Here is a 41,114-nt window from a genome sequence, read left to right on the forward strand (position 1 = left end):
TCCTTTTATGGTCTCTGGAGTTCCGGCCCTGGCCCGAACTCGGGGAGCGCCTGACTACTGCACCAGGCGCTCCCCGCCATTTTTTCGGCGACTGAGGAAACACCAACGGCAACAGCAGCGCTCGCTCGGCATGGACACTGGGCAAACCCGGCGAGTGTAACAAAAAAGCTTCGCTGCGGATCTGCCGTCGGACTCAACCTGAGCCCGTTCGAGCACCTCGCATTGCGCCAGGCAGCAGCGTCTCGACCAGCCGAATCCAGTAGGCGACGCCAAGAGGCAGGATCTCATCGTTGAAATCGTAGCGTGGATTGTGCAGCGTACAGCCACCGCTACCCGGCCCGTTGCCCAGCCAGACGTAGCATCCCGGCTTCTCGTGCAGCATGTAGGCAAAGTCCTCCGCACCCATCGACGGCAACTCATCCGCGCGAACCTTGTCCCGCCCAAGCAGCTCACCTGCCACCTGTCGACAGATGTCGGTTTCCGGGGAGCTATTGACCGTGGGCGGATAGCGACGGTCGAAGTGAACCGACAGGCGCGCGCCAAAAGCCCGCCCGATACCGTCACACTGACGCTCGACGAGTCGTTCCAGGCGCTCCTGCATCGCCAGGTCGAAGCTGCGTATCGTGCCGCGCAAGATCGCCCTCTCCGGGAGGATGTTCCACGCCTCGCCCCCGTGCACCTGCGTGACGCTGATCACCGCCGACTCGCACGGGTGAATGTTGCGCGCGACGATGCTCTGCAGCGCGATCACCAGGTGGCTGGCGACGAGCAGCGTATCAACCCCCTGATGCGGCATGGCCGCATGACAGCCAGTACCCTGCACGTCGATCTCAAAGGCGCAAGTGCCAGCCATCACCGGGCCGGCGACGACCGCCATTTCACCAACCGGCAGGCCGGGCCAATTGTGCAGACCGAAGACCGCGTCCATCGGGAACTTCTCGAACAGCCCCTCAGCGACCATCACCTGCGCGCCACCTTCCGATTCCTCGGCAGGTTGAAAGATGAAGTACACGGTGCCGTCGAAGCTCCCCAGACCGCGCTGCCCAGCGAGATAACGTGCGGCACCAAGCAGCATCGCGGTATGCCCATCGTGCCCGCACGCATGCATCAACCCGGGCGTGCGCGAGCAGTGGGCAAAGGCATTTTCCTCGCTCAGCGGAAGCGCATCCATATCGGCGCGCAAGCCTATCGCCCGCCCGCTGCTGCCTTGCCGCAGCACACCGACGACGCCGGTCCGCGCCAGACCGCGATGAACCTCGACGCCGTAACGCGCCAGTTCATCGGCGACCAGAGCGGCGGTGCGCGTCTCGGCAAACGCCAGTTCCGGATGCGCATGGAGATCGCGCCTGAGCGCAACCAGGTCGGCGAGAAAAGTGATTTGCCCAGGGTCCATGCCTTGATCCTTTAGCTACAAAGTTTCCAGTCTAGGTCATCCCGGCTTGCTCGGAAAGGCATGCTTCGATTATCCTGAGCGACATGCATCTCGTTCTCATCAGCGGCCTGTCCGGCTCGGGCAAGTCGGTCGCGCTCAAAGTCCTGGAAGACGCCAACTATTACTGCGTCGACAATCTGCCCTCGCAGTTGTTGCAGCAACTGGTCGGGCAGCTCGAACTGCAGGGTTATGACAAGGTCGGCGTGGTCATCGACATCCGTGGCGGCGAAAGCGTCGCCATGCTGCCGCTGCAGCTCGACGCCTTGCGTGCGAACGACCTTGAGCTGCAGTTTCTCTTCCTCGACGCGCAGGATTCGACGCTGCTCAAACGCTACTCGGAGACGCGCCGCCGCCATCCGCTGGCCAGTGACGAGCTGACCCTGCTTGAAGCGATCGCGGAAGAGCGAGTCCGCCTCGCCGGATTGTCCGCACTTGGCCATCACATCGATACGAGCGCGCTTAAAGCAGGCGTCTTGCGCCAATGGATACGCCAGTTTGTCAGTCTCAAGCCCTCAGTGGTGCAGCATCAAGGACTCACCTTGCTCTTCGAGTCGTTCGGTTTCAAGAACGGAGCGCCCCTCGATGCCGATCTGATCTTCGACGTGCGCTGCCTGCCGAATCCGCATTACGACTTGTCGCTGCGTCCGCTGACCGGCCTCGATCAAGCCGTGATCGACTTCCTCGAGATCGAGCCTGAGGTTCTGCACATGCGCGGCGACATCGCATGCTTCATCCGCACCTGGCTGCCGAGCTACGTACGCGATAGTCGCAACTACCTGACGATCGGCATCGGGTGCACCGGCGGCCAGCACCGTTCGGTGTATTTTGCCGAATGGTTGGGCAAGACCTTTCACGACAGCGCGTGCGTCCTCATTCGTCACCGTGAATTGCCAGCGACCAGCAACCCGCCGGCCCGGCCGTGAACTGGTTGAGTCTGTGCCGGCCCGGCGACGGTTTGTGCCTGCTCCTTGCTGCCGCTGCCTGCACCACCGCTGCCGTCACCAGCTGGCCGACCGGGCCAAGCGAAAAGGCGGTCATTCGACGCAATGGCGAGATCTACCTCGAGCTGGACCTGGCGCGCGATCGCCGCATCGAAGTCCCTGGCCCGCTTGGCCTGACCGAAGTCGTCGTCGATCAGCGACGCATCCGCGTAAGTTCTGATCCGGGTCCCCGACAATACTGCGTGCGCCAGGGATGGCTCGCACGCCCAGGCGAAATCGCCATTTGCGCACCAAACCGGGTCAGCATCGAAATTCTTGGCCGTCGCCGAACCTATGATTCCCTAAGCTATTGATCCGCTGTGGCGCGACCCGCAGCCCGCTTGCCAGTCTCGCTGGTTTGGTGTGCAATGCGGGTTTCGATCGTCCGCATGCGAGCCCACATGAGTGAAAGCAACAAGTACGCAATTGCCGTCAGCGCTGTCCCGCAGTACATCGTCGAGCAGTCCGAGCCGGCAAACGACCATTACGTTTTCGCGTATACGATTACGATCGAGAATGTCGGTTCGGTCGCGGCGCAGTTGATCGCACGCCACTGGATCATCACCGATGCTGGCGGCGAAGTTCAGGAGGTCCGCGGCCTGGGCGTGATTGGCCGGCAGCCCCTCCTTCAACCGGGAGAAAAGTTCGTCTATACCAGCGGTTGCCAACTTGATACGCCGGTCGGCACGATGCGCGGCAGTTACCAGATGACCGCTGTCGACGGATGGCAATTTGAAGCCCGCATTCCCGAGTTCACCCTGGCCGTTCCACATGTCCTGCATTGAGTCGGTGCATCCCGGCCGATAGCCCGGCAACCGGCCCCGCTAACTGCGGTAGTCGGCGTTGATCCGCACGTAATCGTAGGACAGGTCGCAGGTATAAACCGTGCTGCTGGCAAGGCCCCGGCCGAGCTGGACGCGGATCGCGATCTCGGCGGCCCGCATCATGCGGGCGCCATCCTCCTCGCGATATGACGCAGCGCGACCGCCGTTCTCGGCAACCAGGATTTCCTCCCCGGCAACCGCCAGCCAGACGCTGACTCGGTCGACGTCCAGCGCATTGACTTCGGCATAGCCGATCGCGGCAAGTATCCGCCCAAGATTCGGATCGCTCGCAAAAAAGGCGGTCTTGACGAGCGGCGAATGGGCAACGGCATACCCGACTCGGCGGCATTCCTCACGATCCCGGCCGCCTTCAACGCGGATCGTGATGAACTTGCTGGCGCCTTCGCCATCGCGCACGATCGCCTGCGCCAGTTCTCCAGCCAGGCTGATCACCGCGTCGCGCAGTTTCGGGTAGTCCACTTCGCGTGGCGTCGGAATATGGACACCGCTTTGCCCGGTGGCGATGAGGACAAATGAATCGTTGGTCGACGTGTCGCCGTCGACGGTGATGCAATTGAACGACTCGTCGGCGGCTTCGCGCACCAGTTGTTGCAGCAGGTGCGCGGGCAGCCCGGCGTCGGTTGCCAGAAAGCCGAGCATGGTCGCCATGTTCGGCCGGATCATGCCGGCCCCCTTGCTGATACCCGTCAGGGTTACCGGCCGGCCTGCGATGTCGATGCGCCGCGAGGCAGCCTTCGCCACCGTGTCTGTGGTCATGATGGCGTGCGCAGCGGCGAGCCAGCGGTCGGGCGCGAGATCAGCGATGCAGCGCGGCAGACCGCTGATCAGTCGATCGACGGGCAGGGGCTCAAGGATGACCCCGGTCGAAAAGGGAAGAACCTGGCTGGCATCGACCGCCAGCAACTCTCCAAGCGCAGTGCAAGTGTCCTCGGCGGCCTGCCGGCCCGCCTCGCCCGTTCCCGCGTTGGCCACCCCCGTATTGATCAGCAAGGCACGAATCTCGCCGCCGTGCGCGAGATTGCGACGACAAACCTCGACTGGAGCGGCGCAGAAACGATTGCGGGTGAACACCGCGGCGACCCGGCAACCCTCGTCAAGCACCAGCAGGGCGAGATCATTGCGTCCGGCCCGGCGAATTCCCGCCTCGGAGACGCCAAGGCGGACACCGGCGACCGGCAAGAGATCTTCGGCGGGCGGCGTCTGGTAATTGACTGGCATTACGACCTCCGGAAAATGGCGCTCAGCGCAGCACGAACACGCCGCCTGGCCGCACCAGGCCACCTGATGGCAAGCGGCACGGCGGCACCCACGTCAAAAGGCCGATCGCCTCATGACAGCTTGCCATGACAATGCTTGTACTTCTTGCCCGAACCGCAGGGACAAAGCTCGTTGCGGCCGACCTTGTGGCGCCCGGTGGCCGTCTTCTGGCGGCCCGCCGCCACTTCGTCGTCTCCCTGCTCGATAGCCTCATCGTAGTCGGCATGGTGATAGCGTACATTCTGGACGTCTGCATGCGCGACGGACTCCTGCACATCCTGCGCGCGTACCTGCACGGTAATCAGCACGCGCGTCACGTCGGCACGCACCGTGTCGAGCAGGCGCCCGAAAAGCTCGAAGGCCTCGCGCTTGTATTCCTGTTTTGGATTCTTTTGCGCGTAACCGCGCAGATGTATCCCTTGGCGAAGATGATCGAGCGCCGCCAGATGCTCGCGCCAGTGTGTGTCCAGGCTCTGCAGCATCACATTGCGCTCGAACTGATGAAATACCTCGGCCCCGACCAGGTCGACCTTCTCCGCGTACGAGCGGGCAGCCGCGTCGACGATGCGCTCGAGAATCTGCCGATCGCTCAGATTCGGCTCGTTCTTCGACCACTCGACGATCGGTAGCGACAGTTGCAGCTCGCTCGCGAGCGCGTTCTCCAGACCCGGCAGGTCCCATTGCTCTTCGACGCTGTCTTCCGGAACATGGGCGCGGAAGGTGGTATGCAGAACGCCTTCGCGCATCGCGGTGATCGTTTCCGAGATGTCTTCGCTTTCGAGCAATTCATTGCGCTGTCCGTAAATCACCTTGCGCTGATCGTTCGCGACATCGTCATACTCGAGGAGCTGCTTGCGGATGTCGAAGTTGCGCGCTTCCACCTTGCGCTGCGCCGACTCCAGCGAGCGCGACACCAGCGGATGCTCGATCGGCTCGCCCTCGGGCATCTTCAGCCGCTCCATGATCGCTTTGACACGATCACCGGCAAAGATGCGCAACAACGAATCGTCGAGCGCCAGATAGAAACGCGACGAACCGGGGTCACCCTGGCGGCCCGAGCGGCCACGCAACTGATTGTCGATGCGCCGCGATTCGTGCCGTTCCGAGCCGATGATGTGCAAGCCGCCCGCAGCAACCACCTGATCATGCAGTTGCTGCCACTGCCGGCGGAGGTCGTCGATACGTGACTCCTTCTCGTCGGCACTGATCGCTTCGTCGTCGCGCACCAGCGCGATCTGCTTCTCTATGCTCCCGCCGAGGACGATGTCGGTACCGCGCCCGGCCATGTTGGTGGCGATAGTGATGACGCCGGGGCGACCAGCCTCGCGCACGACCTCCGCTTCCCGCGCATGCTGCTTGGCGTTGAGCACCTGATGCGGAACTTTCTCGTGGTCGAGCAGAGCAGAAAGCAACTCCGAGTTCTCGATCGACGTCGTCCCGACGAGTACCGGCTGGCCGCGCTCGCGACAGGACCGGATGTCGGCGACGATCGCCGCGTGTTTCTCCTTGGCCGTACGGAAAACCTGATCATTGAGGTCGGTTCTGCGCATCGGCTGGTTGGTCGGGATGACCACCGTTTCCAGTCCGTAAATCTGCTGAAATTCGTAGGCCTCGGTGTCAGCCGTTCCGGTCATTCCCGACAGCTTGCCGTACAGGCGGAAATAGTTTTGAAAGGTGATCGAGGCCAGCGTCTGATTCTCGTTCTGGATGCGCACGCCTTCCTTGGCTTCTACCGCCTGATGCAGACCGTCCGACCAGCGACGGCCGGGCATCAAGCGACCGGTGAACTCGTCGACGATGATCACCTCGCCGCGCTGGACAACGTACTGCTGGTCCCTGAGGAAAAGATTGCGTGCGCGCAGCGCCGCATTCAGGTGATGAATCAGGAGGATGTTGGCGGCATCGTAAAGACTGCCGCCCTCGGGCAGCAAGCCCGCCCCGGCGAGAATTTCCTCGGCATGCTCGTGGCCCGCTTCGGTCATCAGGATCTGGTGTCCCTTCTCGTCGACCCAGTAATCGCCCGGACCATTTTCCTCGCTGCAGCGGACGAGCAGCGGAGCGACCTCGTTCATCCGCAGGTAGAGGTCGGTATGATCCTCGGCCTGCCCGGAAATGATCAATGGCGTGCGCGCCTCGTCGATCAGGATCGAGTCGACTTCATCGACAATGGCGAAGCCCAGTTTTCGCTGCACCCGGTCGGCCGCCGAGTAGACCATGTTGTCGCGCAGATAGTCGAAGCCGAACTCGTTGTTCGTACCATAAGTGATGTCGGCAGCGTACGCCGCCTGCTTCTCTTCGTGCGGCATCTGCGACAGGTTGACGCCGACGGTGAGCCCGAGGAAGCGGTGCAGCCGGCCCATCCACTCGGCGTCGCGGTTGGCCAGATAGTCGTTTACCGTGACGATGTGCACGCCGTTCCCGGCCAGTGCGTTCAGATACGACGGCAGAGTGGCGACCAGCGTCTTTCCTTCGCCGGTGCGCATCTCGGCGATCTTTCCATCATTCAGGACCATGCCGCCAATCAGTTGGACGTCGAAGTGGCGCATCCCGAGAGTCCGCTTGCTGGCCTCGCGGACGACGGCGAACGCTTCCGGCAGCACGGCCTCAAGCGTCTCCCCATTGGCCACTCGCCGCTTGAACTCGGCTGTCTTGCTGCGCAGATCGTCGTCGGAGAGAGCCGCGATTCCCGCTTCGAGCGCATTGATCTTGCGCACGACCAGCTTGTACTGTTTGATCAGCCGGTCATTACGGCTGCCGAAAATCTTCTTGAGGAGGCCGGAAATCATTCTCTGGACGGTAAAGGTGGTTGCGGAGAGGGCATCGAGGGCGTCCCGAACGAACACAGAAGCCGGACGCAGGAGCGGCGGCCCCGCCGCCGGAACCGGGTAGACAGCGGGCGACCGACCGCCGGCAGCGCACCGCCTGCGCGACGCAAGGAGCCTCTCGACGGGCCCTTACGGCGCGTGGCACGGATACTACCCGCAAGACTCGATTCACGCAATTCTCGGTCGCTTGACAAAGCCCGCCGGTGGCCAGCGAAACCTTGTCAGGCAGCCGACTTCAGTGCTTTAATCCCCGGGTTGTCAACAACGGTGAGGAATGAGGAAATGTCCGACCATCGCTACAAGCCGCTACCCTGGACGAAGCTCACACGCGGCGTTCCATGCTATCTCTCGAAAGTCATTACGCAAACGAAGGTCGAAGCAGGCTCGCCTGCGCTCGAGGTGATGACCGATTATCGCCGACAGCCGGCGCTGACGATTTCCCCTGGTGCTTCGCTGGAAGAAGCGAACCGCATGATGGCGTGCGCGCATGCTCAATTTCTCCTCGTCGCCGACGAACGGGCGCAACTGCTCGGGATTGTCACCGAAGCGGGAACACAGGGCAGTCGTCCGCTTGCCGTCGCCCACCAGATGGGCCTGCATCCAACCGAGCTGGTCGTCGCCAATGTCATGATCGACAAGCATGACGATGCGGAAGTCATGCACTTGCGCGATGTCGCGCACGCCCATGTGGGCAACGTCCTGAGCACGCTGAAAGCACTCGGGACGCCCTTCTGTCTGGTGGTAGACCACGACGCAGCCGACAACCATGTGCTGTGCGGAATTTTCTCGCTGCGCCAGATCGAACGGCAGATGGGACTGGAACCTCAACCCGAGGAGATTGCCCAGACCTTTTCGCAGGTGGTCAGCTCGCTTGGCCACTGAATGGCCCTTCGGGCAGACCGCTCGCGCACGACCGATGCACGGCGAGGCTTAAGAATCGCTTAAGGAAAGCTGGCGACGATTGAGGCATGGCACAACACTCTGAAGTATCGTTCGACGACCCAGGTCGCCACGCAATGGCCCAGCGTTGTACCTGGGTCAGTGTCGTGGTTAACATCTTCCTCACGGCCGCCCAGGTCGTTGCCGGTATCGTTGCCCATTCGCAGGGCCTGATTGCCGACGGGCTGCATTCGCTGTCCGACCTCGTCTGCGACTTTCTCGTCCTCTTTGCCGCACATCACAGCAAGGATCCGGCTGACGCACGCCATCCCTACGGGCACGCCAGGATAGAAACGGCGGCCTCTTTCGCGCTTGGGGCGATTCTTGCTGCGACCGGCGCAGGCATCATCTGGAGCGCCGGCATCAAGTTGCAGGACCTGGGCAATCTGCCACCGGTAGCGCCGCTTGCTCTGTGGACGGCGGTCATCGCGCTGGCGGCCAAGGAAGGCCTGTTCCGCTACATGCTGCATGTCGGCGAGCGGCTGCGCTCGCCGATGCTCGTTGCCAACGCTTGGCACGCGCGCTCGGACGCTGCTTCCTCACTCGTCGTCGCAGTCGGCATCGTCGGCAACCTGATGGGCTTTGCCTTCGCCGACTCGGTTGCCGCAGTCATTGTCGGCTTCATGATCGTACGCATGGGCGTCGTCTTTTCCTGGGATGCCCTGCAGGAGCTGATCGACACCGGACTGTCGGCGGACGAAGTCGACAGTATCCGGCAAGTCATCATCGACACACCGGGAGTGAGCAGCCTGCATGAGCTGCGCACTCGACGCATGGCGCATCGTTCGCTGGTCGATGCGCATGTGTGCGTGGATCCGCGAGTGAGCGTTTCAGAAGGACACCGAGTCGCCGAAATGACCCGCAAGCGGGTCCTCGACACCCACGCCTCGGTGGCCGACGTGCTGGTTCATGTGGACGTCGAAAACGATCTCGACCACGACGTGAACAGCCACAGCCTGCCCGATCGCAACGCCCTGATGCAGCAATTGTCGCCAATTCTTGCCGGCCTGCCGGAAGCACAGCGGGTCGTGCTGCACTATCTGAACGGACGGGTCGAAGTCGAGATCTTCCTGCCCGTCGATGTGCTCGCCGACCTCTCCGCGGTCAACCGGGCCGAGCGCGAGATCGCGCGCCGCCTGAAGGATCAACCGCTGGTCAGTGCGCTGCCGATCAATTATCAGCAGAGCGTTTTTCCGCTCGGCAGCGGCTGCTAGACAGCAAGGCTGAAGCGCCGCTCGCCAAGCGGCCGAAAAAGCTTGGCCAGGCGATCAGCCGGCAGACGCAGCGGGCTGTTGCCGAAAGCGCTTCGAGCAAAGCCGCCAGCCAACCGGAGTCAGCGCGAAGGGCGCCGACACGGCGAGGACAAGCCTCGCCGCAATGACGTCGCTACTTGCCAGCGGCCTCACGCTTCCTGCGCGAGGTCGGCATCAGCGTTGCTTCACCATCAATGACGACCTTGTCGCCAACGCTGCACACGGTGTCCAGAACCACGCGACCCTTGTCGGCGATCACCTCCTTGATCGTCACCTTGGCACGCACCGTGTCGCCCGGGCGCACCGGAGCGCGGAAGCGCAAGGACTGACTCATGTAAATGCACCCGGGCCCGGGGAGACGATTGCCGAGAACGGATGAAATCAGGCTTGCGGTCAACATGCCGTGCGCGATACGCCCGCCAAACATCGTCGTACGGCCAAACTCTTCGTCCATGTGCACCGCGTTCACATCGGTAGACACCCCGGCAAACAGGACAAGATCCGCATCAGTAATCGTCTTGGCAATTTCCGCGCTCATGCCGACGGACAGATCTTCAACGTCGTAACCGTTCTGTGGATTCATACAGTTCCTTTCTGATGATCATTAGCGCGGCGGTAACCGCGCTCAGGGAATGCGACGCCCACGCTGCCGGCGCCACTGGTTTGCCTGGAGACTCCTGGATGCGGATAAGTCAGCCTATCGTGCGGACGCCGATGCCAACCCAACGAGGGCAAGTATAGATTGGATTCCCGCGCCGATGCCACCCTTTTTGCGTCGTCGGCGCCACCCGGGTGCGCCCCGCGCGCCGGGAGGCCCCGATCGTCGTCCAGGTGGGCAGCCGGGTTGGAGAGTCCACGAACTTCTTGCGGAGAAGCGCGATCAGGCGCTAGAATTTCCGTGCTCGATTCCGGTTTCACAACATTGGTTGGCTGTGCTCTGCAACGAGGAACAAAGACTGATGAGCGAAGCAACGAAGGGCCAGTTCCTCTCCCTCGACCACCACCTGAGGGCCGGTATCGACAGCACACGCAACGAGCAAACCGACTCGTTCAGCACGCTCTCTGGCGCTTGTCCAGCGCCCCGCCAGGCACTTCCGGCACGCATCGCGGAACCTGAGCGCAGCGCGGCCGAGTGTCGACATTCGGCTTGTCCAGGGCCGACAGGCCGGCGGCGTCGGGGCCAACAGTCCTTTTCAAGCAGCGGGGTGAACTCGCCTGAGCCCGGCTCGACAATCCGTCTGCCTGAGCCCTCAGCGTCGCTGTTTGCGGGTTGCGCGGCCGGCTGCCGTTCGCGCACACCCGGCTGAGACCTGCACTGCGCGCCCAACATCGGTTCTCTGGCCAACACATGCCCGCCTGCATCTTCCCTCCCGGCACCAAATCTGTTTCTGCCCGCCCGCGCGACCCGATCGTCTGGCAGACCCGTTGGCGCCGCGACGCAAGGTTCGACGACTCTCCCCGGAATCCTGGCCAGCATCGTCCAGGAAACGGTTCCTTGTTTATCTCAAATGTTATGGAGGCACTACATGAGGCTCACCCTGACCCCTGAGGAACTGACCGCCTACTACGCGCAACTACATGATTCAAATAGCGATTTCAAGTCGCACTATCCGGCCGACTCGTTCGAACGGCAGCCGGTGCACACGGTTTATGGAGGCGCCAATCTGTTCAAGGCGGGCTTCGCCGGCAAGCTGGGCGAGGTTGCCCTCAAGACGCTCGACACCTACGCCCCGAACTACCTGGTCTTCGCCCGCGTTCTCGGCTTGCCCGGCGCCGAGACGCTGCCCATCAACCCGATCGAACAGGACAGCCTGACCCGCGCCCTGGAGAAGGACCCCGAACAGGTACGCGAAGTGAAGCCTGCCGCCTGGCTGGCCTTTACGGTCTACAACCGGGTACTGAAGAAGCTGCAGAGCGAGCCAATCGAAGACAACCGGATCGACTTCGAGGATGGCTACGGCAACCGTCCTGACGACGAGGAGGATGGACATGCCATCGCGGCGGCCGACGAAGTCGCCAAGGGCATGCGCGACAACATTCTTTCGCCGTTCATCGGAATTCGCATCAAGACATTTTCCGACGAATGCAAGGTGCGCGCGATCCGCACGCTGGACATCTTCCTTTCGCGCCTGGCGGAACAGACCGGCAGCAAGCTGCCGGCCAACTTCATCGTGACCTTGCCCAAAGTGACGACGCCGACACAGGTTTCCACCTGCGCGACGATTCTCCAGAACCTTGAGTCAAAGCTGGGATTTGCGAAAGACTCGCTGCGCATGGAAATCATGATCGAAACGACCCAGTCGATCATCAACCACAAGGGCGAAAACACCGTTCCCCTGCTGGTCGCGGCGGCTGCAGGCCGCTGCCGTTCAGCGATCTTCGGTACCTACGACTACACCGCTTCGTGCAACATCACCGCCGCCCATCAAAGTCACACCCATCCGGCGTGCGATTTTGCGCGCCATGTGCTGCAGGTCAGCCTGGCGGGAACCGGCATCACGATCAGCGACGGGGCAACCACGAGCATGCCGATCGGCCCGCACAAAGCGGGCAAGGACGGCGCCCTGAGCCCGCAGCAGATGGACGAGAACCGTGCCGTCGTGCATGGCGCATGGAAGCTGCATTACGACAACATCATGCACTCGATGCGGCACGCGTACTACCAGGGCTGGGACCTCAACCCAGGGCAGTTGCCGGTGCGCTATGCGGCGGTCGACACCTTCTTCCTGAGCGGACTGCAGGATGCTTCGGCGCGTCTGAACGCCTTCCTCAACAAGGCGGCGCAGGCGACGCTGGTTGGCAACACGTTTGACGACGCGGCAACCGGCCAAGGCCTGCTCAATTTCTTCCTGCGCGGAATGGCCTGTGGCGCGATCACCGAACAGGAAGTCCTGGCCACCGGAATCACCCTCGACGAATTGCGCTCGCGCTCGTTTGTCCGCATCGTCAATAACCGCACCCGGAAATAGCCGTCGACCCGGCGGCATGAGAGGAATCAACCATGACTGAGGTCAATAGCAGGATGCAGGAGGCGGTGCGCCACCTCGCCGCAGCCGACGCGCTGGTACGCAGCTCACTCGCCTGGATAAAACAGCAGTGCGCCGGCAGCAAGGGCGTGTCGAACGACAAGCTGGACGAGCACCAGGTGGCCAGCTTCGACCTGGCCTGGTGCGCCGCCGAGTCGACCGGCGCACGTTTCGCCGCAGAGTATGCCAGCAAGTTTGCCGCGAGCGCTTCGCCGGCGGCCGACGCTTGTCTGGAAGAGCGCATGGCGCTGATTTTCTGTGCCGAGGCTTTGCAGAACATCAGCAATCGTCTGTCCGCCCGACCACAGAGCTTCGGTCTGAGCGACGCCGACCTGACCAGCTTGACGACACCCGAACTGCGGCGTTTCTGCCAGAGCCAGCTGGCCGCCGACAACCTGGAAGCGCTCGGCCGCGAAGTCATCGCACTCAACGGCGCGAGCGGCGCGTACATGCTGAGCGATGATGCGACGATGATGCAGGATTCATTCCGCAAGCTGGCGACCAACGTCGTGATGCCGCTGGCCGAGGAGATCCACCGCGAGGACCGGATCATTCCGCAGGAGATTCTCGAACCGCTGACCGAGATGGGCTGCTTCGGCCTGTCCATCCCTGAACGCTACGGCGGCATCCAGAGCGACGACCATGAGGATAACATGGGGATGATCGTGGTCACCGAGGAGCTTTCGCGCGGCTCGCTCGGCGGTGCCGGCAGCCTGATCACGCGCCCTGAAATCCTCAGCCGTGCCCTGCTGAAAGGCGGCACCGAGGAGCAGCGGCAGAAATGGCTGCCGCAGGTGGCGATGGGCGATCCCTTGTGCGCCATTGCCGTCACCGAGCCGGATACCGGCTCCGATGTCGCCGCGATGCGGCTCAAGGCGAGCAAGTGCGCCGGCGGCTGGATTCTCGACGGCGTCAAGACGTGGTGCACGATGGCCGGCAAGGCTGGCGTCCTGCTCGTCCTGGCGCGCTCCAATCCCGATCGCTCGCTCGGCCACAAGGGACTGAGCATGTTCCTGGTCGAGAAGGATTCCTATGACGGACACGACTTCGAGTATCGTCAGGCCGAGGGCGGCGTGCTCAGCGGCCGGGCGATTGCCACGATCGGTTATCGCGGCATGCATTCCTACGAGGTCTTCTTCGATCATGTCTTCGTTCCCGATGAAAACCTGGTCGGTGGTCCGGAAGGCGAAGGCAAGGGCTTCTATTTCACCATGGCAGGGTTTGCCGGCGGACGTATCCAGACGGCGGCGCGCGCGATCGGCGTCATGCAGGCGGCGTTTGAACGGGCCGTCTCCTACGCCCAGGAACGGCAGGCCTTCGGCAAGCCGATCGGCGACTTTCAGCTCACCCGCGCCAAACTGGCTCGCATGGCCACGCTGCTCACCGTTTCGCGCCAATTCACCTACGCCGTTGGCCGCTTGATGGATCAGGGACAAGGACAGATGGAAGCCAGCATGGTCAAGCTGTTTACCTGTCGGACGGCCGAGTGGCTGACGCGCGAGGCGATGCAGATACACGGTGGCATGGGCTACGCCGAAGAGTCGCCGGTCAGCCGCTACTTCCTCGATGCGCGGGTGTTGTCGATCTTCGAAGGCGCCGAGGAGACGCTGGCGCTGAAGGTTATCGCACGTGCGCTGATCGATGCCGTCTAGATCGGGCGTCCACCTGCCGGAACGATCAACAGGAGAGTCTCATGTCGCAGTCAATTCGCTTCCCAGCACAGGCCGAACTCGCCCAGGCGGTCAGGGTGGACCTTGAGCGCGTCCGCCATCCGCACTATGGCCGCTATCTGGAGGAGTTCGCGCCCGGGCAGGTTTTCGTGCACCCACGCGGCTTCACCTTTTTCCGCGCGCAAATGGAGAGTTTTGCCCGCACCTACATGCAATGCAATCCGCTTTACCTTAACGAGGAATTCGCCCGGGCAAACGGCTTCGCCGGACTGCCCGCCTCGCCGCAGATGGTCTTCAACGTCGTTCTTTCGCTGGGTGTGCAGAATGACTCCGAAAAGGCGATGGCCAACCTCGGCTACTACGATGCGCAGTACTTGCGACCGGTTTACGCGACGGACACGATTCGCTCGCTGACCAAGGTCATCGAGCGCAAGGAGCGCGGTGCCGGACAACCGGGAATCGTGACCATCCGGACGCTCGGCATCAACCAGAACGATCAGGTCGTGCTGCAGTACCAAAGGAAGATCATGGTCGCCGCGCAGGGGGACCGCCCGTCGACCACCCCCTTGCCGGAGTCGGCCGACGGCCGGCTGCCGGACTTTCCGTGGGTCGCGGACGGCGAGGCGCACCTGCCCCGGTTTGCGGCGAAGGGCGTGGCCGGGCTGACCGGTCCACGGTCTTACTTCGAGGACTTTCCGGTCGGCGAGATCATCGTCCATGCCAACGGCCGGACGGTCACCGACGAGCACCTGCCGCTCACTTACGCCGTCGGCAACACGCACCCCCTGCATTTCGACCAGGTCTTCAGCGCCGGCCTGTCGGGCAAGATGAGCGGCAAACCAATCGTCTACGGCGGCCTCGTCTTCGCCTGGCTGGAGGGCCTGGCGAGCCGCGACGTCAGCGAAAACAGCGTGTGGGAGCTCGGTTTCACCGAGGGCTATCACACCCAGCCGACGGTCGCCGGCGACACCGTAGCAGCGCTCTCGCGCGTGCTGGCAGCCGAAGATGCTCCCGACGAACTGGGTGGCGCTTTCGGCATCGTGACCTTCCAGCTCATCGGCGTCAAGAACGTCAGCGCTGCCAGCGCTCTCGCCAGACATGGCGCAGATCTGTTCATCAAGGAGAACGACAAGAAGGCGCTGGGCAAGGAAAAGATTGACGAGAAAATATTTGAGATCGAGAGACGGCTCTTGATCAGAAAGAGGAAATAGTCATGGTCGCCACCCGGAACAATCGGGATCAGCCCTGGCTGATGCGGACCTACAGCGGTCACAGCTCAGCCCGAGCGTCCAACGCGCTCTATCGAACCAATCTGGCGAAAGGCCAGACGGGCCTGTCGGTCGCCTTCGACCTGCCCACGCAGACCGGCTACGACGCCGACAGTCCGCTCGCCCGCGGTGAGGTGGGCAAGGTCGGAGTACCCATCTCGCATATCGAGGACATGAGTCAGTTGTTCGACCAGATCCCGCTCGATCGGATGAACACCTCGATGACGATCAATGCCACTGCCGCCTGGCTGCTGGCACTGTATATCGGCTTGGCGCAGCGCCGGGGGATCGATCCGAAAACGCTCAGCGGGACGACGCAGAACGACATCATCAAGGAGTACCTCTCGCGCGGCACGTACATTTATCCGCCAGCGCCCTCGATGCGCCTGATCGCCGACACCATCAACTACACGGTCAAGCACGTGCCGAAGTGGAATCCCACCAACATCTGCAGCTACCACCTGCAGGAAGCCGGGGCAACGCCGGTCCAGGAACTCGCCTACGCGCTGTGTACCGGAATGGCCGTCCTCGACCGGGTCAGGGCTTCCGGCGAGATCCGGGCGGAGGAGTTTCCCCAGGTGGTCGAACGAATCTCGTTCTTCGTCAATGCCGGCATGCGTTTCGTCGAAGAGTGCTGCAAGCTGCGCGCTTTTGGCGAGATGTGGGACGCCTTGACGCTCAGCCGCTACGGCGTCGAAGACCCCAAGCTGCGCCGCTTCCGTTACGGCGTACAGGTCAACTCGCTCGGGCTGACCGAAGCACAGCCGGAAAACAACGTGCAGAGAATCGTCCTCGAGATGCTCGCCGTCGTCCTTTCCAAGCGCGCCCGAGCACGCGCCATCCAGCTCCCGGCGTGGAACGAGGCGATGGGGCTGCCCCGACCGTGGGACCAGCAATGGGCCTTGCGCATGCAGCAGGTCATGGCCTTCGAAACCGATCTGCTGGAGTATGAGGACATTCTTGATGGATCGCCGGTCATTGCGGCAAAGGTAAAGGAACTGGTCGACGGAGCCCGTCGCGAAATCGACAACGTCGAGGCACAGGGTGGAATCATCGCCGCGATCGAGTCGGGCTATATCAAACGCGAACTGGTCAGCAGCCACATGAACCGCCTGCGCGCGATCGAAGCAGGCGAAATGAAGATCATCGGCGTCAATTGCTTCCAGGAAACCGCCGAATCGCCGCTAACCGGGGGTAGCGACGGCGCCATCATGAAGACCGATCCGGCCGCCGAGCGCGACCAGATCGAACGTCTGCAGGCCCATCGGAGAGCGCGCAACGAGGCCGATGTGCGCGCCGCCCTGCAGGCCCTGGGCGATGCCGCGAGGAGCACTGAGAACATCATGCCGAGCTCGATCCGCTGCGCGCTGGCCGGTGTGACGACGGGCGAATGGGGCGACACCTTGCGCAACGCTTTCGGCGAGTTCAGGCCGCCAACCGGCATCGACATCGCGATCGACCGGCGCGAGTTGCTCGGCAAGAAGGATCAGGTGAGCGATCTCAGGGAGCGCGTCGCCAGTACCGGCAGCGAACTCGGCCGTCCCCTGAAGCTGCTGGTCGGCAAACCCGGCCTCGACGGGCACTCCAACGGCGCCGAGCAGGTTGCCGTCAAGGCACGCGACGTCGGCTTTGAGGTCGTCTACGACGGGATCCGCCTGACTCCGCAACAGATTGCCCAGGCGGCGCAGGAAGAGGGCGTCCACCTGGTCGGCCTGTCGATCCTTTCCGGCAGTCATATGGAACTGGTCGCGTCCGTACTCGAGGAACTGCGCGCGCGCGATCTGGCCGATCTGCCGGTGATCGCCGGCGGAATCATCCCGCCAGCCGACGCCGCCAAGCTCGTGGAGATGGGCGTACGCGCAGTCTATACGCCCAAGGACTTCAATCTGAACACGATCATGGCGGACATCGTCGATGTGATCCGGGCGGGCAACGGGCTGACGCGGCTAGGCCTGCTGCATTGACCGATCGATGACTTACAGCAAGCTTCCCGATCCCGAGCGCCTGGCCGCAGGCATTCTGCGCCGGGAGCGGGCGGCGGTGGCGAGCGGCCTGAATCTGCTCGACAACAAGCTGCCTGCCGCACGCCAGTGTGCGATCCGCCTGCTGGCGTGCCTGTCGGGCGAACGCTGGCTGAACGAGGGGCATCTGGTCGGGGTGACCGGGCCGCCGGGCGCCGGCAAGTCCTCGCTGGTCTCGGCGCTGATCCGCGAGTGGCGGCGTGCCGAACGGACCGTCGGCGTACTCGCGGTCGACCCGTCGAGTCGCCCCGAACTTGGCGGCGGCGCCCTGCTCGGCGACCGCATTCGCATCAAGACGCAGTCGCATGACGAAGGCCTTTTCATTCGGTCGCTTGCCACGCGCAACCAGTTGGGAGGCGTGGCGACCGAGGTCTGGCCGATGAGCTGGCTGATGTTGGCCTGCTTCGATATCGTGGTAATCGAGACCGTCGGCGTTGGCCAGACCGAAATCGACATTGCCGAGATCAGCGATACCGTTTGCTATGTAGCACAACCGGGGTCGGGTGACACAATCCAGTATCTGAAGTCCGGGATCATCGAGATCCCGGACATTTTCGCGGTCAACAAGTCCGACCTGGGCGCGCCCGCACGCAAGACGGCGGCCGAAATCAGCCGCAGTGCGTCGCGGCCGGACCGTCGCGAGGATTGGGACTATCCGGTGTGTCTCGTCAGCGCGGCTACCGCCGCGGGGATGAGACCGTTTCATGATCATTTCGCTCGGCATCGCGAGTTCCTGCGTGATGCCGGATTGCTCGCTCCGTTGCGGGCGCGCCATCAGTGCGCCTGGGTGGTACGCCTGCTGCAGGAAGAGTTTGGCACTTTCGGCCTGCAACTGGCCGGCGGCCGCAGCGCGATCGAGCAGCGTCTGAGCGAAACGCGATCAGGTCAGTTCGAGGAGTACGAGCGTATGCGCGAGCATATTCTTTCAAGATTGCTGTCGGTGAATCAACCAACTGTTTAACCACAAGGAGCATCCTGATGAGCAAGCAACTGTATGAACTGGGCGACATGCCGCCCTTGGGCGAAGTCCCGGAGAAGATGCACGCCTGGCTGATCCGCCAGGACCGCTTCGGCAAGCCGACCGAAGCGTTTCAGAAAGAAGTCGTCAACACGCCGGCGATCGCCGATGATGAGGTTCTGGTTCTCGTCATGGCAGCCGGCATCAACTACAACAACGTCTGGGCAGCGCTCGGCATCCCGGTGAACGTCATCGCCGCACGCAACAAGTCGGGCGAAGCTGAAGATTTCCACATCGGCGGCAGTGACGCGTCGGGCATCGTATACAAGGTCGGCAAGGACGTCACCAACGTCAAGGTCGGTGACGAAGTAGTCATGCACTGCGGCCAGTGGAACCGCAACTGCGCGTGGGTCCAAGGGGGCGGCGATCCGATGTACTCGCCGAGTTTCCGCATCTGGGGTTACGAAACGAACTGGGGCAGCTTTGCCCAGTTCACCAAGGTGCAGGGCCACCAGTGCATGCCGAAGCCCAAGCACATGACCTGGGAAGAGTCTGCCGCGTATACGCTGGTCGCCGCGACTGCCTGGCGAATGCTGCACGGCTGGGGCGCCAGCTCGATCAAGAAAGGCGACGTGGCTTTGATCTGGGGCGGTGCCGGCGGGCTTGGCTCGATGGCGATCCAGATCGCCAAGGCGGTCGGCGCGACCTCGGTTGCCGTCGTCTCGGGCGAAGACAAGTTCGACTACTGCATGAAGCTGGGCGCCAAAGGCTGCATCAATCGCAACGAATTCGATCACTGGGGGATGCTGCCGCACTGGAAGGACAATGCCGGTTACGCCAAATGGCTGAAGGGTGTGCGCTCCTTCGGCGCGAAAATCTGGGACGTCCTCGGCGAGCGGCGCGCCCCGAACATCGTCTTCGAACATCCGGGTGAAACAACCATCCCGACCTCGATCTTCGTCTGCGAAACGGGCGGCATGGTCGTCGTGTGCGCCGGCACCACCGGCTACAACGCCACCGTCGACCTGCGCTACCTGTGGATGCGCCAGAAGCGCTTGCAGGGCTCGCATTTTGCCAACGCCGAGCAGTCCAACCAGATGAACCAGCTCGCCCTGCGCGGTCAACTCGACCCCTGCATGTCGCGCGCATTTACCTACGAAGAACTGCCCATCGCCCATCAACTCATGCACGACAACAAACACCCGCACGGCAACATGTCCGTCCTCATCGGCGCTACGCAGTTTGGCCTGGGTGCCAGCGGCAAGGCGCCCGTCGCCATGGTTCATCCGACGCTGCCCAAGGGCGACGTACACACCACGCCGGCGCCGTACCCGATGTCGGTTCCGCTGCCCGACATTGCCGGCGGCGAACCCTTGACGATCTCCGACGACGGCACGCGAGTCCGCGACCTGATGCACCGCGGCATCATTTCCTGCACGCCCGATGACACTGTCGGCACGGTCGCCAAGATCATGGTGGACAGGGAAATCCACGCCGTCGTCGTGATGGACGGCGAAGGCCAGGCAGTCGGCGTTGTTTCGCAGACCGACATGGTCCTCGCCCGGCAGGGGCGGACGCCCGACGAGGCGAGAGCCATGCGCGCGCGCGAAGTGATGACTCCGGGCTGCGCGACCTGCGACGCCGACATGCTGCTCAGCGACGCGGTGAGCCTGCTCACCGCCCGCCGTATGCATCGTCTGGTGGTCACCGAGAACGGCCAACCGGTCGGCGTCATCTCGATGACCGACGTCGTACGCAAGATCATCGGCGAATAGACGCGCACCGCCCGGCGTATCGTGCCGGGCACCCCTCCCCGCCCCGGGGAGGGGTGATCGGCTGCTTCCTTCGCCCACCATGCAGCCGGCAAGCGAGTGACTTGGGCATTCGACGGAGAACCCCTGCCATGCGCGCCATCGTCTGTCGTGAACTGACTGGCCCCGATCACCTGCGGCTGGAGGAACTGACGCCAGCACACCCAGGTCCGCAGCAGTTGCGCATCCGCGTGCGCGCCTGCGGCGTCAACTTTGCCGACAGTCTGATCACGCGCGGCAAGTACCAGAAGCAGCCTGCACCCCCTTTTGTTCCGGGCTTCGAAATTGCCGGCGAGGTCCTTGAAGCGGGCAGCGGCGTAGCAGGGTTCGCGGTCGGCGAGCGCGTCATCGCGATTACGCCGTGCGGCGGCTACGCTGAGCAGGTCGTCGCCGACGTGACGCGCTGCGTGCACATGCCGGAGGCCATGTCATGGGCCCATGGGGCCGCTTTTCCGGTCGTTTTCGGCACCTCGCACGTCGCCCTGGCGCACCGCGCGCGCCTGCGAGCCGGCGAAGTGCTTGTCGTGCACGGCGCTGCCGGCGGCGTCGGGCTGACCGCCGTAACCATCGGCAGACAAATGGGAGCGACGGTCATTGCCACGGCGAGCAGTGCGCAGAAGCTGGCGCTCGCGCAGACCCACGGCGCACACCATCTGATCGATACAAGCCGGGAAGACTTGCGCGCACGCATCAAGGAACTGACCGACGGCCGCGGCGCCGATGTGATCTACGACCCGGTCGGCGGTGACGCCTTTGCTGCCTCGCTGCGCAGCATTGCCTTCGAAGGACGAATCCTGATCATCGGTTTCGCCAGCGGCGACGTACCGCAGATTCCGGCCAATCATCTGCTCGTCAAGAACGTCGACGTCATCGGCCTGAACTGGCCGGCCTACGTCGAACTGAATCCGCAGGTGATGACGGCGAGCCTGCAAACCCTGATCGACTGGTACCTGTGCGGCGCCATCCAGCCACACGTCTCGGCGACCTATCCGCTGCAGCAGGCGGTGACCGCACTCAAGCAGGTGGTCGAGCGCAAATCTACCGGAAAAGTCGTCATCTGCACCGACTGAAACCGGTCAGCGTGCCACCCGAAGCGGAGCCCGGCGTATTCCACGGCAAGCTTGCCAATGCATTTTCGCGCGGCGTCGCGGTTTTCGCGGCCTGTGCGCCCGCATCCCTGGGCAGCACCGCTGCGCGCGGCTTCACACCAGCCACTCCCTGAGCTTGGCATAGCGGCGCAGCGTCTGCCTGCCTTTGACCGCGATCGCCAGCGCCTTCTTCTGACCTACCAGCACAACCAGCCGCCGGCCGCGCGTTATCGCGGTGTAGAGCAGATTCCGTTTGAGCATCGTGTAATGCTGGGTGGACATCGGGATGACGACCACCGGGTATTCCGATCCCTGCGACTTGTGAATCGTCGTTGCGTAGCAGAGGACCAGTTCATCGAGCTCGGCGAACGGATAGCGCAAGCAGCGGCCGTAGAAATCGACGCCGATTTCCCCCTCCTCACGGTCGAGCGAAATGATGAAGCCGATATCGCCGTTGTACACGTCGCGCTCGTAGTTGTTTTCCGTCTGCATCACCTTGTCGCCGACGCCAAAGTGATAGCCGAACTTCTCGATGCCGTTTTCGCCCGGCGGATTGAGCGCTTCCTGCAGCGCCTGATTGAGGCCGCGCGCGCCAGTCAGTCCGCGGTTCATCGGACAGAGGACCTGAATATCACGCACCGGGTCTACCGAAAACCGCTTCGGCAGGCGCAGCCTGACCAGCTCGACGATGGCCTTGGCGATCGCTTCAGGCTCTTCTGCATCGATGAAGTAGAGGTCCGAAGCTTCGCCCTTGTTCGGAAAGATCGGCATCAGCCCCTGGCGGACCAGGTGCGCGCTGCGCACGATGCGCGAGGCCGCCGCCTGCCGGAAGACCTCGGTCAGACGGACGACCGGCAGCACCTGTGAGGCGATCACGTCGTCGAGAAACTGGCCCGGACCAACGGACGGAAGCTGATCGACATCGCCCACCAGAATGACGGCAGTCGATCCGGCAACCGCCTTCAAGAGCTGACTGGCGAGCGGCACATCGATCATCGAGCACTCGTCGACGACGAGCAGATCGCAGTCGAGCGGGTGGGACTGGTTGCGCTTGAACTCACCGGTCATCGGATTGATTTCGAGCAGCCGGTGAATCGTCCGCGCCTCGACACCGGTGGATTCGGAGAGGCGCCGGGCAGCCCTGCCGGTCGGTGCGCAGAGCAGCGGTTTGATCTGCTTTGCCCGCATGATGGTCAGAATCGCATTGACCAGCGTCGTCTTGCCGACCCCCGGCCCCCCCGTGATGACCATCAGCTTGCTCGACAGGGCAAGCCGGACCGCCTCCTTCTGTTCGCCGGCAAGTGCCATCGACAGCTTCTCTTCGACCCAGGGGATGGCGCGCTCCGCATCGAATGGCGGCCAGCCCGGCGCCCCCGAGCGCAGGCGGGCAATCTGCTGCGCAATCGACTTCTCGGCCTGGTACAGCGTCGCGAGAAACACGCAGGGAACGCCGTCGACGGTATCGGGGATCACGGTGCCGGCGGCGACCTCGTGGGCGATCGCCGCCTCGACCACCGGCTCGTCGATCTCCAGCAGCTTGCTCGCCAGCGGCAACAGCTCCTGATAAGGCAGACCACAGTGGCCCTGCCCCGCCGCCTCGGCCAGGGCATGCGAAAGGCCCGCGCGCGCGCGCAAGGGCGAGTCGTGCGCTATGCCGATCTTGCGCGCGATCGTATCGGCGGTCAGGAAACCGATCCCGCGAATGTCGCGCGCCAGACGATACGGGTCCTCCTGCACGAGGGCAATGGCGTTCTCGCCGTAGGTCCGGAAGATGCGCACGGCACGCGCTGTGGATACCCCATGCGCGTGCAGGAAGACCATGATCTCGCGCACGATCTTCTGCTCCGACCAGCCCGAGGCGATGCGCCGGGCGCGAATCTCGCCGATTCCCGGCACGCTGCGCAAGCTCTCCGGCGACTGTTCGATCACGTCAAAGACACCAAGACCGAATGCCTTGACCAGACGGCCGGCGTAGACCGGGCCGATCCCCTTGACCATGCCCGAGCCCAGGTAACGCTCGATGCCGATCAGCGTCGTCGGCGGCGAGACCTTCAGCGATCCGGCACGGAACTGCTTGCCGTGTTGCCGATCGATCACCCACTGCCCCTGCGCCGAGACGTACTCGCCCGGGCTGACCGACGGCGCATGGCCAACCAGCGTCGTCAGATCGCGCTCACCGGCGACGCGCAGGCGCAGGACACAATAGCCGTTGGCTTCGTTGTGATACGTCACCCGCTCGATCAGGCCGGACAGGCGTTCCGTTGCAGCGCTTCGATCGATCGTGGACATGGCTTGGCTGCGCGACTGGCGAGGGGCTATCGGCGGGCCCGGCCGAGCCCCGGGCGAACCCGCGCCAACGCGTTCGGAGACCAGCAACCAGACCGGATCATCGTCGCAAGCGGGCCTGGGAACGCAGCCGCACGCCGGGCTAAGCCTGCGCCAAAGGCAGGCTGAGCGAGAAAACCGCCCCGCCTTGCGAGCGATTGGCCGCTTCCAGACGCCCGCCATGACGCTCGACGATGCCATAACTGATCGACAGGCCCAGTCCGGTTCCCTGCCCGACCGGCTTGGTGGTAAAGAAAGGATCAAAGATGCGCGCCAGGTCGTCGGGCGAGATGCCGGGTCCGTTGTCGGCAAAGTGCAGCTCGACGCATCCCGCCGCGCAAGTGGCGCTGATTTCGAGCCTCGGCGCCGAACAGGCAACGGTGGCGTCGCAGGCATTCTGGACAATGTTCATCAGCACCTGCTGCATCTGCCCGGACGATCCGATCACCGGCAAATCCTTCGGCAGTTCGACATGCACGGCGAGCCGCTTGCCGCCGGAACGCGTTACCCAGCGCACGGCGCGTTCGACGATCTCGGCCAGGTTGAATGCTTCCTCGGCGCTGCGGTCGATCGCCGAGAAGCGCTTCAGCCCGTCGACGATGTCGCGCGTACGTTCGGCGCCTTCCGTCATGCCGTCGAGCAGCGGGGCGAGATCGTCCATGATGCGGTCGATCCGCAGCTCGCGACGCAAGTCCTCGACCCCCGGCGAGCGCACGCCCTCGTCTGCATGCACCGCCTGCAGATACGTCTGCAGGCGTGCCGTGTAGCGCCTGAGGGCGAGAACGTTGCCGAGAACGAAGCTGATCGGATTGTTCAGCTCGTGTGCGACGCCGGCGACCAGGCGTCCGAGCGAGGCCATCTTCTCGGCCTGGACAAGCTGCTGCTGCGTCCGCTTCAGATCGTCGTGCGCCTGCCGCAAGGCGTGATACGCACGCCGCAACTCGCCGACCGGCCGGCCGGTGAGCACCATGCCGACCAGCTTGCCGGTTCCCGACAAGCGCGGCGTGCAGTTCAGCGAAACCGGCAACGGGCTCCCATCACGACCCGTGATCAACAGCTCGCAGTCCTGCACCGTCGCCGGACGCGCCGCGAAAAACTCGCGCGCACGCCGGCGCGAGGCGTCATCGGCAAAAAGCTCGCACACCGGCTGGCCGCGCAGCGCATCCTCGTCCAGGCCGACAATCCGGCGCAGCGAATCATTCACCTCCTGGATCAGGCCGTGGCGATTGCACACGATCAGAATGTCGGAAATCGAAGCAAGAACGCTTTCGATGAACTGTTGCGAGTCTTCCAGCGCCGCATTCTTCTCTTCGAGCGCCACTTCGTACTGCAAGAGGTCGTTGTAGACCTCGTCCATCTTGTGAATGACCTCGATCCAGACGCCTTCGTCAACCCCGTCCAGGGCCGCCGGACGGGCCTCCGGCGCGGCTGGCGCAGCCAGCCTATTCGACGGTGATCGCTGGCGCGCAGAATCGATCGGCGGCATGTGAAGAGAACGCAGCCCGCCGCTGCGCTCGGCACGTGGCGGACTTGCTGGCGGATGGACGCGAGTTGCAGCGCATGCCCTGATCGTAGGGCGAAACAGGTCTGCTGGCAAGCGCGCTCGTCGGGGCGTCGGGGCTGGAAGGAACACGTCATCGGGCGAGCTCGCCGAGGGCAAGCTGCCGCCCATCCTGCCGGTGGTTCTCTACAACGGCCATCCGCCCTGGCGCGCCGCTGTCGAGGTCGCCGACCTCTTCGCGCCGGCTCCGCGTGGGCTCGAAGCCTTTCGGCCGCGGCTGGCCTATCACTTGATCGACGAAGCCCGCCTCATGCGGCATACCGAGCCCTCCGTCCGCACCGCCGTCGAGGCCCTCTTCCGCCTCGAACACAGCCGCACGCCTGAAGACCTGCGCCAGATCATTCAAGCCCTCGACGCGCTCCAGCGCAATCCGGCCAACGCCGGCCTCCGCGACAACTTCGTCGTCTGGATCAAGAGCCTGTTGCGGCGCAAGGCCTGCTCCACGACGCTCAGGACAATGCGCAGCGCCAGCGTCTCGAATGTCGGATCGTGGTGCAGGTGACAACGGAGGCGCTTGGGAACCGACAGCCGAAATGCACACCACCGATCTCGGCGACAACCGGCCGAGCATGCGCACGCCCTCCGGGGTGACCCAGCGCTCCAGCCGATACCGCGTGTTGTGCAACCCATATTTGTGGCCATGTTGTCCGCCTGCGCCACGCGCCGCCGTGCTGGCGTGAAGGTAGGGGATGGAATCCGGGTGCAGGTAGGTCTGCCCAGCAGCAAGCTTGGCTGGAAGCAACCGGTTTGACCTTTGCGAATGGAGCATGAGATCTGCTTTCGGTCGGGCGTCAAACCCTTGTTGCGCGTAAAATCGTTGTTCCTGCGTTGAAGTGGCCCCTATTCTACCGATGAAGCTTGATGATATCCGCGTGTCGGTCCGCCTTCCGGACGAGGAGCACATCGCTCAGACGGAGGAGTCTCTGCGGACGCATTACTTCGCCGATCAGCGTCCGTGGGTGGTGGCGTATTCTGGCGGCAAGGACTCCACGCTGCTCCTCCAACTGGTCTACGAGTTGCTCATGGATCTCGGGCCCACAGCGTGCAAGCCCGTCCATGTCGTAGCCTCCGACACGCGTGTCGAAGCACCCAATGTGGAAGAGTACCTCGCTGATCGGCTGTCGCGGCTAGCCGGCCATGCCCGGGCGAACGGTCTGACATTCCACGTGCACCGCGTGCAACCCACGCCAGAACAGAGTTTCTGGGGCAACCTGATCGGCAAGGGATACCCTTCACCGACGCGCTGGTTCCGCTGGTGCACGACGAAGATGAAGATCAAGCCTTCGCGGGCGGTGATCGACGGCATCGTGCGCGAGCACGGCGGGGTGGTTCTACTCTTGGGTACGCGTCTGGATGAGAGCGCCGACCGCGCACAGCGCATGCAGGGTCGCGCCACCAACAGCCGCGGATTGAACCCACACGGCGAGATTCGGGATGCTCTGGTCATGACGCCGATTGCCGATTGGACCACTGAGCAAGTGTGGGAGTATCTTTTCACTCGCAATCCGCCGCCGTGGGGCGGCACGCACAACTTCATGCTCGACCTCTATCGGCAGGCGAGTGGCGGCGAATGTCCGGTGGTCCTCGACCTCAACACGCCGTCGTGTGGAGGAAGCCGTTTCGGTTGCTGGACTTGCACCGTCGTCAAGGAAGACAAGTCGATGCGTGGATTCATCGACGCGGGCGCGACCTGAATGCAGCCGCTCAATGAATTTCGCAACTGGCTCAAGGAAATCCGGGAAGATTCCGGCAAGCGCGACGGTACACGGCGCAACGGCTCGGACGGACCGGGCCCTTTCAGTTCCGAGACGCGCAAGCTCATTCTTCGTCGACTGCTGGAACTGGAGAAGACCGTCGGCCGCAGGCTGATCGACGATGCGGAGATCACTTACATTCAGCAGCAGTAGACCGACAAGTTTGATGTCACTGGCAGTGCACTGGGTATCTTCCAGAGAGTTCGGAAGGGAGGAGGGGAGCGTGACGATCACACCGGAAGACCTGTCGAGGGACCTTGCGCTGATTGAGGAACTTGCCCCGCGCTTCGAGGTGCAGAGTATCTGGGCCGCTGATCTGTACAGTCTGGTCACCGAGCGCTACTCGTCGTCGGATAACGCGAGCACGCGTCAACAGTTGCTTGACGAGGTGATCAAGGTCGTTGAGAACGCGGTTCGACAGGCCGACCGGACTGATCCCGCCGCATGATCTTCGAAAGCATTCGCCTCACCAATCTGTTCTCCTACTACGGGGAGCAGGATATCGACCTCGCTACGCCAAAGCCTGGGCGAAACGTCTGTCTGATCATCGGCCGCAACGGTTTCGGTAAGACGAGCCTGCTCAACAGCCTCAAGCTTCTCTTCGCCGGCGTTCATTATGAGCCGCTGCGTCGTGCGGTGCAGCGTAGCCGCATGCCCACGGTCAAGCAGTATGTGCTGGGCGTCGGAGACGACTGGTGGGGCATCATGAACCGGAGAGCACGCAGCGACGGCCAGACCCGCTGTGCCGTTCGACTGATCTGGAGTGAGGACGGTGGCCGCGTTACCGCGGAAAGGTCCTGGCACATTGAGCACGACTCCCGGAACGGCGAGGAGTCGTTGACCGTGACGACCGCCAGCGAGATTTTCAGGGACGAAGATGCGCAGCAGTTTCTCGACCGACGCCTGCCGCGCGACTATCTGTATCTCTTTCTCTTTGACGGCGAGCAGATTGAGGAGTTAGCTGAGGCCAACCGCGATGTGCAGCAGCGCCAGATGGAGCGTCTGCTTGGAATCAGTTCGGTCGATGCGCTTCGCGAGGCGCTGAATACTGCAATCGGGCGTTGGCAGCGCAACGATCTCGATCCGCAGGCGCTGGCAGACCTTGAGCGGATGGAGGGGGAGGTGCGCGCGCTCGAAGCCGAGCGCACCGCTCTGCTTGCCAGTCGTACGGATCTGGCACACGAAATGGAGAACGATACGGCAAAGCTGCGCCGCGTCGGCCGCCGCATCGAGGGACTGAGTGCCTTCGTTCGCCGCCACGATGAGCTTCAGCTTCGCCAGCATCGCGAACGGATTCAGGCAGAGAAGTCCGCAGCCGTGGACCTCGTGTCGACCCGCCTGGCGCGAGACATCGTTCTGCTGGTGAATCCATCGCTTGTTGCGCGAGCGCTCGAACGGCTGAACAGGTTTCTTGGCAGCAACGCGCATGCCCGCGCTCGAGTCCTCGACTCGCTGCTCGATGTGCTTCCGGCACGCCTGTTCGACCAGCCCGAGTTCCCCGTTCCGGACATTCGCGACAGTCAAAGAGCCTATTATCGCTACAAACTCGTATCCATTCTGGAGCAGGAAGCCGACGCAGCGAGCGAAAGCCGAGATCCTGCTTTCGGGCCGGAGCCCGCGGCGGCCAGTGAGGCTCGCGAACAACTCGCCGCGTACGCGGAGGCAAGCGCGCTGCGCTCGGTCCGCGCCGAGGAACTGCGGCACCTGCAAGGGCTGGCTGCCGAGCTACGCCGAGTGGAAGAAGAACTGCTGAATGTGGGCTCGCTCTCGGACGAGGAACGGAGACGCTATGAACGCCTCGTCGCCGAGCGCGACGAGCTGCAACGGAACCTGGACAGCAAGAGGAAGCAGGAGTGGGCGTTCGAGAAGAAGTCCGTTGAGCTTGAGCGCAAGCTGGCCGACGCCCGCAAGCACGCGGAGGAAAAGAGAAGCAAGGTTGGTCAGAACCGGATCACGCAAGACAGAATCACAACCGCCCGCCGCCTGGGCGCACTGTTCGCCGAATTCAAGAGGCTCCGCAAGCAGGAGCAGCGGAGCCAGTTGGAAGAGGCGATCAACCAGCATTTCAAGATCCTGATGACATCGCACCGCCTGATCGATCGGGTGGAATTGGACGAGGATTTCGGGCTGCACTACCGGGATGCGAACAGAAGCCCTGTTGCCACGGGAAATCTGGCGGCAGGAATGAAACAGCTCATGGCCACATCTTTGCTCTGGGCTCTGAGCGAAGTATCCGGGAAGAGGATCCCCGTGGTCGTCGATACCCCATTGGCCCGCATCGACCTCGCCCACCAGGAGGGCATCCTGCGCCACTACTATCCCAACGCGGCGACTCAGGTCATTGTTCTCCCAACGGATGCGGAACTTGATCCAAATAAGCTCGCACTCATTTCTCCCCACGTTTACCGCGCCTATCGTCTGCGCAATCGGGATGGCGAACATACGGTTGCCGAGCCTGTCGATGTCGCCGATCTGCTTCGCGGAGGCTGAGTGATGCCGGATATCTACACCGACGCACAGGATGAACGGACGATAGGCGATGTCCTGCTACACGGTCTGGGCACGCCGCGCGCGCCGAAGCTGCGCGTTCTGCGCATCGCTCTCGCGCGCTCGTTGCAGATTCCCACGCCGCCAGGCAGTGAACTCGACGGCAGCCGTCTCGGGGGCAGCGAGTACGCACTCGAGCGGATCACCGGCGCAGGCCAGTCAGCGGACGAGGAGGGCCGTCGAGACTACGATCTGGCGGTGCGCGCGCTGCTCAGCATCTACCACGGAGAAGATATGTTCCACGGCGAAGAAGCGGACCACCGCTATCGTCGCTACCTGCAACGCCACGTCCGCCGGGGCCTGCAGGAAATTCGTACGACCTGGCGTCCCGGTCACGACTTTCACGGCTTCCTCTACCATGAACTCTTCGGAGCGGCGACGACGCGCCCGGTGCGCGCCGATCTGGGGCAGCAGATCCTCGCCGGTTTGCGCGAAATTGGTGTGTCGGCGCAGATCCGTGGCGTCGACAACGGGCCGCGCATCAGCCGCTATCGGGTCTACCTGGATGACGTCAATCATTACGACAAGGTCAAGCGCGGGCTGGATAAGCTGGGTCTCCACCTTGGACTGTCGACCCGCCAGGGCATCCTGCTGCAAGAAGACGAAGGCCCGGTGCGCGAGGCGCGCGTGCTGGCGCTCGACGTTCCCCGTCCCGCCGAGTCCTGGCACACGATACCGGGCGCTCGCCTGCGAGAGTGGGCCACGCAGGCCAATGACGTGCCGACCCTGACCGTATGGCCGGGTGTCGACGTGTTGGGCGAACCGGTGCATTTTGACCTCGGCGCTGCGCCACACCTGCTCGTCGGCGGGACGACCGGCAGCGGCAAGAGCGTGTGCCTGCACGCGCTCCTGTTGTCGCTTCTCTGGCGGCTGGCGCCGCAAGACCTGCAGCTCACGCTGATCGACCCAAAGCGGGTGGAACTGGCGCAATACGCGGCATTTCCTCAGGTGGCCGGTGGTGAAGTCGTCGAGGATATCGGCGACGCACTGGAGATCCTGCAGCAGTTGGTCGACGAAATGGAGCGTCGCACGCTGCTGTTGCGCCAGCACGAGGTGGCAAACCTGAGCGAGGGACGTGCGCAGGGTGGAATCGATCTGCCTTACGTGGTGGTGGTGGTCGAAGAACTGGCGGATCTGCTGTTCCAGTCGCGCGAGGCCGAAGCGCCGCTGGTCCGCCTGGCCCAGAAGGCGCGAGCGGTAGGCATCCATCTCGTACTCGCCACACAGCGCCCCGACGCGGACACGTTCAGTGGTCTTCTGCGTACTAACGTGCCAGGGCGGATCGCGCTCTCGGTGCGCACGGGCGCGGAATCGAAGATCATTCTTGACGAAACCGGCGCCGAAAAGCTGCTCGGTGCCGGCGACATGCTGCTGCGGCCGCAGGCGGGAGCGCGTGCGCGCCGCGCGCACGGCGTGAGGGTGGGCAGCGACGATATTCGGCTATGTCTGCAGAGCGTGCGCGGGAGAAGCCAATGAGCGACATCACCATCTATGAGTTTCAGCCGCTCTGGCTGACGCTCGACCAAGTGGGCCCTTTTCAGAGCACTCCCTACGAAATTGACTTCACAGACGACAAGGACAAGCCGTGTAACGTCTTCCTGCTGATGTCCGAAAACGGTCGCGGCAAGACCACCGTGCTCGAGTGCATGGCTCTGCTGATGCGCCAACTCGGTGAGGAACAGCCCGAACGTTTCGGTCAGGAGGATCTGGACCGCGGTCGGGGCAGGATTCAGCTTGACGTACTGAGTCGGATCTTCTGGCAGGGACGTGATCACCGTATTGTCCTGTCGCTGTTGGCGGGAAACATTGGTGAGGAGACGTTTCTCAAGGTCTGGGACGACGCAGACTTGAAGCGTTACGGGGCGGAAGAATGGCACAGAAGCGGATACCGACAGCAGGCGCGCGGCCGTTTGCTGGAGGTTGGCGCCCACGATGATCTCGTGCAGGATCTGCGCCATACCCTCATCGACTCAGGCCTCATGGCGCCGGAGGGATTCGCCAACTCGACCCTGAGTTTGCCTACAGCCCTGCTTTTCCCAGCGTACCGAGATATTCCGTCGCTCAGTGAGTCGGAGGGGCGGCCGATCGTTCAGCCGGAGCACTGGGGCTACCGCACAGTGCAGGAATTCGCGGCGCACGGAACCAATTGGACCGCGTCGCTGGACAATCTCCTCGTCTGGCTGAAGTGGCTGGATAACGGAAGCTACGAGAACGCGGTGAAAACGATAAACAGCACGGTTTTCGCGAAATCGTCCGACAAGTTCCTGGCGGCCGAGATTCGACGGGTCCCGCCAGAGGCGATCGTTCACAGCGGCGGGCAAACTCACCGCCTGGATCGCCTGTCCAGCGGCGAGAAGAACCTCACACAACTGTTTCTCCGCATTGGTGCCCACAGCACGCGGAATACCTGGGTGCTGGTGGACGAACTCGACGTTCACCTGCACGTGCGCTGGCAGCATAAGGCGCTGCATCTGATGAAGGCCCTGGTGCGCCAGCAGCCTGGCACTACAGTCATCGCCAGCACACACTCGGTCGAGATCCTGGAAGCTTTCCCCCTGGATATTCGCGAGCAGGGCCTGATCAAGGGCGGATGGATCATCGAGGAAGACTTGCATTAGGCGGGGTGAGAGATGAGCGGATTCAAGAGGATGAAGGACGCCGATCAACTCGTTCTAAAGCAGAGGGGAGGAGTAGTCGTCTTTCTCGAGTCGGCCGAGGACTTCGAGATCATTCATAAACGCTGGTTCTTTGACGAGGGGCAGGACATCTGCTTCCAGGCAGCCGATTCGTATGGATCGGGAAGCGGCGGAGGCGGGTGCAGGGCGGTCATCGACCTGGTGAGTGACGCGCGAAGTAACGGGATCAAGGCTTACGGGCTGGTTGATCGGGACGTGCTCCTCGCCGATCAGAATTGGTGCCTGTGGTGGGAGTACGAGGACGACGCGTTTTCAAGTGCCCGACCGTACGGCGCCCATATCCGCGTGCTGCTGCGTTGGGAACTGGAGAACTACCTGCTGGATCCCGATACCATGCGGACTGAGGCCAACGATGAAGAAATGACCTCGGCGCATACCGCAGCGTCGGTGCTCGCCTCCTGCCTTGGCTGCGCGAACGAGCTGAAGGACAAAGCAGCCGCAAGTATTGTGGCCAGGGCTGCCAACCTTACAGCGCCCGCACCGGGTTTCGGCTGCAATCCTGCAAAGGATGGCGCTGAGCTGACTGCTGCGCTGCAGGAGCTGCTGCGAAAGCAGGGGCTGGACGATCCCGTCGACGCGATGAGCAATGCGCGTCAAGGAGTCGACCGGTTCGACGTGCCGAGCGCGCGTCCCGAGGTACGTTGGGAGCGCCTGCTTCGGATGCTCGATGGCAAGGCTTCCCTCAAGTACATCAGTCACCGGACGCGAATCAGGTTTGACGAACGGCGGGCAGCGCTTGCTCGTCGGATGTTCGAATGCGGCAGAATTCCTGGTGAGATACGCGGCTACATCGAAGAGTTCAGAACCGCCGTCTGAGCAAAATCCGGTTTTCTGCCCGCACTTTCTCGAAATCGCCGGTGTGCACGCTGTGTGCGCGCCTGGAGGTTCGCGTGCGGGTGTTCAATGAGCGAGTGTTGCCGGGGGACTACCCGTTCGTTCTGGTGGACGCTTTGTTTATCAAGAGCCGGGAGGACGAGCGGGTCGTTCGACGGGCGGCGCTGATCCTCTCGGGCGTTCGGAGCGACGGGTATCGGGAGCTTCTGGGTGTCCAGATCGGCGACAGCGAAAATTTCGTCACCTGCGACAAGACTTTTCAATGGCTGAAAGCTTGTGGTCTGAAGGGGGTGCTGTTTGTCGTCTCCGACGAGCATAGCGGGCTGACGCAGGCGATCGCCAAGCAGTTTCAGGGAGCCACGCGGCAACGGTGTCAGGTGCATCTGATGCGTAACCTTCTCTAGCGCAAAGCCCGGTGAAGCTGCGTACCAAAGTGGCGGCCCGCCGCGCGGCAGGCCCGGCGGTTATCCGGGCTACGAGCTGACCGACGGAAGAGACGTCTTGGCAGTCCTGTAATGACCGTCGCTGTTTGAGGGGAAACAGGGGTGTTTCGTCTCGGGGTATTCAAGAAGCACTGGGGCGGGGTCAAGGGCGGGCGAAGCCCGGCAAAGCGAACCCTCGGCGCCGCTACGCTGGACACGCGAGCGGGCGGGCTGCTGCCTGGAGGGGCGATCGTGCGCTGGGTCTTCAACTTCATCTTGGAGACGGGATCGAAGCCAAGGCGCGAACTGCATTTGTTCTTCGTTGCTATTGCACAAAACGTGCATTCGTGCAATAACCGGCGCCTCTTACTGCAAAGACCCACCCATGGAGCGCGGCGTCACTGGCACCTACGAAACCTCAGTCGCGGCAGGCGAAACTTGCCGCGCGTTCGTGCCTGCGCCCCTGCCGCCCGACCCGTCGCTGAGCGTCGACGCCAGCCTTCAGGAACGACTGGACGAAGCCCATCTGGTACTCGGCCGGCTCGATAGCGTCAGCGTGCTGTTACCCGAGACCTCTGTATTCCTCTACAGCTACGTGCGCAAGGAGGCGGTGATGTCCTCGCAGATCGAGGGCACGCAATCGTCACTCGCGGACCTGATGCTCTACGAGGCCGCGGGCGCGCCCGGCGTGCCGCTCGACGATGTGCGCGAGGTCTCCTGCTACGTCGCAGCACTCGAACACGGCCTGGCCCTGCTCAAGGGCGGCCTGCCGCTGTGCACCCGGCTGATGAACGAGATGCACGCCAAGCTGATGACCCACGGTCGCGGCATCGGCAAGGCCCCGGGCGAGGTGCGCCGGACGCAGAACTGGATCGGTGGCCCGTCGCCGGCACGCGCAAGCTTCGTGCCGCCACCGCCGCAGCGCCTGGGCGACTGCCTGTCCGACCTGGAAAAGTTCCTCAACGACCAGCCGATCCGCCACTCGGCGCTGATCAAGGCGGCGCTCTCGCACGTGCAGTTCGAGACCATCCACCCCTACCTGGACGGCAACGGGCGCCTGGGTCGCTTGCTGATCCCGCTGATCCTGGTGCACGAGGGCGTGCTGCGCGAGCCGCTGCTGTACCTGTCGTTGTACTTCAAGACCTACCGCAGCAACTACTACGAGATGCTGCAGCGGGTGCGCCTGCACGGCGACTGGGAGGAATGGCTGTGGTTCTTCGCCACCGCCGTACGTTACTCGGCCGCGCAGGCCGTGGACACCGCCAAGGCGCTCAACGCCCTCGGCGAGGCCGACCGCGAGCGCATCCGCAGCCTGGGCCGCGTTGCCGCGTCGGCGCTGCCGGTGCACCAGGCCCTGTTCGCCCGCCCGATGAGCACCATTCCCGCCATCGGCGCTGTCACCGGCCAGAGCCCGCACACCGTGGGCAAGATGCTCGACGCGATGATCGCGCTCGGCCTGGTGCGCGAAGTGACCGGCATGAAGCGCAACCGCATCTACGAATACACTGCCTGCCTCGAACTGCTGAACCGGGAAGGCGAGGCATGACGAATCCGGAAGATCACCGATGCCCCTGACCCTGCCTCAACTGGAGCGCCACCTGTTCAAGGCCGCCGACATCCTGCGCGGCAAGATGGATGCCTCGGAGTTCAAGGAATACATCTTCGGCATGCTGTTCCTCAAGCGCTGCTCCGATGTCTTCGACCAGCGGCGTGAGGAGGTGATCCGCCTCGAAGTGGAAGGCGGCAAGACTGCAGGCCAGGCCCGGCAGTCGGCCGAGAACTGGCGCTGGTACATGACGGAAGGCTCGTTCTGGGTGCCCCCGCAGTCGCGCTACGAGACCCTGGTCAACGACGCGCACCAGAACGTCGGCGATTACCTGAACAAGGCGCTCACCGGCATCGAGACGGCCAACACCAGCCTGCACGACGTGCTCGAGCACATCGACTTCACGCGCAAAGTCGGCCAGAGCAAGATCCCCGACATCAAACTGCGCCAACTGATCACGCACTTCGGCATCTACCGCCTGCGCAACGAAGACTTCGAGTTCCCCGACCTGCTGGGCGCCGCCTACGAATACCTGATCGGCGAGTTCGCCGACTCGGCCGGCAAGAAAGGCGGCGAGTTCTACACGCCCCGCTCCGTAGTGCGAATGATGGTGCGGCTGCTCAAGCCCGAACTGAAGCACGACATCTACGACCCCTGCTGCGGCTCCGGCGGCATGCTGATCGCGGCCAAGGAATACATCGACGAACACGGCGAAGACGGCCGCAAGGCCAACCTCTTCGGCCAGGAGTTCAACGGAACGGTGTGGTCCATCGCCAAGATGAACATGCTGCTGCACGGCATCAGCACCACCAACCTGCAGAACGAAGACACCCTGGCCGAGCCGCAGCACGTGGAGGGTGGCGAGCTCTTGCACTTCGACCGGGTGCTGACCAACCCGCCGTTCTCGATCAACTGGGGCAACACCGAGAAGAACGCCGACGGCACGCCCGCCTGGGTGCCGAAATTCCCGGAACGCTTCCGCTTCGGCCAGGTGCCGCTCGGCGCCAAGAAGGCTGACCTGATGTTCCTGCAGCACATGCTGGCCGTCACCCGCGACGGCGGCATGGTGGCCACCGTGATGCCGCATGGCGTGCTGTTTCGCGGCGGTGATGAGCGCGGCATCCGCGCTGCCGTCGTCGATCAAGACCTGCTCGAAGCCGTGATCGGCCTTGCGCCCAACCTGTTCTACGGCACCGGCATCCCCGCCTGCATCCTGGTTCTGCGCCAGCAGGTGCAGCACGGCGCCCAACGCGTCAGCGGCAAGCCCGCCGGGCGCCAGGGCAAGGTGCTGTTCATCAACGCCGACCGCGAGTTCTTCGAGGGCCGGGCGCAGAACCAGCTACGGCCCGAGCACATCGAGAAGATCGTCACCACCTTCGACGAATTCCGTGCCATCCCGGGCTTTTCGGCCATCGTCAGCAACGCCACGCTGAAGGAGAACGACCACAACCTCAACATCCGCCGCTACGCCGACAACGCCCCGCCGCCCGAGCCGCACGACGTGCGCGCCCATCTGGTCGGCGGCGTGCCCAAGGCCGAAGTGGCGGACAAGGCGGCGTTGTTGCAGGCGCACGGCTTGAACCCGCTCGATCTGCTCGCCGAGAAGGATGCGAAGTACTTCGACTTCAAGCCCGAGCTGACGAAGCGCCAGGACCTCAAGCCCGCCATCGAAGGCAACGCAGGCCTCGTTGCCAGGGAAGCCGCCGTTCGCGCGGCGTTCGAGCAATGGTGGCAGGCACACCGCTCGCGCATCGTTGCGCTGCACGGTGCCGACAGTGCAGTGGCCACTCGCGAGGCGCTGTTGCACAGCTTCGCGGCGGTGTTGGCGCCCGTGGGCCTGCTCGACGTGTTTCAAGTGCGCGGCATCAGCGCTGGCTTCTGGTACGACAACCTCAACGACTTCAAGGCCATCATGGCGCGCGGCCCGCTGGGGCTGATCCGCGGTTGGCGCGAAACCATCCTCAGCGAACTCGAAGATGAAGACGCCAGGAAGAAAGCCAACCCGCTGGAGCACAAGCTCGTCAAGTTCCTGATGAGCGACTTCGTCGACGCCTTCGCCGAGCTGGAGGCCAGGAAGGCCGAGCTCGACAGCCAGATCAAGGCGGCTGATCCGAAGTCCGCCAAGGATGCCGAGGCCGAGGATAGCGAAGCCACCGAAGCTGCGGACGAGGAAGCGGACGACGACAACGCGGTCGACGAAGCCCAGCTCAAAGCGTGGAAGAGGGAACTCGCCGCCGTCAGAAAGCAGCTCAAGGCCAGCAAGGAAAGCTTTGCGGTGCAGTTCAACGCCGCCGTCGATGGCCTGTCACCCGAGCACGCCGCCGACCTGCTGCTCACCATCCTGCACAACGACATGCACGCTATCGTCGAACGCTACATCGCCGCCCAACGCAAGACCATCGTCGCCGCTTTCGAGAACTGGTGGGACAAGTACCGCGTGACGCTGACCGAGATCGAGGGCAAGCGGGATGCAGCGGCGCGGGCGCTGCAGGGGTTCTTGAGGGGGTTGCGGTATGTTTAACGTGCAATTCCCGACGCAGTCGCTGTCTGCGGTGACGACAGCAATCAAGGACGGAACCCACGGAACGCATCGCCGAGTAGCGGAGGGTGTTCCACTCCTTAGCGCGAAGAACATCACCGCTAACGGCGAAATCGCTTTTGACTACACCGACGATCGGATCTCCGAGTCCGAGTATCTTGACCTGGCGCGCTCGTTCCGGCTGGAACCCGACGACCTGCTGCTTACGATTGTTGGTTCACTAGGTCGAAGGGCGATCTACTCGGGGCAACGGATCACGTTTCAGCGCAGCGTTGCCTATATCCGGCCGCAGCAGCAGAAGATGCGCAGCCGGTTTCTGTTCCACTGGATGGGCCATTCGGCGTTCTCGGCCGAACTCAAACGCAGAAGCAATGCCACTGCTCAAGCCGGGTTGTACCTGGGTGAGCTCGCGAAGGTCTCGGTGCCAGTGCCAGAGGTCCGAGAGCAGAAAGCGATCGCGCAGATCCTCGACACCCTCGACACCGCCATCCACGAAACCGAGGCGATCATCGCCAAGCTCAAGGCCGTCAAGCAGGGCCTGCTGCACGACCTGCTGACGCGCGGCATCGACGCCAACGGCGAACTGCGCCCGCCGCAAGCCGAGGCGCCGCATCTCTACAAGGAGTCGCCGCTGGGGTGGATTCCGAAGGAGTGGGACATAAGCGGGCTTGCTGGATTAGCACCCAAGGATCGTTCGGTCATTCGGACTGGACCTTTTGGTTCATCGCTCAAGGGGGAGCATTGGCGAGAGAGCGGCAGCCCAGTCGTAACGATCGGATCGTTGGGTGAGGCGGTATTCATTGCGTCGGAGCTGCTGTATGTGGACGAGGTTACAGCCGCGCGCTTAGCCGATTTCGAGTTGATTCCGGGTGATGTGGTCTTCTCACGAGTAGCGGATGTCGGAAGATCCGTCGTAGTTTCGGAGACTGAGCGAGGTTGGATCATGTCGTCCAACTTCATGCGAATCTCCTGCGACCCAGCGAAGGCTCGTCCGCACTTCCTTCAGCTGCTCTTGGCCAGTTCGGTCCTCGTTCGGGGGCAGTTGAGGACCACTGTCAACTCAGCGGGGCGCGATGTTGCCAACAGTGCCGTGCTGAAGGGTCTGTCGTTCCCTTGGCCGTCGCCCCGGGAGCAAGACGAAATTTTGCGCAGGGTGCACGCCATTGGCCAGCTTCTGATTCAAGAGCAAGCGCAGTTGAAGAAGCTGCTCGACGGCAAGTCCGGCCTCATGGACGACCTCCTCACCGGCCGAGTCCGCGTCACCCCCCTGCTGGCCGGAGCCGAACGCGAGAAGGAGCACGCCTGATGGGCCGGGAACTCGAAGACGTCGAAAAGCCTTTCGTCGCCCAGTTGCAGTCGCTGGGCTGGACATACACCGAAGGCAGCCTCGACACCCCGGCGCTCACCGGGCGCAGCACTTTCACCGAGGTGATCCAGGCGGGCGTACTGCGTGAACGCCTGCGCGCACTGAACCCTGGCCCCGCACACATCAACGGGGGCCAGCCCTGGCTGGACGAGGCGCGGCTGTCGGAAGCCGTGGCCGCCATCACCCGGCTCGGCACGCACAAGCTGATGGAGGCCAACCAGAAGGCCACCGAGCTGCTGATCAAAGGGCTGACGGTCGAGGGCCTGCCGGGTTGGGACGGCGGGCGCGGTCAGACGATCCGCTACATCGACTGGGACACGCCGGCGAACAACCGCTTCACCGTCGTCAACCAGTACCGCGTCGATTGTCCGCCCGGCTTCAACAGCGGCAAGGCTTTCATCGTTCCCGACCTGGTGCTGTTGGTGAACGGCCTGCCGCTGGTGGTGGTGGAGTGCAAGAGCCCGTCAATCCCCGAGCCGCTGACCCAGGCCGTGGATCAACTGCGCCGCTACAGCAACCAGCGCAAGGCCGCCTTCGAGATCGACGACAACGAGGGCAGCGAAGCGCTGTTCGCCACCAACCAGTTGCTGGTGGCCACCTGCAACGACTCCGCGCGCGTCGGCTGCATCGGCGCGGCGTTCGAGCACTACGCGCAGTGGAAGACAGTGGTCGGGCCCGATGGCACCGGCAGCGAGATCGAGGTGGCGCAAGGGCTGGGCAAGGCCAGCCTGTCGGAGCAGGAGCGCCTGATCGCCGGCCTGCTGGCGCCGGCACACCTGCTCGACGTGCTGAAGAACTTTCTGCTCTTTATGCAGGTGGGCGGCCAGACCATCAAGTCGGTCTGCCGCTACCAGCAGTACCGGGCGGTGAACCGCGCCATCGCCCGGCTCAAGACCGGGCGGACACGGTTGCAGCACGGCGAGCACGACGAGCGCGGCGGCATCATCTGGCACACCCAGGGCTCGGGCAAGAGCCTGACGATGGTGTTTCTGGTGCGCAAGATGCGCGTGGATGCGCAACTGCGGCGCTTCAAGGTCATCGTCGTCACCGACCGCAAGGACCTGCAGCGCCAGCTCTCCGTGACCGCCACGCTCACCGGCGAGCTGGTGGAGGTGGCGGACAGCACGGCGGACGTGAAGGCGCTGGCGCGGCGCAAGGGGCCGGGCCTCGTCTTCGCCACCATCCAGAAGTACCGCGACGCGGATACGGTGGGCGATGCGCCGCTGACAGCCGACGACTTGCCCAAGGTGGCACAGCCGAGGGCCAGCTACAAGGCTGGCCAACCGTCCGCAGATCGGTTCGAAGTGCTGAACGAGGACGACAGCATCCTCGTGCTGGTGGACGAGGCCCACCGCACGCAGGCGGGCGATCTGCACGCCAACCTGCTGGCTGGGCTGCCCAACTGCGCGCGCATCGGCTTCACCGGCACGCCGATCATCATGGGCGAGAAGAAGCGCACCCATCAGATCTTCGGCGAGTTCATCGACCGCTACACGATCAAGGAAGCCGAGGCCGACGGCGCCACGGTGCCGGTGCTCTACGAGGGCCGCACCGCCAATGGTGCGATCAAGGACGGCGCCAGCCTGGACGAGCTGTTCGAGGACCTTTTCCGCCAGCACACGCCCGAGGAACTGGAGGCGATCAAGCAGAAGTACGCCACCAAGGGCCACATCTTTGACGCCCCGGCGCTGATCGCTGACAAGGCGCGCGACATCCTGCGCCACTACGTCACCCACATCCTGCCCAACGGCTACAAGGCGCAGGTGGTGGCGTACAGCCGGCTGGCGGCGATCCGCTACTTTCAGGCGCTGAAGACGGCGCGCAACGCACTGCTGGCCGAGGCTGAAGGCTTGAGCCCGCCGGACAGGGCCGTGGACGACGAGGCCCTGTGCCAGCGGCCGCCCCAGGTGCAGGCGGTGGTGCAGGCCTGGCGCTACCGCGACACGCTGGCGCGCATCGAGTTCGCGCCCATCATTTCGGGCAGCAACAACGACCACCCGGCGTGGGAGACCTGGACCGATGGCGCCGCGCATGAGCAACTGATCAAGCGCTTCAAGAAGCCGCTTCTTTTGCCCGGCTCGCACGCCCGGCCCGAGAAGACCGACCCGCTGGCCTTCCTGGTGGTGAAGTCGATGCTGCTGACCGGCTTCG

General features: G+C 63.5%; 31 protein-coding genes and 1 pseudogene. 26 read left to right on the top strand and 6 right to left on the bottom strand.

Annotation, left to right across the window (positions count from 1 at the left end; all coding sequences use genetic code 11):
- Positions 1–193 precede the first annotated feature (193 nt).
- Positions 194–1,393, bottom strand: a complete 1,200-nt coding sequence (locus RKP46_RS05215) for a M20 aminoacylase family protein (protein WP_311105645.1) — start codon at positions 1,391–1,393, stop codon at positions 194–196.
- An 83-nt stretch (positions 1,394–1,476) separates the two neighbouring features.
- Between RKP46_RS05215 and rapZ the strand changes: the two genes are divergently transcribed.
- From rapZ to apaG, 3 genes are all read left to right on the top strand, one after another.
- Positions 1,477–2,355, top strand: a complete 879-nt coding sequence (gene rapZ / locus RKP46_RS05220; RefSeq protein ID WP_311105646.1) for an RNase adapter RapZ — start codon at positions 1,477–1,479, stop codon at positions 2,353–2,355.
- Entirely contained in the window at positions 2,352–2,726 is a 375-nt protein-coding gene (locus RKP46_RS05225) for a NusG domain II-containing protein (RefSeq protein ID WP_311105647.1), read from the top strand. The genes rapZ and RKP46_RS05225 overlap by 4 nt, the downstream gene beginning before the upstream one ends.
- A gap of 87 nt (positions 2,727–2,813) precedes the next feature.
- Entirely contained in the window at positions 2,814–3,197 is a 384-nt protein-coding gene (gene apaG, locus RKP46_RS05230; RefSeq protein WP_311105648.1) for a Co2+/Mg2+ efflux protein ApaG, read from the top strand.
- Positions 3,198–3,236: 39 nt separating this feature from the next.
- On the opposite strand, the gene argJ is transcribed toward apaG, so the two are convergent.
- Together argJ and secA are read right to left on the bottom strand one after the other, a co-directional pair.
- Positions 3,237–4,475 (bottom strand): bifunctional glutamate N-acetyltransferase/amino-acid acetyltransferase ArgJ, encoded by a 1,239-nt coding sequence (gene argJ / locus RKP46_RS05235; RefSeq protein WP_311105649.1) that lies wholly within the window; start codon positions 4,473–4,475, stop codon positions 3,237–3,239.
- 110 nt (positions 4,476–4,585) lie between these two features.
- The gene (gene secA / locus RKP46_RS05240) at positions 4,586–7,300 is read right to left on the bottom strand and encodes a preprotein translocase subunit SecA (protein ID WP_311105650.1); all 2,715 of its coding nucleotides are present in this window, start codon (positions 7,298–7,300) and stop codon (positions 4,586–4,588) included.
- A gap of 321 nt (positions 7,301–7,621) precedes the next feature.
- Here secA and RKP46_RS05245 point away from each other — a divergent pair, with 321 nt between their 5' ends.
- Both RKP46_RS05245 and RKP46_RS05250 read left to right on the top strand, forming a co-directional pair.
- Positions 7,622–8,221: a CBS domain-containing protein gene (locus RKP46_RS05245; protein WP_311105651.1), complete on the top strand. Its 600-nt coding sequence runs from the start codon at positions 7,622–7,624 to the stop codon at positions 8,219–8,221.
- 86 nt (positions 8,222–8,307) lie between these two features.
- Positions 8,308–9,492 carry a cation diffusion facilitator family transporter gene (locus RKP46_RS05250; RefSeq protein ID WP_311105652.1) on the top strand — a complete coding sequence of 395 codons (1,185 nt, stop codon included), beginning with the start codon at positions 8,308–8,310 and terminating at the stop codon, positions 9,490–9,492.
- Between the two features lie 172 nt (positions 9,493–9,664).
- Here the strand turns inward: RKP46_RS05250 and RKP46_RS05255 are convergent, their stop codons facing one another.
- Positions 9,665–10,114, bottom strand: coding sequence for a MaoC family dehydratase (locus RKP46_RS05255; protein WP_311105653.1), 450 nt, complete (start codon positions 10,112–10,114; stop codon positions 9,665–9,667).
- A gap of 943 nt (positions 10,115–11,057) precedes the next feature.
- Between RKP46_RS05255 and RKP46_RS05260 the strand changes: the two genes are divergently transcribed.
- From RKP46_RS05260 to RKP46_RS05295, 8 genes and pseudogenes are all read left to right on the top strand, one after another.
- On the top strand, positions 11,058–12,500 hold the full coding sequence (locus RKP46_RS05260) for a DUF6986 family protein (protein ID WP_311105654.1): 1,443 nt from the start codon (positions 11,058–11,060) through the stop codon (positions 12,498–12,500).
- Between the two features lie 32 nt (positions 12,501–12,532).
- A complete protein-coding gene (locus RKP46_RS05265; protein WP_311105655.1) occupies positions 12,533–14,209 on the top strand; it encodes an acyl-CoA dehydrogenase family protein in 1,677 nt (558 codons plus the stop codon).
- A gap of 41 nt (positions 14,210–14,250) precedes the next feature.
- Positions 14,251–15,438, top strand: coding sequence for a MaoC family dehydratase (locus tag RKP46_RS05270; protein WP_311105656.1), 1,188 nt, complete (start codon positions 14,251–14,253; stop codon positions 15,436–15,438).
- Positions 15,439–15,440: 2 nt separating this feature from the next.
- Positions 15,441–17,459 (top strand): protein meaA, encoded by a 2,019-nt coding sequence (locus RKP46_RS05275; RefSeq protein ID WP_311105657.1) that lies wholly within the window; start codon positions 15,441–15,443, stop codon positions 17,457–17,459.
- Positions 17,460–17,466: 7 nt separating this feature from the next.
- Positions 17,467–18,477: a methylmalonyl Co-A mutase-associated GTPase MeaB gene (locus RKP46_RS05280; protein ID WP_311105658.1), complete on the top strand. Its 1,011-nt coding sequence runs from the start codon at positions 17,467–17,469 to the stop codon at positions 18,475–18,477.
- 17 nt (positions 18,478–18,494) lie between these two features.
- Positions 18,495–19,727 (top strand): annotated as a pseudogene (gene ccrA / locus RKP46_RS05285) (crotonyl-CoA carboxylase/reductase); the annotation flags it as partial.
- Positions 19,728–19,886: 159 nt separating this feature from the next.
- A complete protein-coding gene (locus RKP46_RS05290) occupies positions 19,887–20,249 on the top strand; it encodes a cyclic nucleotide-binding/CBS domain-containing protein (RefSeq protein WP_300331998.1) in 363 nt (120 codons plus the stop codon).
- A 128-nt stretch (positions 20,250–20,377) separates the two neighbouring features.
- The gene (locus RKP46_RS05295; RefSeq protein ID WP_311105659.1) at positions 20,378–21,355 is read left to right on the top strand and encodes an NADPH:quinone oxidoreductase family protein; all 978 of its coding nucleotides are present in this window, start codon (positions 20,378–20,380) and stop codon (positions 21,353–21,355) included.
- Positions 21,356–21,487: 132 nt separating this feature from the next.
- Here the strand turns inward: RKP46_RS05295 and RKP46_RS05300 are convergent, their stop codons facing one another.
- Positions 21,488–23,662 carry an ATP-dependent RecD-like DNA helicase gene (locus RKP46_RS05300; protein WP_311105660.1) on the bottom strand — a complete coding sequence of 725 codons (2,175 nt, stop codon included), beginning with the start codon at positions 23,660–23,662 and terminating at the stop codon, positions 21,488–21,490.
- A gap of 139 nt (positions 23,663–23,801) precedes the next feature.
- The gene (locus RKP46_RS05305; protein WP_311105661.1) at positions 23,802–25,184 is read right to left on the bottom strand and encodes an ATP-binding protein; all 1,383 of its coding nucleotides are present in this window, start codon (positions 25,182–25,184) and stop codon (positions 23,802–23,804) included.
- A gap of 175 nt (positions 25,185–25,359) precedes the next feature.
- Here RKP46_RS05305 and RKP46_RS05310 point away from each other — a divergent pair, with 175 nt between their 5' ends.
- The 13 genes from RKP46_RS05310 to RKP46_RS05370 form a co-directional block, all read left to right on the top strand.
- Positions 25,360–25,761, top strand: coding sequence for a hypothetical protein (locus RKP46_RS05310; RefSeq protein WP_311105673.1), 402 nt, complete (start codon positions 25,360–25,362; stop codon positions 25,759–25,761).
- 370 nt (positions 25,762–26,131) lie between these two features.
- The gene (gene dndC, locus RKP46_RS05315) at positions 26,132–26,953 is read left to right on the top strand and encodes a DNA phosphorothioation system sulfurtransferase DndC (RefSeq protein ID WP_311105662.1); all 822 of its coding nucleotides are present in this window, start codon (positions 26,132–26,134) and stop codon (positions 26,951–26,953) included.
- On the top strand, positions 26,954–27,166 hold the full coding sequence (locus RKP46_RS05320; RefSeq protein WP_311105663.1) for a hypothetical protein: 213 nt from the start codon (positions 26,954–26,956) through the stop codon (positions 27,164–27,166).
- A 70-nt stretch (positions 27,167–27,236) separates the two neighbouring features.
- Positions 27,237–27,461 (top strand): hypothetical protein, encoded by a 225-nt coding sequence (locus tag RKP46_RS05325; protein ID WP_311105664.1) that lies wholly within the window; start codon positions 27,237–27,239, stop codon positions 27,459–27,461.
- Positions 27,458–29,503 (top strand): DNA sulfur modification protein DndD, encoded by a 2,046-nt coding sequence (gene dndD / locus RKP46_RS05330; protein WP_311105665.1) that lies wholly within the window; start codon positions 27,458–27,460, stop codon positions 29,501–29,503. The genes RKP46_RS05325 and dndD overlap by 4 nt, the downstream gene beginning before the upstream one ends.
- 3 nt (positions 29,504–29,506) lie before the next feature.
- Positions 29,507–31,036, top strand: a complete 1,530-nt coding sequence (locus tag RKP46_RS05335) for an FtsK/SpoIIIE domain-containing protein (RefSeq protein ID WP_311105666.1) — start codon at positions 29,507–29,509, stop codon at positions 31,034–31,036.
- On the top strand, positions 31,033–32,178 hold the full coding sequence (locus tag RKP46_RS05340; RefSeq protein WP_311105667.1) for an AAA family ATPase: 1,146 nt from the start codon (positions 31,033–31,035) through the stop codon (positions 32,176–32,178). The genes RKP46_RS05335 and RKP46_RS05340 overlap by 4 nt, the downstream gene beginning before the upstream one ends.
- A 30-nt stretch (positions 32,179–32,208) precedes the next feature.
- Positions 32,209–33,072 carry a hypothetical protein gene (locus RKP46_RS05345; RefSeq protein ID WP_311105668.1) on the top strand — a complete coding sequence of 288 codons (864 nt, stop codon included), beginning with the start codon at positions 32,209–32,211 and terminating at the stop codon, positions 33,070–33,072.
- A gap of 5 nt (positions 33,073–33,077) precedes the next feature.
- The gene (locus RKP46_RS05350; RefSeq protein WP_311105674.1) at positions 33,078–33,494 is read left to right on the top strand and encodes a transposase; all 417 of its coding nucleotides are present in this window, start codon (positions 33,078–33,080) and stop codon (positions 33,492–33,494) included.
- A gap of 403 nt (positions 33,495–33,897) precedes the next feature.
- Entirely contained in the window at positions 33,898–35,058 is a 1,161-nt protein-coding gene (locus RKP46_RS05355; RefSeq protein ID WP_311105669.1) for a Fic family protein, read from the top strand.
- Positions 35,059–35,077: 19 nt separating this feature from the next.
- The gene (locus RKP46_RS05360; protein WP_311105670.1) at positions 35,078–37,579 is read left to right on the top strand and encodes a class I SAM-dependent DNA methyltransferase; all 2,502 of its coding nucleotides are present in this window, start codon (positions 35,078–35,080) and stop codon (positions 37,577–37,579) included.
- Positions 37,572–38,903: a restriction endonuclease subunit S gene (locus tag RKP46_RS05365; protein WP_311105671.1), complete on the top strand. Its 1,332-nt coding sequence runs from the start codon at positions 37,572–37,574 to the stop codon at positions 38,901–38,903. Before RKP46_RS05360 ends, RKP46_RS05365 begins: the two co-directional genes overlap by 8 nt.
- Positions 38,903–41,114: HsdR family type I site-specific deoxyribonuclease (locus RKP46_RS05370; RefSeq protein WP_311105672.1), on the top strand; the 2,212-nt coding region annotated here is incomplete at its 3' end. The genes RKP46_RS05365 and RKP46_RS05370, both read left to right, overlap by 1 nt.

This window comes from Accumulibacter sp. (genome assembly GCF_031732815.1).
Lineage (GTDB): Bacteria > Pseudomonadota > Gammaproteobacteria > Burkholderiales > Rhodocyclaceae > Accumulibacter.

Bases quoted from the DNA above. Each gene is read 5' to 3' on its own strand.
- RKP46_RS05300 (WP_311105660.1), bottom strand. From the start codon at position 23,662: ATGTCCACGATCGATCGAAGCGCTGCAACGGAACGCCTGTCCGGCCTG.
- RKP46_RS05320 (WP_311105663.1), top strand. From the start codon at position 26,954: ATGCAGCCGCTCAATGAATTTCGCAACTGGCTCAAGGAAATCCGGGAA.
- RKP46_RS05365 (WP_311105671.1), top strand. From the start codon at position 37,572: ATGTTTAACGTGCAATTCCCGACGCAGTCGCTGTCTGCGGTGACGACA.
- RKP46_RS05355 (WP_311105669.1), top strand. From the start codon at position 33,898: ATGGAGCGCGGCGTCACTGGCACCTACGAAACCTCAGTCGCGGCAGGC.
- RKP46_RS05295 (WP_311105659.1), top strand. From the start codon at position 20,378: ATGCGCGCCATCGTCTGTCGTGAACTGACTGGCCCCGATCACCTGCGG.
- RKP46_RS05290 (WP_300331998.1), top strand. From the start codon at position 19,887: ATGCACCGCGGCATCATTTCCTGCACGCCCGATGACACTGTCGGCACG.
- RKP46_RS05360 (WP_311105670.1), top strand. From the start codon at position 35,078: ATGCCCCTGACCCTGCCTCAACTGGAGCGCCACCTGTTCAAGGCCGCC.
- argJ (WP_311105649.1), bottom strand. From the start codon at position 4,475: ATGCCAGTCAATTACCAGACGCCGCCCGCCGAAGATCTCTTGCCGGTC.
- apaG (WP_311105648.1), top strand. From the start codon at position 2,814: ATGAGTGAAAGCAACAAGTACGCAATTGCCGTCAGCGCTGTCCCGCAG.
- dndD (WP_311105665.1), top strand. From the start codon at position 27,458: ATGATCTTCGAAAGCATTCGCCTCACCAATCTGTTCTCCTACTACGGG.
- rapZ (WP_311105646.1), top strand. From the start codon at position 1,477: ATGCATCTCGTTCTCATCAGCGGCCTGTCCGGCTCGGGCAAGTCGGTC.
- RKP46_RS05255 (WP_311105653.1), bottom strand. From the start codon at position 10,114: ATGAATCCACAGAACGGTTACGACGTTGAAGATCTGTCCGTCGGCATG.
- RKP46_RS05245 (WP_311105651.1), top strand. From the start codon at position 7,622: ATGTCCGACCATCGCTACAAGCCGCTACCCTGGACGAAGCTCACACGC.
- RKP46_RS05260 (WP_311105654.1), top strand. From the start codon at position 11,058: ATGAGGCTCACCCTGACCCCTGAGGAACTGACCGCCTACTACGCGCAA.
- RKP46_RS05345 (WP_311105668.1), top strand. From the start codon at position 32,209: ATGAAGGACGCCGATCAACTCGTTCTAAAGCAGAGGGGAGGAGTAGTC.
- RKP46_RS05265 (WP_311105655.1), top strand. From the start codon at position 12,533: ATGACTGAGGTCAATAGCAGGATGCAGGAGGCGGTGCGCCACCTCGCC.
- RKP46_RS05275 (WP_311105657.1), top strand. From the start codon at position 15,441: ATGGTCGCCACCCGGAACAATCGGGATCAGCCCTGGCTGATGCGGACC.
- RKP46_RS05335 (WP_311105666.1), top strand. From the start codon at position 29,507: ATGCCGGATATCTACACCGACGCACAGGATGAACGGACGATAGGCGAT.
- RKP46_RS05340 (WP_311105667.1), top strand. From the start codon at position 31,033: ATGAGCGACATCACCATCTATGAGTTTCAGCCGCTCTGGCTGACGCTC.
- secA (WP_311105650.1), bottom strand. From the start codon at position 7,300: ATGATTTCCGGCCTCCTCAAGAAGATTTTCGGCAGCCGTAATGACCGG.
- RKP46_RS05215 (WP_311105645.1), bottom strand. From the start codon at position 1,393: ATGGACCCTGGGCAAATCACTTTTCTCGCCGACCTGGTTGCGCTCAGG.
- RKP46_RS05305 (WP_311105661.1), bottom strand. From the start codon at position 25,184: ATGCCGCCGATCGATTCTGCGCGCCAGCGATCACCGTCGAATAGGCTG.
- RKP46_RS05250 (WP_311105652.1), top strand. From the start codon at position 8,308: ATGGCACAACACTCTGAAGTATCGTTCGACGACCCAGGTCGCCACGCA.
- RKP46_RS05270 (WP_311105656.1), top strand. From the start codon at position 14,251: ATGTCGCAGTCAATTCGCTTCCCAGCACAGGCCGAACTCGCCCAGGCG.
- RKP46_RS05280 (WP_311105658.1), top strand. From the start codon at position 17,467: ATGACTTACAGCAAGCTTCCCGATCCCGAGCGCCTGGCCGCAGGCATT.